Here is a 49,113-nt window from a genome sequence, read left to right on the forward strand (position 1 = left end):
GGCACTGAGTAACCCCCTGACGTTCTCGAAGACAACGAGCGATGGACGCAGCCGGTCGACGGCGCGGGCCATGTGCGCCCACAGGCTCGAGCGGGTGCCGGGTGTGAGTCCGGCCCGCCGGCCGGCGGAGCTGAGGTCCTGGCAGGGGAACCCGCCCACCAGAACCTCGACCGGTTCCACCGCGGACCAGGCGACCTGGCTGATGTCGCCCAGGTTCGGGGGGTGCGGCCGGTGATGGGCCAACACCGCGGCGGCGGCCGGGTCGGAGTCGCAGTGCCACACCACGTTCCCGCCCAACAGTGGGGCCACCGCGAGTTCGCACAGCCCGCCGTAGCCGGAGAACAGCGACCCGATCCGTACCCGGCTCATGCCGCCCTCCCCCGGTCCGGCAGGCGACGGGGGCGGCGGGCGCCGGCCCGGAGGCCGGAGGTGATGGTGGCCTCGGCCTGGCGCTGGGTGCAGCCACACGGGCCGGCGATGTGCCCGGCGGCAGCGTTCAGCAGGACGCGGCGCACGTCCTCCTCGGCGAGTGCTCCGCCCGCGACGAGCTGGCCGAGCGCGACCGAGGCGAGGTACAGCGACCGGTTGTGCTCCCCGCCGGGCGCCTCGGCCACCCGGGCGGTCTCGCCCGCGATCGCGGCGTCCAGGAACCGGGCCCGCCGGCCACTGCCCAGGTTGACCTCGACCGGCCTCTGGACGGGCAGCGGCGGCGGGGCCAGCCGCTCGACCAACCAGCCCGGCAGCGGTACGGGATCGACGTCGGCGGTGACCTCGTAGCCGCTGTGGTCGGTGACGCTGCCTGCGGCGACGACGTAGCCGCCGTGCCCGCGGGTGTCGACCTTCCACCCGAGCTGGCCGACCGTGCTGCGCAACAGCGGGGTGTCGGGTGCGGCGAAGTACAGGTGGACTCCGCCGCGGGCGGTCCGAACGGTGCGCGTGTCGAACGGGGGCAGTTGGCCGGCCTGCTCGGCGAGCAGGATCAGCACGTCTTCCCCGCAGGTGGCGTCCTGTTTTGCCCACTCGGCCGGGGGTTTCTCGCCGGGCTTGGGGACGTCCAGGTCGACCACCAGCAGCCCGGCCGGGCCGGTGGCCAACCCGATGTTCCAGGGCCCGGTCGCCCAACACTGGCGGATGCGGTCGGGGTCGGTGGTGGCCCGCTCTTCCCAGCCGAGGTGTCCATCCCGGCACGGGCCGGTGCGCCGGCAGCGGCGGGCGCCGTGCAGCACCGGATGCTTCTTGGTGCCCGGGGCGAGGGGGAAGACTGGCCATCCGCGGCTGGCTGCCTCCAGCGCGGCCTGCATCAGCCGCTGGGTGGTGTCACTGGTGGTGTTCGTTGAGGTACTCACGATCCGGCCCTTTCGTCACTGTCTGTAGTTGCTGGTGGGTGTGGGGTGTCATCGCGGCACCTGGGGAGGGAGCCGCGTGACGGCGTGCGAACAGGGGTTGTGGAGGGGTGGAGAGGGTGTGTGTGGGGGTGGGTCCCTCGCCTCCCTCGGCCCTGTTTTGGCCGGTCAGGTTGGGGGAGGCGGGTGAGGGAGGGGGTGAGGGAGTTCTCCCTCATCCCGTGGGTGCTCCCTCAGTCGTCTCCCTCGCCCGGGGTGTCCTCACTGTCCGGTGAACTGTCACGTTCGGTGAGGGCTTCGCGGATGCGGGCCGCGCTGATCTGCATCAGCCCCTGGGTCTTGTAGGGCGCGGCGTGGTGTGCGGTGAGGAACGCGGTGAGGTCTTGCAGCGTCCAGTCGCCGTAGGTGGCGCGGTCGCGTTCGATCAGCCGCTGCAGGACGTGTTGGCTGGGCATCCGCGGGGCTTGGCCGAGGACCGCGGCGATGTCGGCCAGCGGGTCGGCCTCGGGCCGGACGGGGCCGGGTGCGGTGGCGTGGATGCCGTGCTGCTGGCGTAGGTGCATTGCGCGTTGGGTGATGCGGTGCACTTCGGGTGGGGACACGTAGAAGGTGCGCAGTAGGCCGGGTGTGGCGGTGAAGCCCCGTTGCATGCAGGTGCCGACGTCCCCGGGCCCTTCGTCGGTCTTGGGGGTGAGGCCCACCGCGGAGATGCCGGCCTTGTAGGAGCCGGTGCCCAGCACGGCGTCGTTACCGTTCTGGTCGCCGATGGCGAAGCACGCCTTGTTGCTGGCCACCGTGATGAGCTTGCGGGGCAGGGCGTCCTTGGAGGGCTCGGGGGTGAGGAACATCAACGTGACGGCGTACTTGCGGGCCGTGGTCATCAGTTTCGAGGCGAGTTCGATGGCGGTCTTGCCGTGTTCGCCGAGGAACAGGTTCTGGCACTCGTCCACCACCACGATGCGGGGCCGCAACCGCGCATCGGTCTCGGCCAAGGCCCGGGTGACCGCCCGCTCGGTCCCGTGCTCCCGCAGCGCTTGGCCCCGCAGGGTCAACTCGTCGTAGAGCTGCTCCAGCAACGCCATACAGGGCCCCGCGGTTTCGTGTTCGGGGCCGGTGACCAGGGACCGCAGGCGCGGTTGCATGGGCTCGTAGTCGACGTTGTCGGCCATGACCACCACGTCGATGTCGACCAGCGGGTCGAGCATCGCCCCGCACAGCAGGGTGATCACCAGGGTGGACTTGCCCGAGCCCATCATGCCGCCCACCACGTAGTTGGCCTCGAACAACCGGCCGCGCACCACGTCGCCCTTGATGGTGACCCCCACCGGGATGCCGGCGAAGTAGTCGGCGCTGGCGTGCTCCAGGTCCTCTAGGAGCGGCCACGGGTCCACCGGGCCGGACAGCGCCCCGGGTTTGGCCACCCACAGATCCAGCACGCTGGGCTGGGGTTCGGTGGGCCACACCTCGATCGGGAAGCGCACCAGGTTGTGCGCGAGCATGGTCTTGCGCTTGACGATCTCCTCCACCGGGCAGGCCGGGGGCAGGTCGAGCTGGGCCCGCCACCCCTTACCGTCCAGGGTGGGCGGCATCCGGAACCGGATGCGCCACCCCTCCTTGAGCGCCTGCTGGAAACCCCGGATGTTGAGGTTGCGCAGCGCGTTGACGAGGGTGCCCTCATCCGGCAGCCCGTCCATCACGTCCCCGTCACCGGCGGTGGGGGCGGCCAGCCACGGCGGCATCTCCGCCCGGGTGCGGCCCTGCCAGTACAGGTAGGCCACCGCCGCGACCGTGCCCCCGGCTGCCAGCACCACCCCGTAGGTGGCCAGGAACCACACGGTGAACGCGATGGCGTCCAACACTGCGGTGATGGGTGCGATCACGTCGGCCAGCTGACCGGAGTTGATCGCCAGGACGATCCCGAGTACCAGCAGAAACCCGGCCAGGCCGGTCAGCCCCACCACCCCGGCGGTGATCCACCGACCGGGTGCGGCGATCCAGTCCATCACCCGCTGGTGGCGGCGCTGTTTCTCCGCCACGTCGGCTTCCTGCCAGTACCGCAGGGCTTCCTGGTCACCGGCGGCCTCCGCGGCGTGCATCTGCCGCTCGTACCGGCTGGCGCCGTGGGTGTCCCGCCACCGCCGCACTACCACCCCGATCCCGGCGATCGGGTAGGCCACCGCGTGCCGCACCAGCGTTTTGGTGCGCTTGTGCGTCACCGCGGTTTTCACACCCCGGTAGACGGTGACCGCGTCGTGGGCATAGCCCCGGTACCGCTCGACCGCCTGGGCCCGTTGGCTGGTGAGCCGCCGGTACTCGTCCTCGGTGAGCAGTTCGCCCTCAACGACGTCACCGGTGGTCTCCGGCGGCCGGGTGGTGGCCTGCGGGGGGACCGGCAGGTAGTGCACCCGCGCCAACTCGTTCGCCCTGCTTTCGCGCTCGGTGCCCTCCGGCACCGTGGCGTCGTGCTCTCGGTTGCTCATGCCCTCGATCCCTCCTCGTCCTCCTCGTTGGTGGTGCCGGACAGCGGCGGTGGCGCGGTGCGGACCGCGCCGCGCAGTGCGCGGCGCTGCCGGGCACCCCGAATCTCGTGCACGAGCCATCCCGTGCCGCAGGCCAGGGCCAGCACGGCGCACCAGCGGTTCCACACCACCGCGGCCACCAGGGGGCCGGCGACCCCGGCCAACTCGACCGCGTGCCAGCCCACCCAGGCCAGTGCCCGGTCGGCGGCAGCACGCCCGTCCTCGGGCACTGCGGGGGTGGCGTCGGGGCGCGGAACCACCACACCGGAAGCCCGCTCGTCACGGCCGGCCCCCTCGGGTGGGGCCGGGATGTTGTGGGGGGTGGTCATCGGGCACCGCCCTTCAGTGCGTCGCGGACCTGGCGGGCGGTGTCGGTGCCGACCTCCAGTGCGCGGCGCAGCGCCTTGGCCCCGGGGTTGGCCGGCAGTTCCCCGGCCGCGATCAACTCACGGGCGCGGGCCACATACCGGGCCAGCCGGGCCCGGTGCTGGGCCAGCACCACCTCGGCGCGGCCGGTGCCGTTTGCGCTGTACTTTCGGCCAGTACCCCCCGCGGTATCCCCACCCTGGGGGAGTCCGTGGTCCAGGGCGGTGAACGCTGCCCAGATGATCGGTAACGCGGTCACGATCGCCACCGCGATGATCGGGCCGAGCAGATGCAGCACCAGGATCGGGAACCGGAACGGCTCGGCCACGAACGGCAGGTGCGGGAAGGCGTTCATGCCCAACGTCAGGCCCAGGAACAACCACTCGATCCGCCGCAGGGTCGGGTGGGTCAGCGGCCGGCCGCGGATCGCCAGGTACGCCTTCGCCCCGACTACGGTGAGCAGGCCGAGCGACAGGAACGGCTCGACGAACCAGGCGAACACCCACTCGGCAGACCAGGCCGGGGCCCCGTCGGCGGCGAAGGTCTGCACCCCGGCGGTCGACCAGGCCAGGGCCAAACCCAGCGCCACCAACGCGGCCCCGGTGAGACACCGCAACACTCGGGCGGCGTGATAGGCCCGGGCGGCCGGGTCCTGGCCCAACATGTGGAGCCGGGCGGCTTCGGTGGCGCGTTGCCGGCGCTTGCGGACCTTCGGGGTGTCGATGTGCAGGGGCACCGGGTCGGCTTGTAGCTCGGCCAGCAGGTGCGCCTCGTCGACCTCGGCGGCCAGCTTCTCGACCCGCCGGGTCCAGCCCGGCGCCTGGCCCGGCTGGGCCGGTGTGGGCGGGGTCTGCGCGGTCAGGAACCGCTCCAATTCGGCTAGGCCGCGGTCGACGTCGCGGCCGAAGTCGTCGGCACCGTTGAGTGTGCTCATCGCCGGACCTCCCTTGCGGCAGCACGGACACGGGTCGGTAGGGACAGCAGCCGGGCGACGGTGGCGCCGGCCAGCAACGCCGGCAGGCCCAGCGCCACGGCGGTCACCAGGCGGTCCTCGGTACGGATCAGGACGGCCCACTGCACGGCCACGATGAGGGCGGCGGCCAGCACGGCCCGCCCGGCCGCCGTGCCGGTGCGGGTCAGGCGTTGGGTGCGCAGGACCGCCGTGCGGCCGCTGCGCCGGCCGGACCGCCAGGTGGCCAGCAGCAGGCCGAGCAGGGCCAGCGCCCCGGCACCGGCCACCACCACGGCCACCGTGGTGGGGTTGTGGGGGGTCATCGCGCACCCCCGGCCGTGCGCGGACCGGCATAGAAGCCGGTGGTGGCCAGCACCGGCCCGCGGGCGGCGGGAAGGGTCATCGAGCGCGGCACGGCCCGGCTCCCGGTCGTTTGCCGCGCCCCAGGCGTGGTTGCCATGCTGAAGCTCTCCTCACTACTCATCGGGTGGTGGAGGTGGTGCCCGGCCCGGCGGGCGTTCTTGGCGGGACAGCCGCCGGGCCGGGGCAGGGTCAGGCACTCGCGCGCGCCGCAGCCTCGGCGTCGGAGTTGCGCTCGTACCAGCGCAGCGCCCAGCCCTCCAGGGCGTCCGGGCTGTGCTGGAACGAGATCGCGGGGTCGTGCTCGAAGTCGCGGGCCATTCGTGCGGCCAACGCCTGGCTGGGAACCCAGACCGGCAGGCCCAGCGGCGGGAACAGGCGCAGTACCTGCCAGCGGTCCAGCCGCACCCTCAGCGACGACTCGTGAGGCTCGACCAGGGGGGAGATCACCAGGTTGTCGCCCACCGTGAGGAAGGGGCGGGGAACCTCCCACATGACGCCGTTGATCTCGAAACGCATTCCGATGTAGACGAGCCTGCCGTGATCGGGGGCCACGGTGGTGAGCTGCTGATAGGTGCTCACGGGAGGGATTCCTTTCCGTCGTAGGGGTTTCTGTGGGTCCTGGCGGACCGGGATGCCGCACCGGCGCACCGGCCGGTGCGGCATCCCTCGTGTGTCAGGCGTAACCAGGGGACAGGGGACTCAGCAGGACCAGCGCTGCACACAGCCCGGACACCAGATCTCGGTGCGGTCGTGCCGGATCAGCCACGGCCCGCGGCAGTCACGCGCCAACTCGGCCACCTCGGCGAACGTGGACCAATGGACGTCGGGGTCGTCGGCCGGCGTGCGGCAGCCGACACAGACCGCCAGCAGGCACGGCAGGCCGAGCCGGACCGCATACAGCGCAATGCCGTCCTCGGTGACGTCGCGCCACTCGCTGACGATCGCTTGGAGCGCGGCCGACTGGCTGTCGTAGTGCGGCGGCTCCCACGAGATCCCCGCACCGTTGACCGGGCGCAGCTCCCAGCACGGGGCGGGGTAGGCAAGGACGGCCATCACGCACCCCGTCGGTTCCTGGCGTCGTCAGGGCCGGTGATGGCCTGCCACTGCTGGACTTCCGGCCTGGTGACCGCATACCCGGCGAGGGCGTGGAGCGCGGTCGCGGTGGCCTGCGCGGCGGTGAAGTGCGCCGTGGCGATGTGCGCGTAGAGCGCCTGGGTGTCGGTGCCGACCGAGAAGCCGTGGTCGACGTGCGTGCCGGTCTCGGCGGCGTGCAGGTACTTCTCACCTTCGTGGTAGTGCTCCGGCCCGGTCACGGGATGCCTCCCTTGCTGTCTGGACTTGTGGCTGGTGGTGTGATCTCGACGTAGACCCGGCCCCGGTCGCCGGGGCCTCGGTGGGGGTAGAAACGGCTGACCGAACAGACCGTGAACACCCGCGCCAGCCGCGTGAGCGCCTGCTCGACCTCAGCCCGAGGGCCTTCCACACGAATCCGCATGTCAGGACACCTCCCGCACCGCCGGTGCGGTGAGTCGGCGCTGCTCGTCACGCAGGCAGCGGGCGCAGTGCCGGAACTCGACCGTGCAACCGCCATCCGCGGCCCGGCCGGCACCACACGTGCCGCGGCAGCGGCACCGCCGCCACGGGGTGGGCCGGTGGCCCAGCACCGCACACTCCTCCGCGGCGGCACAGGCCGCGCACCAGAGCTGGCCGTTCGCGCGCACCCGCCACCCGGGGTCGGTGTGCGGGTCCTGCAGCAACGCGGCCAGCGCGTCGGACTCCTCAGCGAAGTGCGTCGGACCGTTCGCGGTCCGTGCCCAGCGGGCCGCACACCGGTCGCACTCGACCACCACGGCACTGAGTCGACGGATCATGACCTCACCCCGTCCGTGCGTGACGGGTCGAGTCGTCGCGCCTCCAGCCGCTGCATCCGGGCGGCGTCGTCCAACGCCTCCCACAACACGCTGTCCACGGCCACCTCCCAGCTGGCGGCCGAATACACCGCGGCCAGCTCCCGCTGTGCCGCCGCGACCCGCCGCGACCACTGCTCAGACGGCACGCCGCGGTCCCGGACCGCCGCCGTCAACGCCTGGCGGGCCCGCCGAAACCGGGCCTCGATCTCCTGTGGCAGCCTCAGCTCATCCACGGTGCTCACCCGGCCTTCGGCAACTCGCGGCGGCGCAGCTCCCGTCGCTCGCCGGCGTCCAGGCCGCCCCACACCCCGGAGTCCTCCCCGACCTGCAGCGCCCAGGCCCGGCACTCCAAGATCACCGGACACCGCCGGCACACCGCCTTGGCCTCGGCGATCTGCCACTGCGCCAACGGGCCCTCACCGACCGGGAAAAACAACTCCGGGTCCTGCGTCCGGCAGGCCGCCGCCGACCGCCAGTCACGATCCAGGCCGGCCGGGGCGACCGGATTCACCGCAGCCGAGCCCAAAATCGCCTCGGCACCGGTACGACGTCGGGACATAGGTAGTCCTCCTCACTGCTTGTTGGGTGATGGGGAAACCCGGCCCAGCGGGCGTTCATGGGCGGGACAACCGCCGAGCCGGGGCAGGGTCACCGGTCGGGGTGCAACCGCTGGTCGATCCAGGCGTCCACGTCGTCCACCGGGTTACCGTCCTGGTCGATCGCCCCGCAGTAGCCCGAGGCGCGAAGGTCGAAGAACCTCGTGTCGGCTTCGGTCTCGGGTTGGCCGTCCCAACGTCGCGTCGACATCGGCTTTGTCCTCTCTGGACGGTGCTGTCACTGGGTCGTGTCGGTGGTGGTGTCTTGGTCGAGCAGGCCGCGTTCGTCGAGCCGTTCCAGACCGGCACGGAGTTCGACGACTCCGGTGACCTCCTCACGCAGCGCGGTTTCCAGGTTCGGATCGGTCATCGCGCGATCCTTCGCGGTGGGGATTGACGGTGTGTGTGGTCAGGCCACCCGCCGCTCAGCGGCGTGGGCGTCGACCAGCCGCCGGAGCAGGTCCACCTCAACCCGGCGGCCGTGAGCGTTGGCGGTGACGTTGGTGTTGAGCCGCACCAGGGTTCGCTCGTCGCCACGCACGGCGGTGTAGACGTGCACGCCCGGCCCGGTGTGCAGCAGCCCGTATAGTCCGATGTGGACGCTGCCCGTCTCGTTGTAGTCGTCGAGCACGATCCGCACGTCGGTCAGGACCTCGTGCCACGCCAAGGCGGCACGGATGCTGCGGTCGGCAAGCTGGATGGTGTGGTGCGCTCGCTGGTCGCGGGGGTTCGCATACCCGTTGTGGTCCAGGGAGGCGATGCCGGGCAGGTCTGGGTGGGAGCGAAGGAAGTCCAGCACGGCGCGGGCGTCACACAGATCAATGGTGCAGGTCATGACAGTGGTCTCCTGTGCTGTCTGGTGTGGGGTGGTCGAGAGGGAGCCCGGCCCGACGGGCGTTAGGCGGGACAGCCGCCGGGCCGGGACGCGGTCAGCCGGTGGGGCAGAGGCGCTCCATGGCGGCCATGTCGGTGGGTGCCGCGTCGTAGTAGGCGATCTCGGACCCGTCGTGCGGGCCGCCCTGACACACCCGCTGCCACACCGGCGGGCGGGGGTCTTGCAGCGCGCCGCGGGCCTCCCGCTCCAACTCGGGGCTGAGACGGGTGTCCTCCCGGCCGGGCGGGCAGGGCTGACCGGCGGTGAACAGGGCGCCGTCGGTGGTGACGACGCGCCTCTGGTCGGCCGGGTCGTGCAGGCCGTGACGGTCGACCGGGGCGCCGGCCCGCACACACAGCACGGAGTCCCCGGAGGCCGCACCGGACCGCCAGTGACGGGCGCCGACCTGCTCGCCCGGGGTGCCGGCGACCACCCACCCGGCCCGGTCCGGTGCGGCCTCGGTGCCGGTGCGGGGCTGGCAACCGGTGAGCGCGACCAGCAGACCGGCCACGGCCGCAGTGGTCAGGATCGGTAAACGGTGTTTCACCACGGTCTCCTCACTGCTGTGGTGGGTGATGGAAAAGCCCGGCCCGACGGGCGTTCATCGGCGGGACAGCCGCCAGGCCCGGGCAGACCGCGTTTCTCCGATGTCGCGGTCTCGTTCGTTGTCGTTCGGCCCGACCGGGCCGGCACCGGCATGGCCGTCGGGTAACGCCGCGAACGGGCCCGGCATGTCCCACAACAGACCCGAAATTCGCAGCAGTCAGAGACAGCCGGCGGGCCATCACGCGACCCGCCCGTCCGCAGGCGCCGCCTGCGCGTGGCCCTCGGCCGCCGTCCACGCGGCATCGGCGGCCACCTGCGCCCGCTGCCAGCAGGCGTAGGCCAACCGAGTGCGCTGCACCGCGTCACCGAATGCCAACGCCGCCGCGTCCCACGCCGCCCGGTAGTCCGGGCGCGTGGGCTGCTCAGCGACCAGCTGGCGCAGCGACGCCACCCGCGCCCCCAGCCGCATCTGCGCTTTCCGCGCCGCCAGATACCCAGCGCACGCCTTCTCCTCCGCCAGGCGCAGCAACGCCACAGCCGGGGCGGGGGTCACGTCGTTCTCCATGACTCATCACTCCACGTCAAAGGTTCGGAATGAGTGCTGGTCAGGGATGGCGGCACCCTTGCCCTTGTCTCTGCCGTGCGCTCGCACCCACCACGGGCGGTCATCGCGACGCGACCAGGAAAGTCAGGGGTCAGTGCCGCTTTTCAGTTCTCAAGGAACGCGCCTACGACCCGGTGCTGCGCGCGGATTGCCCGCCTTCAGTCCGTCTCGCAGGACTTTCAGTGCCCCGGCCCGACTCGAACGGGCCGCCCACCAGATGAGGCAGGGCCACTGTTAGAAGCGATCGCAGAACAACTTGGTGCACAGAGTGCACTGTGCGGCAGAGTACGTCAAGTACTCCATCCGAGCGAAAGCCGCTCGAAACAAGGGAGATGTGGTGCACTGGGAGAGGCAGAGTGCACAGAGTGCGGAGGGATGCGGATGGCAGAGTGGTCGGGACGACCGGCGTACCAGCAGGTTGCGCAAGCCCTGCGAGACCAGATCAGGGCAGGCAGCCTCCGCCCCGGGACGCAACTTCCCTCGCTGGCGGACCTCATGCAGGAGCACCGGGTCTCAAGCACGGTGGTGCGTATGGCACTGGCGCAGCTCCGTGCCGACGGCTTGATCGTGAGCCACCAAGGGAAGGGTTCGTTCGTACAGGAACGAGATGCCGGAGCCCAGACCAGCCCAGCCGTCGAACGAGGCGTTGCGAAAGAGCTGCTCGCAAGCTTGGACTCATTGCAGGACCGGCTCCGGCAACTCGAGGAACGGGTGTCTCGGCTGGAAGACCCGGCTGGCCGGGGGGTGAGTAAGACCTGATGCGTGGCGGCGGGGCTGTTGCGGCTGTTTCCGTTCATGGCAACAAGCACATCGGAAAGCGCGCGACATCACCATGCACTGCCGATGCAGCCATGGTGCATCGGCAATGCATCGGCAATGCAAGCCGCCCCCACCGAGCAAAAAGGAGGGGCGAACCTAGTGGTTGTCGAGACCTGGACAGGAGCAAGCGCTAGCTGCCTGAAGCACGCATTCCGAAAGAGCAACGAAGCGTTTGCTGAACATCTCGGTGTTGCTGTACGCACGGTTGCCAACTGGCAAACTCGCCCCGAGATTGTTCCTTCTCCTTCACTACAGGAGGTCTTGGATACCGCTCTGGAGAAAGCATCTGAAGCAGTTAGGGAACGCTTTTACTTACTCTATGACGGCCAGGTAAGCAAGACCAGCACCGGGGACGGATCAGACGGGACACGACTCGATCCTGGCACGCCACCGTCTGACCGCACGACGACGAGCCTCGACGTGGTTGAGTTCGGCGCACGGTACCCGGAGAAAGCTGCCGATTCTACGGTTGCAACCTGGCACCAGAAGCCCGACCTGACGCCAAAGACAGACGTGCAGGAACTCCTCGACACGGCCCTTGAGCGAGCATCGGAGAGTGCGCGGGAGCGATTCGCGCAGCGCTTGGGCGGTCAGAGCGCAACGTTCGAGCCGGAGCACGTAGACCACACCGACGACGTAGGGCGTGCGGCGCGAGAGGCGCTGGAGTTCGCGTCCTGGGCGCTCAGCGATCGAGTAGATCCGCTGATCCTCGAGCACGTGCAGTACGAGTTGCGCCGGATCGCAGTCGACTACGTCCACACTCCGCTACGACCGGTCTTCGAGGACCTGCTTCGGCTGCGGGACGTGACGTTTGGCCTCGTACGCGAACGTCCGCACCCCAAGCAGGCTCGTGAACTGTTTTTCCTAGCAGGCACCAACCTCTTGCTGCTGGCGCACGCTAGCCAGAACCTTGGTGAACCCGGATCGGGCATGGCGCAAGCACGAGCGGCAGCAGCTTGCGCAGAGCAGGCCGATCACGACGGGCTACGTGCTTGGGTCGCCGGAACTCAAGCCTTGATCGCGGAGTGGTCACGAAGGCACAGAGATGCGGTCGACTTCGCCCGGCGCGGCCAGGCGTACGCAGCGACTGCTCAGTCACGCGTGCGGTTGGCGAGCCTTGAGGCACGGGCGCTGGCTCGCGCTGGTAATCGGAAGGGAGCAACGTCAGCTCTCGATCGGGCGCGTCGAGACTGGGATACCATTCTCGAATCTGATGATGTGACCGAGTTCGGTGGCTTGCTTACGTTCCCGTTGGCTAAAGCCAGCTACTATGCAGGCGGAGTCCTTTCCCTGATCGGCGATCACAATCAGGCAGAAGCGGCAGCCTTGCAGGCGATTAATATATACGAAACTGGTCCGAGTGAAGAACGCAGCTATGGGGATGAGGCACTGGCACGCGTTGACGTGGCCTTGGCGCGTCTTGCCCGCGATGAAGTAGACGGCGCAGAGGAAATATTGAGTGGCGTACTCCAACTGCCGCCCGAACAGCGCATTCAACAGCTCCGTGACGGTTTGGTACGGGTACGGCGCGCACTAGCCTTACCCAGGTACGCCAACTCTTCCTACTGCAGCGATCTGAGCGAAGCATTAGAGACATTTGTCGTACCGCGTCCCGACCGACGTACTCTAGGCTGAGGCCGATGACTACTACACCCGCTCCTGATCCTGCACTCTTGGCCGCGCGGGCACACGTCCGGTTCAACATGTCGACGGCACGACCACTACGGGAACACGGTAGTGCGATCTACCTCCTGCCCGAGGATGGCGTCATCGCCAAGATTAACCGGACCGATGACGACCGCCAGAGGGCAAGCACGGCCGTCGCCGTAGCGCGATGGCTGGTCGCGGAACAAGGCTTTCCGGCCACAGAACCGGCTGCAGTGGACCAGCCAGTAGTCGTTGATCACCTGGGCGCTACAGTGACGTTCTGGCGCTATTACCCCCAAGGTCGGCAGCCAGCCCCAACAGCCGGGCCGCTTGGTGCGCTGTTGGCGCGTTTGCACAGCCTCGGTAACCCACCAGTTAGTTTGCGGCCGTACCCCCCGTTGTACGCTCTTGGCGCCGTTCTGGAGCGTGCTTCCACATTGCCTGAGTCCGACCGGACATGGTTGCTCGAACGGCGAGCTGAACTGATCGAGCAATATATCTCACTGGACAGTCCACTGGGACACGGGTTTATACACGGTGACGCATACCCAGGCAATACCGTATGGGGTGCCGACAACCAAGTGCTACTGGGTGACTGGGACGAGGTAGCACAGGGTCCGCGTGAACTCGATCTAGCTAATACATACCAGGGAGGGATGCGATTCGGACGAACTGAGGGAGAATTGCGCGAGTTCAGCGAGGCATACGGATACGATCCAACCAAGTGGAGTGGATTCGCCGTGCTTATTGCTATGCGCGACCTACATACCCTCGCGAGCTACATTCGGCTTGCTGAAGCTGGCAATGAGTCCAAGAGGTGCGAACTCATCCACCGCATTTCCACACTCCGCGCAGGAGACACATCCGCGCGCTGGAATATTCGGTAACCGCGCCACTGGAGTGTGCCAAGAAACTCTGGGGCGTGAGTGGATAACAATAGTCGGACTCTGTCGGCCGCTGGTCACCGTTTCCGGTAGACGTGGCCGCGGCCGGCGACGCGAACGACGGTGACGATCAGCCGGTCGTCTTGGATCGTGTAGATCACGCGGTAGTCCCCGATGCGGATGCGCCACAGGTCGTCAGGGCCGCTCATCTTGACCACACCCGGGGGGGCGGGGGTCCTCGGCCAGGGTCTCAACCTTGCGCAGGATGCGGGCCCGGATCGGCCGGTCGAGCCGTTTGAGTTCCTTGTGAGCGGCTGGGCGCCATTCGACGTGGTAGCGGCTGCTCACGGGTGGTCGGTGTCCGGGTAGGCGGCCAGGTCGTCGGCGTGTTCAGCCCGGATGTCGGCCATCGGGATGCTGGGCGCGGGGTCGGCCAGGGCGGCGCGGGCGGCCCGGATGTCTTCGGCCTCTTCCAGGGCCTCGATCGCGGCCGTGCCCGCAGCGGCGACGTCTGCGGGCACGATGGCGGCGACCTGTTCACCGTTGCGGGTGAGGTAGACCACCTGGCCGTGCTCGGCAGCGTCCAACGCCGCCGGCGGGACGAGGTTCCCGTCAGGCGGTAGTTCGAAGTCGTGAGCCGCAGTCACATGCCCAGGATACGGGCCCAGCAGGCCGTCTGAGACAGGGTTGGGCCCAGTGTTGAGTCGGCCCCCTCCTTCCCCCGAGCGCGGCTGGCCGTGCCCGACTGTGGCCGCACCTGACGCACCCCGGCGGCTACAACCTCGACTGTGTTCCCTGGGAGAAATCTGGGAGATGATCTAGATCGCAAGGGTTGATCACACCACGCGGGACCAACGCAGACCAACGGCTTGAGCTGCGGCGATAGCAAACAGCCCAGGTAGCAAGCTGCTTCGTTCCTCGTTCGGGTCGAAGAGGTCGTGGGTTCAAATCCCGCCACCCCGACAGGGACGCTGGGCCGTGGTACCGGTGAGGTACCGCGGCCCAGACGCATTTCCGCCATTCACCATGCGTTACCACCCGACCGGCGGAGCCGGGCTGCGGTAGGAAGATCATCGTGGATCCAGCGGACCTGCGCGCACGGATGTACGGGCCGGAGGACCTCGCCGCCGAGCCGCTCTTCGCCGGTGGCTTCATCAACTTCGGCTTCTGGTCGAGCATTCCCCTGGACCGGCGGCTCGACGTCGGCCACCGGATCGCCAGTCAGCGCCGGCTCTACGAGGTCGCGCTGGACACCCTGGGGCCGTGCCACGACACCCGGCTGCTGGAGGTCGGCTGTGGGCGGGGGCTGGGCAGCGCGCTGGCCGCCACGGCGTACGGGGTGCCCGAGGTGCACGCGATCGACCTGCATCCCGACCAGGTGGAGCGGGCGCGTCGGACCAACGCCCGGACCGTGGCGGCAATGGACGGGCGGCTCGTCTACCGGCAGGGTGCGGCGAACACCATCCCCTACCCGGACGGCTACTTCGACCGGCTGCTCTCGGTCGAGGCCGCGCAGCACTTCGACGACATTCCGGGGTTCGCGCACGAGGCGTTGCGGGTGCTGCTGCCGCACGGGCGGTTGGTCGTGACGACGTTCTTCGCCACCGGCGAGGGGCACAAGGACAGGATCGCGGAGATGCTGGCGACCTTCCGTACGGGTGTGGACCGGGCGATCCCGGTGGGCACGATGACCGGGGCGCTGCGTGCCGCCGGGTTCGTCGAGGTCACCGCGCGCAGCATCGGGGAGCACGTGTGGCCGGGCCTGGACCGCTGGCAGGCCCAGCAGGACCGGTACGCCCGCCACTGGTCGCGCAACTGGCTGACCGCGTTCCGGCGCGGCCTGCTCGACTACTACATGGTCACCGCCCAGGCCCCCGGGTAGCGGCCGATGGCAGGATCGGGAGGGTGACCGACCATCCCGTTGCGAAGGTCCCCGAGCGGCTGTTCGACGACCCCGCAGCCGAGGCCCGCTGGCGCACCCGGTTCACCGCGCCGCGCACCTCGCTGCCGGACTGGGCGAGGGACGCACCCGACCACTCCCTCTACATCTCCAACACCAGCGGTGTCTGGGAGATCTACGCCTGGGATCGGGCCACCGACAGCCACCGCCAGGTCACCGACCGGCCCAACGGCACCTATCACGGCCTGGTCAGCCCGGACGGCAAGACCATCTGGTGGTTCGCCGACACCGACGGCGACGAGTTCGGCCGCTGGGTGGTCGAGCCGTTCCACGGCGGCGGTGAGCGGGGCGACGGCCTCTCCGGCACGCACGCCGGCTACCCGGCCGGGATCGAGGTGGGCCTGCGGCACGTGGCGCTGGGCGTCTCCACCGACGACGGCAGCACGATCTGGGTGTCCCGGGACGGGCGTGCCGAGGTGATCTACCAGCACGAGCAGGACGCCGGCGTGGGCGCGCTGTCGCGCGACGAGACACTGCTGGCGATCTCGCACTCCGAACACGGCGACAGTCGGCACCCGGCGTTGCGGGTGGTGCGGGTGGCCGACGGTGGCACCGTCGCGGAGAAGTGGGACGGGCCGGGCAAGGGTCTGGACGCGCTGGAGTTCAGCCCGGTGAGCGGTGACTCGCGGCTCCTCGTGCTGCACGAGCGACGGGGCCGGGAGGAGCTGCTGCTGTGGGACGTGGCCGCCGACACCGAGACCGAGATCCAGCTCGACCTGCCCGGCGAGGTCTCGGCGACCTGGTACCCGGACGGCGAGGCGCTGCTGGTCGTGCACACCCATTGGGCGCGGAGCGCGCTGTACCGCTACGACCTGGACGGTGGTGAGCTGGTCGCGCTGGAGATCCCGCCGGGCACGGTCGGTTCGGCGTCGGTCCGACCGGACGGGGTGATCGAGTACAGCTGGTCGTCGGCGGAGCAGCCGCCGGTGGTGCGGGCGCTGCTCCCCGACGGGAGCGACCGGGTGCTGCTGGAGCCGGCCGGTGAGCGGGCGGCGCCATCGCAGCCGCTGACGGACGCGTTCGTGGTGTCACGCGGTGGTGACGTGCACGCCCTGGTTGCCCGGCCGGAAGGCGCGGGTGAGGGCCCGCTGCCGACCGTTTTCTGCCTGCACGGTGGCCCGCACGCGGCCGACGAGGACCGTTTCTCCGCCTACCGGGCGGTGTGGCTGGACGCCGGGTTCGCCGTCGTGCACGTGAACTACCGGGGCTCCACCGGCTACGGGTCGGCGTGGCGGGACGCCATCGAGGGCCGGCCGGGGCTGACCGAGTTGGAGGACGTGGCCGCCGTGCACGATTGGGCGGTTCGGACCGGGCTGGCGGACCCTGTGCGCTGTGTGGTCGCGGGGGCCTCGTGGGGCGGGTACCTGACGCTGCTGGCGTTGGGGACCCAGCCGGAGCGGTGGGCGGCCGGGGTGGCCGGTGTCCCGGTGGCCGACTACGTGGCGGCCTACGCCGACGAGATGGAGCCGCTGCGGGCGTACGACCGGGCGTTGTTCGGCGGCTCGCCGGATGACCTGCCCGACCTGTACCGGGAGTGCTCGCCAATGACGTATGTCGATGCGGTGCAGGCGCCGCTGCTCCTGCTGGCGGGCGAGAACGACCCGCGCTGCCCGATCCGGCAGATCGAGAACTACCTGGACCGGCTGGCCGAGCGAGGTGCCGGCTACGAGGTGTACCGGTACGACGCCGGGCACGGGTCGCTGGTCGTCGCCGAGACGATCCGGCAGACGCTGGCCGAGGTGGACTTCGCCCGGCGCGTGGTCACGCTCTCGTGAGTGAGGCGCGGCGCCCCGGGGCCGGGGCGCCGCGTTCGCGTGCCGTCAGGTCTCGGCGAGCTGGGCCTGCCACATCCAGCGGGCCTTCTCCAGCTCGGTGGTGATCTCGATGAACAGGTCCTGGGTCACCAGGTCGCTCTTGTCGGACTCCTCGACGCGGGTACGCATGCGCAGGGCCACGACGTCGAGCGTCTCGACGATGGCCCGGACCACGTCCTTGTCGGCCTGCCAGCCCTCGGGGAACTCGGGCACCCGGGTGCCGGCGGCGACGGTGCGGACGCGGCCGTCCGGGGAGACCCCGATGGCGGCCGCCCGCTCGGCGACGTCGTCGGTGTACTTGCGGGCGGTGGCGACCAGCTCGTCGAGGTGCAGGTGGACGTCGCGGAAATGCCGGCCCACGACGTTCCAGTGCGCCTGTTTCGCGACGAGCGAGAGGTCGATGAGGTCGAGCAGGGCGGCCTGCAGGAGCTCGCCAACCGAGTCCCGCTCCGCCCGGCCAAGGGTGCTGGTGATCGGATGACTCATGGTGGTCATGCCGGACGCCTCCTCGGTGGGTGGCTGTCAGTCGGTGGTTCGAGAATCCCGCCCCGGGCAGCGGGGCGCAGCGCGAACCGGCCGTCACCAGCTGGGGTAACCCATCGGGACCAGCGGTTATGCGTGTTCGTGTCCGTTCTCACCCCGATGCGCCACGGCGAACTCCACCACCTGCCGGCCCACGGTGCGCAGTCGCCGCTCCAGCTCGGTGTCCGGGCAGCCGGTGGGCGGCAGTTTCCGGTCGAGCGAGTTCAGGGCGACGCCGAGCGGGGTGGGCCAGCCGCGCAGCGAGTGGACGATCGAGCGCAGTGAGTTGAGCGTGGTCACGGCCGCCTGCCAGCCCTGGGCGGTGGCCACGCAGCCCACCGCGCGACCGTCCAGGTAGGGGCGGACGTCGCCGCGCAGGTCCTCCACGTAGTCGAGTGCGTTCTTGACCAAGCCGGACACCGTACCGTGGTAACCGGGTGAGACCAGGACGACGCCGTCGGCGGAGCGCAGCGTCTCCACCAGGTGCTTGGCCGCTTCGGTCCGCTCCGGGACAGACGGGTCGTAGAACGGCAGGACCAGCTCTTCGCCGGTGATGGTCACGGTCCGGGCGCCGGCGTCCTCGGCGCCTGCCAGAGCGATCCGCAACGCCCGTTCGGACTGCGAGTCGGCCCGGATCGAGCCACCGATGCCCACCACGGTCAACGTCATGACCTGGATCCTCCCATCGATCCGGGATGCTGGTCGTATGCGCGGAACGCTGCTGTTCGACGGCCGGTGTGGCTTCTGCACCCGCAGCCGCGACCTGCTGGCGCGGGTCGACCGACACCACCGGGTGGAGACGGTGCCCTACCAGCACCCCGGGACACCCGATCGTTACGGCCTGACAGAGCAACAGCTGGCTCGCGCCGTCTGGTGGATCGACGAGGCCGGCACGCCCCGCGCCTCGGCGGCCGAGGCCGCCAACTACGCGCTGTCCGCCGCCCTGGGCACCACGCTGCCGTTGCGCTTCTACCGCCTACCCGGCATCCGCTGGCTCCAAGAAGCCCTCTACCGCTGGGTGTCGAACAACCGTCAGCGCCTGCCCGGAACCACCCCTTGGTGCGAGCGTGAACCGGGCACCTGCGGTTGAACAACACATCCCAGACGCTAAAAGCTCAAGTTGAGTCGAGGTCAAGGACCTGGGATCTCGGTCACTCGCCTTCCCCGCAAAGTCTCTTGTGCCCCTGCACCCGCCCACGCTGTGGAACAGAACCTGGCCGGCTGCGCTCCCGGGCTCCGGCAGCTCCCACAGCGCTACTCATCTGCGCCACGCGAACATCACGCCCGTCACTTCGCTCATAGGTACGGGTGATGAGGCGGCGGGTGGCGGTGATCCAGAGGCAGATTGGGATCATCGGGGGCGGTGACCAGCAGAGTGACGCCGGCGGGGTCGAGCCCGACCGGCTCGAACAGCATGCCGGCCAGCAAGAACAACACATGATGTCCCCGGCGTGGGCGAAGCTGCTCACCCAGACGCTGCCAACGCTCATCCACAGTTAGGTCAGGACGGTCCTCTGGCAAAGGAAGAAGAACCTCTATTCACCAACCCGAGTAGCACGTTGTCGAACTCCACGTAGCCGAGGAAAGCCAGCAGGTAGTGCCGCTCGCCCAAATCAGTCCGATAAGGACGGTCCTGCAGATAGGGCTAGTCCGGCAGGAACCTCAGCCGCAGATCGTCATCCAGCCAAACGCCACTACGCCGGTGGCAAGTCGCTCGACCGGCTGAACATCATCACAATGCCTCGAACGCGCGTTCGATCTCTGCCATGATGATCTCGGGGTCGCCCTGGAAGGGCGGCGACTCCAGGAGAAGCAGAGATCAGGCGGTCGCCTGACCGACGAACACCGCGCCGGCGGCCGAGGCCGGTGTCTCGTCCATCACCAGAGATGCCTCCCCCACACAAAATCTTGGGGTTCACGCAAATAAGGCGCGCGGGGGAACGTCCGGCTCATCACAGAATCCGAAGGGTGCCGGACCAAACACAACCAACCATCCCACCTGAGCACACCCAGAAAGGAGGTGAGACCACAACCGTGTGCTCACCCACAAACGACGCCGCCTGACAACCCACCTGGGGCACCGCCCCTCCCACCTCGAGCCGCTCCCCGTGCCCGGGAACGGGGAGCGGCCCCGGGGACCAAGTCCCCGGGGCCGCCAGCGAAGTGGTGGGACGGAGTCCCCAAGGCGCGAGCCCGCCCAAGCCCTACGGGACCGGGCGAAGAGCCCGAGCCGCGAGGGATCCAGCCGAAGGTGGGAGCCGTCAGCTTTGGAACGCGTCGGCGATCTTGTCGCCGGTCTCCTTGTCGATGTTGCGCCAGTATTCGAAGACGCGGTCCATCATCGGGCGGGAGACGCCGCCGTTCAGGTGGCCTATGACGTTCTTGACCAGGCGGTCACGTTGGGCGTCGTCCATAACCTCACGGATGAGGGTGCGCGGCTGGACGAAGTCGTCGTCCTCCGGGTGCTTCTCGTACGCGGCACGCACCATTTCTCCGGTGGCGGCCCAGCCGGCGATGTCGCCGTAGCGCTGGGTGTCGGCGTGGGGGCCGCCGTAGGAGTTGGGGGCGTAGACCGGGTCGGCCACGTTCTCGTAGCGCATCGGGCCGTCCTTGGAGTAGCTGTGCACCGGCGACTTCGGGCGGTTCACCGGGAGCTGCGTGTAGTTCGGGCCGATGCGGTAGCGGTGGGTGTCCGGGTAGGAGAAGAGCCGGCCCAGGAGCATCTTGTCCGGGGAGGGACCGATGCCCGGGACCAGGTTGGCGGGCTCGAAGGCGGCCTGCTCGATCTCGGCGAAGTAGTTCGACGGGTTGCGGTCGAGGACCATCCGGCCGACCTTGATCAGCGGGTAGTCGCCGTGCGGCCACACCTTGGTCAGGTCGAACGGGTTGAAGCGGTAGTTCGGCGCGTCGTCGAACGGCATGACCTGGACGTAGAGGGTCCAGCTCGGGTGCTCGCCGCGGTCGATGGCGTTCCACAGGTCGCCGATGTGGTGGTCGGCGTTCTCGCCGGCGATGCGGGCGGCGTCCTCGGAGGTGAGGAAGTCGATGCCCTGGTCGGTCTTGAAGTGGTACTTGATCCAGAACTTCTCACCGCCGGCGTTGACCCACATGAAGGTGTGGGAGCCGTAACCGTTCATGTGCCGCCAGGTCTTCGGGATGCCGCGGTCGCCCATGAGCCAGGTGACCTGGTGGGCGGACTCCGGGGACAGCGTCCAGAAGTCCCACTGCATGTTGTTGTCCCGGCGGCCGTTGTCGGCGCGACGCTTCTGCGAGCGGATGAAGTCCTGGAACTTCATCGGGTCCCGGACGAAGAAGACCGGGGTGTTGTTGCCGACGAGGTCGTAGTTGCCCTCGTTGGTGTAGAACTTGACCGCGAAGCCGCGCGGGTCACGCCAGGTGTCCGGCGAGCCCAGCTCGCCGGCGACCGAGGAGAACCGGACGAGCAGCTCGGTGCGGGCGCCGGGCTGGAAGAGGGCGGCCTTGGTGAACTGGCTGACGTCCTCGGTCGTCTCGAAGAAGCCGAAGGCGCCACCGCCCTTGGCGTGCACGACGCGCTCGGGCACGCGCTCGCGGTTGAACTGCGCCATCTTCTCGATGAGGTAGTGGTCCTGCAGCAGGATCGGGCCGTTGGGCCCGACGGTGAGCGAATGCTCGTCGCTGGCCACCGGGATGCCCGCGTTGGTCGTGGTGAACCTCTGTTCGGTCACGCTCGTCCCTCCTCCTCGTGGTGGGACCGGGTCGTCGGTGCTCGCCCGGCGTCCCGGCAGTCGGGGCACCACCCCCAGAAAACGACCTCTGCCTCGTCGACCTCGAAGCCGGACGTGTCCGACGGGTCGAGACAGGGGCGGGCGCCGACCAGGCAGTCGACGTCCTCGGTGCGGCCGCACGCCCGGCACACCAGGTGGTGGTGGTTGTCGCCGATGCGGGTCTCGAAGCGCGCCGGGTGCCCGGCCGGCTCGATACGCCGCAGCAGCCCGGCGCGGGTGCAGGCGTTCAGCACGTCGTAGACGGCCTGGGTGGAGACCGAGCCCAGCCGCTCGCGGACGGCGGTGGTCACCTCGTCGGCGGTGACGTGCGGGTGGTCGCTCACCCAGGTGAGTACGGCCAGCCGGGGTGCGGTCACCCGCAGCCCGGCGGCCCGCAACCGCTGGCGGAGGTCCGCCGGCTGGTCCTGGGCGTACGTGGAAGTCCTGGGGGTCATGACGGGGCCCACTACACCACCCTTTCTGGAGTAAGTCAAGAAAACGAAAGCGTTAAGTCTGCACCCTGAATGATTACTCCCAGTAGTAGCCTGACTGCACGCGTCACCCAGTCGAGGCCACACCGGAAGATGGGCCGGTGGCCCTCACCCGCTACCGCGCCGTGCTGGCCCTGCCCGGCGTCCGTGCGTTGCTCCTCGTGGCGATGCTGGCCCGACTGCCGGCCACGTCGATGGCGGTCGTCCTGACCCTGCACGTGGCGTTGACGTTGGAGCGCGGGTACGCGGCGGCTGGCCTGCTCGTGGCGGCCATCACCGCCGGTGCGGCCTTCGGCAACCCGCTGCTCGGCCGGATCACCGACCGCTACGGCCTGCGTCGCATGCTGTTGCTGTCCACTTCGGTCCAGGTCTCGGCGTGGCTCGCGGCGCCGTTCGTCCCCTACGGCGCGCTCGTGGCGGGCGGGTTTCTCGCCGGTCTGCTGCCGCTGCCGGTGTTCGGCGTGGTGCGGCAGGCGCTGGCGGCGATGGTGCCGGTGTCCTTCCGCAGGACCGCGTACTCGCTCGACTCGATGTCCGTCGAGGTGGCGTACGCGCTGGGCCCGGCCCTCAGCGTGGTGCTGGCCACGCAGGTGTCCACGCGGGCCGCGATGATCGGGATCGCCCTCGCACTCCTGGTCTCGGCCGTCCTGCTCTACCTGCTCAACCCGCCGACCAGGGAAGGCGCCGGGCAGGAGACCGAGCCGGTGCCGCGTCGCTCATGGCTCACGGCGCCGCTCGGCGCGGTGCTGCTCGGCACGGCCGGCGCGTTGGTGGTTCTGGCCGGAACGGACGTCGCGATCGTGGCGTTCCTGGAGCAGAAGGGCGAGGTGCGGTGGGCGGGGTTGGCGATCGCGGCGTGGTGCGTGTGGTCCCTGATCGGTGGATTCGTGCACGGGGCGGTGCCCCGCTCGTTGTCCCTGTCGACGTTGATGCTCACGTTGTGCTTGTTCACCATTCCCGTTGGCTTGGCCGAGAACTGGTGGATGTTGTGCCTCGTTTTGATTCCGGCCGGTGCGTTGTGCGCTCCGACCGTGGCGGCCAGCAGCGAGACGGTGAGCCAGCTGGTGCCCGGTTCCGTTCGCGGAACGGCGATGGGGCTGCATGCGTCCGCGATGACGGTGGGCGCCGCGTTGGGCGCACCCCTGGTGGGGGTGGCGGTGGACTGGACCGGTGAGGCCGCGTGGGGGTTCGCCGCGGCCGGGTTGGGCGGCCTGGTGTTCATCCTCGCCGCAGTCGCTTACCGGCGTTGGGGCCCCGCACAACCGTTCAGGCAGGCCCCCGCGCCACTGGACGGGGAACCGGCGAATCCTTGAGCATCACGGGATCACCGGGCGGCCGCTCTCGTCGAGCGGCCACGCCGGATTGTGGGCGACTTCCCAGACATGACCGTCCGGGTCGGCAAAATAGCCGACGTAACCGCCCCACTCGGCCCGCTCGGCCGCGCGAACCACGGTTCCACCAGCCTCCGCAGCCGTTCGTAGCGCCTCGTCGACCTCGCTCGGCGTCGCGACGTTCACAGCGAGAGTGAGGCCGCGAAAACCCGAACCACTGGGCGGAGGGACGTCGGCGTCAGCGGCCAGCGACCCCACGGGATACAGCGCCAGCCATGGCCCGGCGGTGTCGAAGACGCGGAGGCCGTCGTCCGCGGCGGCCCGCACGTCCCATCCCAATGCCCGGTAGAAGCGCTCCGCACGCCCGACGTCGCTGATTCCCAACGTGACCAGGCTGATCCGGGCCGGCACTCCCATTCCCACACTCCCCTACTCGACGATGGGGGCAAGCATGGCGCAGTCCTCCGACAGCTCCCGCAGTGCCGCATAGACCCGGCGGACCATGGGGCGCGCCGCGGCCATCTGACGCGCCGTCTCCGGATCGGGGTGCACCAGGTAACGGGGCCGGACCAGTTCGGCGACGTCACACAGGGAGTCGAAGGCGCCCAGCGCCCGCCAGCCGAGCAGGGCGGCGCCGAGCCCGGAGCCGCCGCGGTCCTCGGCCATCTCCAGCTCGGTGTCCAGGGCTGCGGCCAGCAGGGTGGCCCACAGTGGGCTACGGAAGGCACCGCCGGTGGCACGGACGACGCGCACCTCGCCGCCGGCCGCGACGACGGCATCGCGGACCAGGGCGAGCTGCTGGGCGACTCCCTCCGCCAGGGCGCGGATGATCTCGGCGCGGCTGTGCTCGCGCCGCAGCCCGAGGAGCACACCGCGCGGCTCCGGGTCCCACCAGGGCGCGCGCTCGCCGAGCAGGTAGGGCAGCGCCAGTAGCCCGTGTGCGCCGGGTGGCACGCTGGCCGCCTCCTCCATCAGGTCGGCGACGTCGTCCTCGCCGACCAGGTCGGCGGCCCACTCGCCGACCAGGCCGCCGTTGCTGATCGCTCCGCCGAGGACCCACACGCCGTCGCCGAGCGCGTAGCAGAAGACCTGGCAGCCCTCGCCCACGCAGGGCGCGTCCCGGGCGACGCGGAGTGCCCCGCTGGAGCCGAGGGAAAGCGCGGTCATGCCGGGGAGGACGGCGCCGACGCCCAGGTTGGCCAGTGGGCCGTCCGCCCCACCGGCGATCACGGGGAGTCCGGCCGGCAGCCCGGTGGCCTGGGCGCCCCTTTCGCTGAGGGCGAGGACCTCGGTCGGCGCGACCAGTTCGGGAAGCTGCTCGGCGCGGACGCGGGCCGTCTCCAGCGCCGCCGGATGCCAGGCCAGGTTGGCGAGGCTTAGCAGGCCGGTGCCGGAGGCGGAGGAGTACTCGGTGACGAACCGGCCGGTCAGGTGGAACAACGCCAGGTCCTTCAACCCGCACCAGTGCGCGGCGCGGGCCGCCAGCCCCGGCTCGTGCTCGGCGAACCACATGAGCTTGGTCAGCGGGGACATCGGATGCACCGGGGTGCCGGTGGCCTGGTGCAGGGCCCGGCCCAGCCCCTCCCCGCGCAGCCGCCGGGCTTCCCCGGTAGCGCGGCTGTCTGCCCAGCTCAGCGACGGGGTGAGGGGTCGGTGGGCGGAGTCGAGGGCGAGCAGGGTGTGCATGGCGCCGCCGAGCGCGAGACCGGCCACGTCGCTGCCCTGCTCGGCGCAGGTGCGGGCGCAGGAGCGGAGCGCCGCCAGGGCGCCGTGCAGCACCTCGCCGGGGTCGTGGACGGCTTCCTGGTCCTTTTCAATGTGCAGGGGGTAGCCGTGTTCGGCGATCGCGCGGATCCCGCCATTGCGGTCGGCGGCCACGACCTTGGTGGCCGAGGTGCCGATGTCCACGCCGAGAATGACGTTCCGCGCTGTGGTCATGACCCTACGCTATCGATTCGTCACGTTCGGGCACGAAAGACCGGCCATGCGGCCGATCCGGCGACGCCCTTTGACCGAGGAAAGGTCATACCCGAAAACGGCATGCTCGACACGAACCGACTCGGCGAAGTAGGTGGGGGCCTCGGGACGTGATAGCTGGTGCGGAAGACGTTCGTCACGGTCGCGCTCGTGGGCACGCTCGCGGTGGCCGCGGTAGGCGCGGAGGTGAGCCGTACCTCGCAGCTCCGGGGCGAGGTCGCCACCCAGGTACGCCAGGTGTTGCCGGCCTCGGCGACCTCTGAGGTGAAGGTGCGCGGCTTTCCCCTGCTGTGGAGTTCCCGGGACGGGGTGGTGGATCGGGCCGAGAGCGTGATCCGGATCCCGGACGGGCAGCGCGCGTCGCTGGTGCTGCGTCGCTTCCACGTCGGCACCGGTCGGGCGGACTGGGCGTCGCTCGCGGTGGAGCTGCCACCGCTGGGCGAGCTGCGATCCGCCCGAGGCTCGAGGGGCCCGCAGGCCGAAGCAGAGCAGGACGAGGGTGAGCTGGCGCTGTCGGCCACGGTGGAGGGTGGCGTGCTGCGGGTGTCACCCACGGTGCCCATCGCCGATGTCGCCACCATCAGCGCAACCCTCCCCCGGGCCTTCCAGAGGGGTCGGATCGTGCGCATCTCAGCCGATCCCAAGACGACGGTGGTGGAGCTTCGCGTCAACGATTTCCGCACCAGTTAGCGAACTGTGGTGTAGCGCGGCCAGAAAGTTCTTGTGCGGTAGGCGAAGAGCCCTGGTGGTGGAGAAGAGCTGCGGGGCAGCAGTCGACTGTGCGGCAGCTTGACGAGATGTGGGCCGACCGACGGGCTGACGGATTCTTAGCAGCCGGAGGAGACGAGGCCACCACGGACGGAGCAACCGTGCGAACAGGACGCCCGCCCGGTAAGCCGACGACGCACACCGGCAAAGCCACCACCGGGGAACGGCCGGGTTCGGCAGCGGCACACAAACCGATGTAGCGGTGCTGGGCGGGCCATTGACCTATAGGCCGCCAACAAGCCCGAGCAGGCCATGAAAAGCCGGATGGGCCGCCACTCGGCGACCCCTCCGCTCTTGCTCCTCACTCAGTTGGCCAGCTCGCCGGCCAGCTTCTCCGCGATCTCGTAGGTGTTGAGCGCGGCACCCTTGCGCAGGTTGTCGCCGCACACGAAGAAGTCGAGCGTGTTCGGGAAGTCGAGCGCCTGCCGGATCCGGCCCACGTAGGTGGGGTCGGCACCGACGACGTCCGCCGGGGTGGGGAACTGCCCCGCGGCCGGGTCGTCAACCAGCACCACGGTCCGCTGCGCCTGGAAGATCTCCCGGGCCCGCGCCACGCTGACCGGCCGCGCGAACGTGGCGTGCACCGCCAGCGAGTGGGTGGTCACCACCGGAACCCGGACGCAGGTCGCCGAGACCTTCAGGTCCGGGATGCCCAGGATCTTGCGCGACTCGTTGCGGACCTTCAGCTCCTCGCTGGCCCAGCCGTCCTCCTTGAGGGAGCCGGCCCACGGCACCACGTTGAGGGCGAGCGGTGCCGGGAACGGCGAGGTGTCCTGCCTCAGGCCGGCTGCGGCGAGCGCCTCGCGCACGTCGCCGGCCCGCTCCCCGACCTGCTTGCCGCCGACCGCGGCCAGCTCGGCGTGGAGCCGGTCGACGCCGGGCTGGCCGGCGCCGGAGGCCGCCTGGTAGGAGGCGACGACCAGCTCGGTCAGCTGCAGCTCGCGATGCAGCGCGCCGAGGGCGGCCATCATCGACAGCGTCGTGCAGTTGGGGTTGGCGATGATGCCGCGCGGGCGGTGCGCGATCTGGTCGGTGTTGACCTCGGGCACGACCAACGGCACGTCCGGGTCCATGCGGAAGGCGCCGGAGTTGTCCACCGCGACGGCGCCGCGCCCGGCGGCGATCGGTGCCCACGTCGCGGACACCTCGTCGGGCACGTCGAACATGGCGACGTCGACGCCGTCGAAGACCTCCGGGGCGAGCGCCCGGACGGTGACCTCCTGGCCCCGCACGGCGATCTTCTTGCCGGCCGAGCGGGGGGAGGCGATCAACCGCACCTCGCCCCACGGCCATTCGCCGCGGCCGTTGAGGATGTCGATCATCACGGTGCCGACGGCGCCGGTGGCGCCGACCAGCGCCAGCACTGGCTTGCGGGTCATCGTGTCCTCACCGCCCCGTTCCGGCGTAGACGACGGCCTGCTCCTCGCCGCCGAGGTCGAACGCCTCGTGCAGGGCGCGCACGGCGTCGTCGAGCTGGGTGTCCCGGCAGATGACCGAGATCCGGATCTCCGAGGTGGAGATGATCTCGATGTTGACCCCGGCGTCGGCCAGCGCCTCGCAGAAGGTGGCGGTCACGCCGGGGTGGGAGCGCATGCCGGCCCCGATCAACGACACCTTGCCCACGTGCTCGTCGTAGACGACCTGCTCGAAGCCGATCTTCTGGCGCTGCTTCTCCAGCACGGCGACGGCGCGCGGCCCGTCGCTGCGGGGCAGCGTGAAGGTGATGTCGGTGCGACCGGTCGAGAGATGCGAGACGTTCTGCACGACCATGTCGATGTCGATCTCGGCGTCGGCAACGGCCCGGAAGACCTGCGCGGCCTCACCGGGGTGGTCCGGCACGTTGATCACGGTGATCTTGGCCTCGGAGCGGTCATGCGCCACTCCGGTGATCATCGCCTGTTCCACGGGGATGGCCTCCATCGACCCGGCGACCGTGGTCCCGGGCTTCTTGCTGTACGACGAGCGGACGTGGATCGGGACGCCGTAGCGGCGCGCGTACTCCACGCAGCGGAGCATCAGCACCTTGGCGCCGGCCCCCGCCATCTCAAGCATCTCCTCGTAGGTGATGGCGTCAAGCTTCTTGGCGTCGGGCACGATTCGTGGGTCGGCGGTGAAGACGCCGTCGACGTCGGTGTAGATCTCGCACACGTCGGCGTCGAGGGCGGCCGCCAGCGCGACGGCGGTGGTGTCCGAGCCACCGCGGCCCAACGTGGTCACGTCCTTGGTGTCCTGGCTGACCCCCTGGAAGCCGGCGACCAGCACGATGTAGCCCTCGTCCAGGGCCTGCCGGACGCGGCCGGGGGTGACGTCGATGATCCGCGCCTTGCCGTGGGTGGAGTCGGTGATCACGCCGGCCTGGGAGCCGGAGAACGAGCGGGCCTGCGCGCCGAGGGCGTGGATCGCCATCGCGACCAACGCGTTGGACATCCGCTCCCCCGCGGTCAGCAGCATGTCCAGCTCGCGTTGCGGAGGAACCGGGCAGACCTGCTGCGCGAGATCGGACAGCTCGTCGGTGGTGTCACCCATGGCGGAGCACACGACGACCACGTCGTTGCCGGCCTTGCGGGTGTCAACGATGCGTTCCGCTACTCGTTTGATCCGTTCCGCGCTCTCCAACGATGAGCCGCCGTACTTCTGGACGACGAGCGCCACGTGATCAAAACCTCCCATCGGGCCCATCGGGCCGGGCGTACCCGTCCACACTGCAGGCGTGGACGGCTGCGTGCTCCAGGACGGCGTCGTCCCACTGGTCGGGCAGCCTACATGTCATGGAACCCGCGACATCGTGTGCAACCTCACCTCCGGTAACGGCGACTAACCTGGAAGGGTCAACCAGCCGGCGGTGTGGAGGAACGGTGTCTACGACCGAGGTGGACAGCGCTTCGACCACCCCCGTTGAGGCTCCCGCCGGTGAGCCGGCGGGTTCCCGCCCGGCCTGGCTGCGGCTCGACTGGTGGTCGCGGCAGCGGGCGTTGTGGATCTTGGCGCCGGCCGTGCTCTTCCTTGCGGTGCGGGAGCTGGGCCTGCTGGTGCTGGAGTGGATGGCATCCCGGAACCGCACGTCGGTGGGCTACGCCCTGACCTCGTGGGACAGCCAGTGGTACCTGGAGATCGCCGCCCGCGGCTACGACGGCGTGCGCCCGGAGCTGGTGGACGCGTTCGGGCGGCGCACGGCGGAGACGCCGCTGGCGTTCTTCCCCGGTTATCCGCTGCTTGTGCGGTGGGTCGCGGAGCTGCCCGGGGTGGGCCTGGTGTCAGCCGCGTTCGCGGTGAGTGTGGTCTCGGGTGTGACGGCCGCCTACGGCCTGGTCCGGCTGGGCGAGCGGATTGGTGGCTCCCGCCGCGTGGGCCTGTATCTGGTGGTGTTCTTCGCGGCCTCACCGATGGCGGTCGTGCTGTCGATGGCGTACTCGGAGGCGTTGTTCTGCGCGCTGGCCGTGTGGGCGCTGGTCGGGGTGTTGGAACGCCGGTGGCTCCTTGCGGGCGTGTGCTGTGCCGCGGCCGGGCTCGTGCGTCCGACGGCGGGCGCGCTGGTGGTCGCGGTGGGGTTGGCGGCGTTGGTGGCGGTGATCCGCCGCCGTGACGGTTGGCGGCCCTGGGTCGCCGGTGTGCTGGCGCCGCTGGGCATCCTCGGCTACCTGGGTTGGGTCGCGCTGCGCACGGGGCACTTGTTCGGTTGGTTCGTGTTGCAGCAGCGGGGTTGGGACTCGCGATTCGACGGGGGTGCGGCGACCTGGCGGTTCGGCCTGGACGCGTTGGCCTCGGCGCGCTCGGTGCTGGAGGTCGCGACGGTGGGGATCGTGCTCGGCGCGATCATCCTGCTGGTGTCCGGAGCGTGGCTGCGGCTGCCGTGGCCGGTGCTGGTGTTCTCGCTCGGCGTCCTGGTGATGGACCTGGGTTCCAACGGGTTGATGAACTCAAAGGCACGGTTGCTGGTGCCCGCCTTCACCTTGTTGTTGCCGGCCGCGATCGGGTTGGCGAAGCGGCGCCCGGCAACGGCGGTGACCGTGCTGGTCGGGGTCGCGGTGGCCAGCGCCTGGTTCGGCGCGTACTCCGTCACTTCTTGGGGGTACGCCATCTGACCGGTGGGTACGGTTGGGTGCCGTGACCGATCCAGCCCCCCAGAGCGACCGCCACGCGGCGACGAGCGTTCCCCTGCACCCCCTTCTCGCGCAGCGATGGAGCCCGCGCGCCCTCGACCCGACCGCCGAGGTGGGCGAGGACCAGCTGCGGGCGTTGTTCGAGGCGGCCCGTTGGGCGCCCTCGTGGGGCAACACCCAGCCCGCGCGGTTCCTCGTCGGCCGGCGCGGCGACGCCACCTTCCAGTGCATCCACGACACGTTGGTCCCGGGGAACCAGGCATGGGCCGCGGCCTCGGGCGCGCTGGTTCTCGGCGTGGCCGCGACCCACGACCATGCCGGGGACCCGCTGCCCTACGCCGAGTACGGCCTGGCGCTGGCCACCCAGAACCTGGTGGTGCAGGCGATGGCCGAAGGGCTCTTCACGCACCAGATGGCGGGGTTCGACCAGGAGGCGGCGCGCAAGGTGTTCGAGCTGCCCGAGGGTTTCCAGCCACTCGTCGTGGTGGCGGTGGGCACGCTGGCCGAGCCTGGCGCCGCCCCCGCGGAGCTGGTGGAGCGGGACGCGCGGCCCCGCAGCCGTAAGCCGCTGTCGGAGTTGGTGTTCGGCCCGGGTTGGGGCGTCCCCGCGTTCTGATCGCCGGCCGGTGCGGGCCGGGTCGGTCCGGTCAGGGTGCGCCGCGCCGGATGAGCCTGCTCACCAGCGCGCTGGCCACCAGCCAGAACAACGCGGCGAGCCCGTGGTTGACCAGTACCCCGAGGTTGGCGTCGGTGGGCGTGAACAGGTCACGGAAGCCCAGCGCCAGCGGGTCGGCCCAGGCGGCGACGAACCGGGTGATCCCGTTGTCGGGGTTGGCGCCGCCGACGGTCAACACCACGTGCGCGACCAGCAACACCGCCGCGAGCGTGCCGACCCAGCGCACCAGGGTGGTGAGCACGCTCACAAAGCGCTCCCGCAGCCGTGACGCGGTCACGGCGCCCCGTTCCCGGTGGTCACCCATGCGCGGAGTCTGGCACGCGCTCCCCCGGCCGGGCTACGGGTGCGCAGGACACGTCCGGCGCATCGGTTGGGTGACATCGCCGCTGGTCGCCTGCGAGTTCCCGGCATCCGGGAGACAGTTCCCCTGTGCGCCGCCGAACGGTTACCCTCGCGCCCGTGGCTCGTGCGCTCCTGCTGCTTCGCCGCCGCGACGGGGTCTGATCCGACCGGCCCCCCGTCGCGGGTCCCGGCGTGAGCGCCGGTCTCCCCTTCCGGCACCAGGAGCCCTGTCGATCATGAGCACCAACCCCGATGCCTTCAGTGCGGCCTCCAGTCGTCTCCGCACGCCCTCCCGCCCCGCCCCGGCCGGCCAGCCCGGCTGGAGCACGCAGCGCGGCAGCTCGATGCCCTACCACCGGTACCGACCATTCCACGAGGTGGTCGAGCCGGTCTCGGTATCGGACCGGACCTGGCCGGACCGCCGGCCCACCCGGGCCCCGCTGTGGTGCGCGGTGGACCTGCGGGACGGCAACCAGGCACTGATCGACCCGATGTCGCCGGCCCGCAAGCGGCGGATGTTCGACCTGCTGGTCCGGATGGGCTTCAAGGAGATCGAGGTCGGGTTCCCCGCGGCCAGCCAGACCGACTTCGATTTCGTGCGGGAGATCATTAATGACGAGGCGATCCCGGAGGACGTCTCGATCCAGGTGCTGACCCAGTGCCGCCCGGAGCTGATCGAGCGCACCTTCACCGCGCTGGAGGGCGCGTCGCGCGCCATCGTGCACATCTACAACTCGACCTCGATCCTGCAGCGGCGCGTGGTGTTCCGGCAGGACCGCGAGGGGATCAAGAAGATCGCCACCGACGCCGCGCGGCTGGTGCTCGACCTGGCCGAGCGGTACCCGGAGACCGACTTCCGATGGGAGTACTCACCGGAGTCCTACACCGGCACCGAGCTGTCGTTCGCGGCCGACGTGTGCAACGGGGTGACCGAGGTCTGGCAGCCGACGCCGGAGCATCCGGCGATCGTGAACCTGCCGGCCACGGTGGAGATGGCCACTCCCAACGTCTATGCGGACTCCATCGAGTGGATGCACCGCAACCTGGACCGGCGGGACGCGGTCGTGCTGAGCCTGCACCCGCACAACGACCGGGGCACGGCGGTCGCCGCGGCCGAGCTGGGCTACCAGGCCGGGGCGGACCGGATCGAGGGCTGTCTGTTCGGCAACGGTGAGCGCACCGGCAACGTGTGCCTGGTGACGCTGGCGATGAACCTGTTCAGCCAGGGCATCGACCCGCAGCTGGACCTGTCCGACATCGACGAGGTGCGGCGCACCGTGGAGTACTGCAACCAGCTCCCGGTGCACGAGCGCCACCCCTACGGCGGGGACCTGGTCTACACCGCGTTCTCCGGCAGCCACCAGGACGCGATCAAGAAGGGCCTGGAGGCGCTGGACGCGGCCGCCAAGGAGGCCGGCGAGCACGTCGACGACTACGCCTGGGAGGTCCCGTACCTGCCGATCGACCCCAAGGACGTGGGTCGCAGCTACGAGGCGGTCATCCGGGTCAACTCGCAGTCCGGCAAGGGCGGGGTGGCCTACGTGATGAAGACCGAGCACCACATGGACCTGCCGCGGCGGCTGCAGATCGAGTTCTCCCGGGTGGTGCAGGAGGTGACCGACACCGGGGGCGGCGAGGTCACCCCGAAGGAGATGTGGGACGTCTTCGCCACCGAGTACCTGCACCGCGAGGCACCGCTGGCGCTGGTGCGGCACCAGGTGTCCGACTACGGCGACGGGCGGCACGAGATCGTGGCCCGAGTACGGATCGAGGGCGAGGACCACGACATCACCGGCAGCGGCAACGGGCCGATCGCCGCGTTCGTCGACGCGCTGGCCACCGTCGGGTACGACGTGCGGGTGCTGGACTACGCGGAGCACGCGATGAGCGCCGGCGACGACGCGCAGGCGGCGGCCTATGTCGAATGCGCGATCGGCGACAAGGTGCTGTGGGGTGTGGGGGTCAGCGGCTCGACGGTGACCGCGTCGCTGCGGGCCGTGGTGTCGGCCGTGAACCGCGCCCACCGCTGACCACTGTGAAGCGGGCGGTCGGGTGGGAACGTGCTCACCTGACCGCCTGCTTGGTGGGCCCGCAGAAATTCGAGCGATCGGGTGCGGTTGGCCGCGAGCTGACGAGGTCTGGACCGCTCGCCCGAGTCTCGCTCGGGGCCACGGGTTGATCCGCGCGCCGGTCGAGGGCGATCCGTGGCTGTCGTCAGGCTTCGGCCGCGGTGTCAAGTACGTTTTCGCGCACTGTGGATAACCGCCATCGTGCGTGGACGGCGGTTTTCCCCCGATCGCCAAGATCGATAGGCTGGCCCAGGGGCCGTCCCCCGGTGGAGGGTGGGGGGTGCGCGAGGTCAGGCGAGCGGCTCGGCATCGGGTCAGCGTCGGCTGATGGTGCCAGCCACTCTGGGGGTCAACGCGCGGGCTGTGAGCCGTAGTTGTCGAGCTTGTCCTTGGCCTCCGCCATCTGCTCGGTCGAAAGCAGCCGGGGCCGCTGGCCGGTGGAGAGCACCCGCAGCGCCACCTCACATACCCATTCCAGGTAGCGGGCCCGTTCGAGGGCCTTCGCCAGTGAGTCGCCGATCGTCACCGCGCCGTGGTTGGCCAGCAGGCAGGCGGTGCGATCCCGCAGAGCGTCCAACATGGACTCGGCGAGCTGTGGAGTTCCGTAGGTGGCATAGCGTGCCACGCGCACGGGCCCGCCGAACAACGCCAGGTAGTAGTGCACGGCCGGTACTTCGTCGACCAGGCAGGAGAGTGCGGTGGCGGCGGGCGAGTGGGTGTGAACGACGGCGACGATGTCCCGTTCGGCATAGATGGCGAGATGTATCGGCAGTTCGCTGGTGGGTGCGAGCGGGGCGTCGAGCGGGCTGCCGTCCAGGCGGTGCACACCGATCAGCTCGGGGGTGAGCCGGTCGTAGTCGACGCCGCTCGGGGTCACCGCGACCAGCTCGCCGGCCCGCACGCTGACGTTGCCCGCGGTGCCCACCACCAGCCCATCCCGGACCAGCCGACGACACGCCCCGACGATTGCCTCTCGTTCGGTGAATAGCTGCACGGGAGTGCATTCTCCGCGCATCGCGGCGCCGGCGCTCGGCTTACGGCCCGAGTGCCTCGGTGACCGAGGTCGGGCCGGCGAGGCTCTCGTCGACAGTGGGCACGCCTTCCTCCTCGACCAGTTCCGGCCGCACCTCGTGCGGCTTGATCCGGCCGGCGCGGATGTCCTCCGCCCAGTGGCAGGCCGCCCGGTGCCCTGGAAGCACCTCGCGCAGCACGGGACGTTCGGTGTCACAGCGGGTTGGCTGCCGCCAGGGGCAGCGGGTGTGGAAGCGGCAGCCGGGGGGTGGTGCCGCTGGGGAGGGCAGGTCCCCGGTGAGCAGGATGCGTTCGCGCCGGTCCTCCAGGACCGGGTCGGGCACCGGCACCGCGGACAGCAACGCCCTGGTGTAGGGGTGTAGGGGCGCGGCGTAGAGGTCGTCCGAGGCGGCTTCCTCGACCAGTCCTCCCAGGTACATCACGCCGATGCGGTCGGCGATGTGCCGGACCACGGCCAGGTCGTGCGCGATCACCAGGTAGGTCAGGCCGAACTCCTCCTGGAGGTCCTCCAGGAGGTTGATCACCTGTGCCTGCACGGAAACGTCCAGCGCCGACACGGGCTCGTCGGCGACGACGAGGTCCGGCTCGACGGCCAGCGCGCGGGCGATGCCGATGCGCTGTCGCTGCCCGCCGGAGAACTCGTGCGGGTACTTGCGCAGCGCCGAGGAGGGCAGGCCAACCGCGGAGAGCAGGTCACGCAACCGGCGACCCGTCGCCTCCCGGCCACGGTCGAGGCCGTGCGCACGCAGCCCCTCGACAAGCAGCGACTCGACCGACTGTCGCGGGTCGAGGGAGGACAGCGGATCCTGGAAAACCATCTGCATCCGGCGGCGCATGCGGCGCAGCGGCTCGCCCTTCATCGTCGACAGGTCGGTACCGTCGAACACCACATGTCCGTCGCTGAGCGGGACCAGTTTCAGCATGGCCCTGCCGAGGGTTGACTTGCCACAGCCGGACTCGCCGACAAGCCCGTAGGTCTCGCCCCGCCGGATGGTCAGGTCGACCCCGTCCACGGCGTAGACGTAGCCGATGGTGCGGTCGAGGATGATGCCGCGCTTGATGGGGAAGTGAACCTTGAGGTCGTTCACCTCGACCAGGACCTCACTGTCCACTGTAGACTCGGTCGTGCTGGTAGCCGGTGCGGTAATCATGCCGGAACCTCCTGCCGGACCGGGTTGTGGCAGCGCAACAGGCGACCGTCGTCCTCCTCCATCTCTGGCGTCACGTCCAGACACTTCTCCAGCACGTTGGGACACCGTGGCGCGAATGCGCATCCCTGCGTCCACGGGATGTTGTCCGTCACCGCGCCCCTGATCGGCACGAGCCGCTCCCCTCGTGGCGCGTCGAGCCTCGGGATGGAGGACAACAGGCCGTGGGTGTAGGGGTGTCGTGGCCGTGCGAACAGCTCGTGGCGGGCGGCGCGTTCCACCACGCGGCCGGCATAGAGGACATTGACCTCGTCGCACAGCCCGGCAACGACACCCAGGTCATGCGTGATCATGATCAGTGCGGTCCCGGTGTCACGCACCAGCTGCGACAGCAGGGCGAGGATCTGGGCCTGGATGGTGACGTCCAGCGCCGTGGTCGGCTCGTCAGCGATGAGCAGGCGGGGCTGGCAGGCCAACGCCATCGCGATCAACGCCCGCTGCCGCATGCCACCGGACAACTGGTGCGGGTACTCGTCCAGCCGACGCCGCGGGTCGGGGATGCCCACCTGGTCCAGCAGCTCGGCGGCCACCCGCATGGCCTTAGACCGCGACATGCCGCGGTGCCGCTCCAGCACCTCGGTGACCTGGATCCCGATCGAGACGACCGGGTTCAGCGAGGACAGCGGGTCCTGGAACACCATGCCCAGGTCGCGGCCGCGCCGGTCCCGCATCTGCCGGGGGGACTCGGTGAGCAGCTCGGCGCCCTCGAACCGGACCGAGCCGGAAACACGCACGCCGCGGCGCGGCAGGAGACCCATGATCGCCAGTGAGGTCACGGACTTGCCGCAGCCGGACTCGCCGACCAGGCCGACCGTCTGACCCTCCTCGACGGCGAAGCTGACCCCGTCGACCGCGGTGAACGGCGCCTCGCCCCGCCGTTGGAAGACGACGGTGAGGTCGGTGACTTCGAGCAGTGCCAAGGCAGATCACCGCCGGTTCTTCGGATCCAACGCGTCGCGCAGCGACTCGCCGACGAGGGTGAAGCCCAACGCGACCGCGATGATGCAGCCGGCGGGCCAGAACGCGAGGTTGGGGTGGCTGTCGATGACGGTCTGCGCGTTGCCCAGCATCTGGCCCCACTCCGGGACCGAGTCGTCCGGATTGCCCAGGCCGAGGAAGGACAACGCGGCCGCGTCGATGATGGCCACCGCCAGCACCAGGGTCGCCTGCACGATCACCGGCCCGAGCGAGTTGGGCAGCATGTGCCGGAACACGATCGCCCGGGGCCGAACCCCCAGCGCGCGTGCGGCGAGCACGTGGTCGCTGTTGCGTTGGGCCAGCATCGAACCGCGGAGCAGGCGGGCGAAGATCGGTATCTGCACGATCGCCACCGCGAGGATGACGGTGAACTGGCTGGGCCGGGCGAACAACGCGCCGATCGAGACGGCGGCCAGCAGGCTGGGGATGGACAGCATCACGTCCACCAGCCGCATGACGGCCGAGTCGACCCAGCCGCCGATCGCACCGGCCAGGGTGCCCAACACCAGCCCGCCACCGAGCCCGATCACGGTGGCGAACACGCCGACCATCAGGGTCTGTTGCGAGCCGACGAGCAGGCGGGACAGCAGGTCGCGGCCCACCTGATCGCCCCCGAGCGGATGGCCGGGCTGGGGCGGAGGGATCTCGTTGCGTGCCTTGGAAACCTGGTCCGCCAGCATCCACTCGCTCGGGTCGTGCGGGGCGAGCCAGGGGGAGAGCAGCGCGACCACGACGAAGGTTCCGATGATGGCCGCGCCGACCAGGAACACCGGGTTGCGGCGCAGCCGTCGCCAGGCGGAGACCGCCAGGCTGACCCCGGCTTCGCCCTCGCGGTCGTCGGTGGACATGCGAGCCAGGGCGTCGACGCGCTCCTTGCGGGTGGTCACCATGTCGCCTCCCCCCTCACCGGACCCGCACCCGCGGGTCGATGACCGCGTACGACAGGTCGACCACGAGGTTGACCAGCACGTACACCATGGCCGCGACGATGATCAGCAGCTGGAGCACCGGATAGTCGCGACGTTCGAACCCGATCGCGAGGGCCTCGCCCAGCCCGGGGAAGGCGAACACCTTCTCGGTGAGTACCGCCCCGGCCAGCAACGCGCCGGTCTGCAGGCCGATGGTCGTCACCACCGGCAGCATCGCGTTGCGCAACACGTGCCGTCGCCGGATGACGGGCGTGGTGAGGCCCTTGGATTCGGCGGTGCGCACGTAGTCCTCGTCGAGTACGTCGAGAACGGCGGCCCGGGTGATCCGGAAGACGACCGCGAACGGGATCGTCGCCAAGGCCATCGCCGGCAGGACGAGGTGTTGCAAGGCATCCCAGGCCGCGTCCCACTCCCGGGTCAGCAGCCCGTCCAGCACGAAGAAACCGGTGACCCGGGTGGCGTCGATGCCGCCGGTTTGCCGGCCGGATGCCGGAAGCCACCCCAGCTCCACGGCGAACACGTACTTCAGCAGGAAGGCGAGGAAGAACACCGGCACGGCCACGCCGACCAGCGAGCCGACCACGCCGAGGTTGTCCAGCCAGGTCCCGCGCCGTCGCGCGGCCAGATAGCCGAGCGGGATACCGAAGAGCACCGCGAGCACGATCGCGAAGAAGCTCAGCTCGAGGGTGGCCGGGAATCGTTGCAGGAAGACCTCGAGGGCCGCGTCACCGGGCTGCACACCGGTGGAGGAGCCGAAGTCACCGCTGAGCGCGCGGCCCAGGAACTTGCCGTACTGCACGAAGATCGGCTGGTCCAGGCCGAGCTGGGCGGTGAGCTGGCGTCTGCTCTCCTCGGTGGCACGCTCCCCCAGGAGGGCCGAGACGGGCCCTCCCGGGAGGAGACGCAGCCAGCCGAACAGCAGCATGGACAGCACCAGCACGACGCCGAGCAGCTGCAGCAGCCGCCGGACGGTATAGCGGAGCACGCCTCCCCCTCGCGCCTGCCTCTGCCCGTCAGCCCTTGCTGACCGGGCCGAACTCCTCGGACGTCAGCGGGCTGGGCACCAGTCCCCTGACGTCCTTGGTCACCACGAGCGCGGGTGCGGAGTGCGAGATGGGCAGGCCCGGTAGGTAGTCGGACATGATCTTCTTGTTGAGCTCCTTGTACATCTGCTCGCGCTTGTTCTCGTCCGGTTCGGAGTCGGCGCGGCGCAACTCGGCGGACAGCTCCTCGCCCCACGGCGCGACCGTCGTGTAGAAGCGATTGGACGGGTCGGCGAAGAAGGTGCCGATGAAGTTGTCCGGGGTGTCCATGTCCCCGGTCCAGCCGAGCAGGAACAGGTCCGCCTGGCCCTGGTCGATATCCTCCAGGTAGCCGCCGTTCCACGGCTTCGTCACCGCGTTCACCTTCACCCCGACCGCCTCCAGGTCGGTCCTGAGCGCGCCGAAGATGTCCCTGGGGTTGGGCATGTAGGGCCGGGTGACCTCACTGGGCCAGAAGAAGTTGACCGTCAGGTCGGACGCACCGGCCTCCGCCAGCAGCTGTTTGGCCTTGTTCGGGTCGTAGTCGTACTTCTCGACGTTGGGTTCGTAGCCGCTGACGCTCTCCGGGATGAACTGGGTCGCGACCTTGGCGCCGGCGGGAAGCTGCGACTTGACCAGCTGCTCCCGGTTGAGCGCGTGGTACAGCGCCTTGCGCACCTTCAGGTCGCGCAGCTTCTCGTTGTTCTTCTGCGTGATGCCGAGGTAGAAGATGTTGAACGGCTCACGCTTGATCACCTGGAACCCGGCCTGCTCGAGGGCGGCCCAGTCGGATGGGTTGGGCAGGTCGTAGCCGTCGATGGCGCCGGACTGCAGCTCCTGCTTGCGGGCTGTCTCGTCCGGGATCACCTTGAAGACGAGCTTGTCCAGCTTGGTCTTCTCACCGTGGTAGTCGTCGAAGCGGACCAACTCGATGATGTTGTTCGCCTTGTCGTAGCGGGAGAACTTGAACGGTCCGGTACCCGTCGGGTGCTCGTGGCCGTAGGCTGGGTACTCGAAGCTGTCGCCCCGGACCTGGACGTTGTTGGCGTCGTAGGTCTCCATCGCGGTCGGGCTCTGCATGGAGAACGGGGCCATCCCGAGCAGGTCGGGGAACTTCGAGGTGGAGGCCGTCAGCTCGACGACCGCGGTGTGGGTGTCCTTGACGGTGCAGGACTTGTAGAGCGAGGGCTTGGCGCCGTCGGCGAACCCCCCGAAGTTGTCCACCCAGTACTGCGAGACGGCGGCGTTCGTGCCGGCGCCGGTCTGGTTGTACCAACGCTCGAAGTTCTTGCACACCGCGTCGGCGTCGAAGTCGGTGCCGTCGTGGAACTTCACGCCATTCTTCAGGTGGAACGTCCACGTCTTGCCGTCGTTGCTGTGGTCCCAGCGCTCCGCCAGCGCCGGCTCGACCTTGGCGGTACCGGGCTTGAACCCGGTCAGCCCCTCGAAGATCTGCCGGGCCACGCGGAAGGTCTCCCCGTCGCTGGCGTAGAAGGGGTCGAAGAGCTTGGGGTGGCCGGCCGCGGCGAAGGTGAGCGTGCCGCCCACCTTCCCGCCCTGCTCGCCCCGCTGGGACTCGGCACAGGCAGCCATGCTCACCGCGACGGCCGTGGTCAGGCCGACCGCCGCGAACCTCCGCAGCCCGGTCCGGGCCGTTCGGGAGTTGACCATCGGGCACCTCTGTGTGTCGGGCGTCTCACGTCTCACTGTGGTGGCCGACACTAATCGGATCAGGGGATCCTGCGGAGCCTTTTCGAGGTCACGATCCTGCTACGTCATCACCTGTTCTAGTGATGAGATCGCTACTCCTCGCAGTCGGACAGCACGGAATCGGCACGCTCCCGGGTCTGGTCCACGGCGAACCATCCCTGTTCGAACCGCTGCCAGTGGAGCAGCGGCGCGCGGCACACCTCGCCGTCCCGGCGTACCGCACGCGCCAGCCGTTCGGCCGTATCCGGGTGCTCGACCCACACTGCGTGTGACAGAAACGGCGCGATCGCGGCGCGGGCCGACGAGACGCCCTCGAGTACGAGCACATCGGGGACGTCGACATCGACCATGGCGCCGAGTTGGGGAAGGCTGTCCCGCCATTCGATGCGTTGATAGCGCGCCCGCTCGCTCCGGGACAACGGGGCAAGCACCCACTTCACCAGGTCGGGCCACCACTCGACCGGCTGGTCCCAGGTGGCGAAGTGGTCGGTGGGGACGACCGCGACGCGGACCCCCCGGTCGGCGAGCTCGGCCGCCAGCGCCCGGGCGAAACAGGTCTTGCCCGAACCGGAGGGCCCGTCGACCGCGACCAGACGGACCGCCCCGAGGCGGGGCGGGGCCGCCAGTACGGCGTCGGCGATCTCGGAGCCGCACGCTCGCCACCGGACGTCAAGGTGCGGCATCGCGTCGATCGTCCCCGGCGCGGGCTACAGCGAGCGGCGGCCGGAGAGCGCGCGGCCCAGCGTCAGCTCGTCGGCGAACTCCAGGTCGCCGCCCATGGGCAGGCCCGAGGCGAGCCGGGTGACGGTGAGGCCGGGGAAGTCGCGCAGCATCCGCGCCAGGTAGGTGGCGGTCGCCTCGCCCTCGGTGTTCGGGTCGGTGGCGAGGATGACCTCCTTGACGTCCTCGGCGCCGATGCGCGCCAGCAGCTCCCGGATCCGCAGCTGGTCCGGTCCGACCCCGGACAGCGGGTCCAGGGCACCGCCGAGGACGTGGTAGCGGCCCCTGAACTCCCGGGTGCGCTCGACCGCGAGCACGTCCTTCGGTTCCTCGACCACGCACACCACGGTGGGGTCGCGCCGCGCGTCCTGGCAGATGCGGCAACGCTCCTCCGCCGAGACGTTGCCGCACACCTCGCAGAAGCGCACGCCTTCCTTGACGCGCTGCAGCACCTCCTGCAGCCGCGTGACATCAGCGGCTTCCGCCGCCAGCAGGTGGAAGGCGATCCGCTGCGCGCTCTTCGGACCGATGCCGGGAAGCCGTCCCAGCTCGTCGATCAGGTCCTGGACAGGTCCTTCGTACACCCCGCCCGTCCGAAGTCACATGCCCGGCAGCATGCCGCCGAGGTCCATCCCACCGCCCAGGCCGCCGGCCAGCGGGCCCATCTTCTCCGCGGCCAGCTGCTGGGCGTTGTGGTTGGCGTCCCGGACCGCGGCCACCACCAGGTCGGCCAGGGTCTCGGTGTCCTCGGGGTCGACCGCCTTCGGGTCGATGGTCAACGTCTTCAGCTCGCCGGTACCGGTGACCACGGCCTGCACCAGGCCACCGCCGGCGGTGCCGGTCACCTCGGCCGACGCCAGCTCCTGCTGGGCGGCCATCAGCTGCTGCTGCATCTTCTGCGCCTGCTGCACGATCTGCTGCATGTTCGGCTGGCCACCGGGTTGCACCGCGGCTCCTCTCCTCGACGACACACCCGGGCTACCTGCCATTTTCCGGGCGCCCCGTCCAGGGTAGTCGGATGGGTGACCGGCGCCGGCTCGGCCCGGACGGGTGTGCCAGGGTGTGGTCATGGGGCGGGGTGTCGACCAGCTGCTTCGGCTGGCGAGCTGGCGCGCGTTCGACGTCGACGAGAGCGGCCGGGTGCTCGCCGGCTCGGACGAGTCCGGCTCGGTCCAGCTGGTCGAGCTCGACCCGGACGGCCCGAGTACCCCGCTCACCGCGCTGCCGGGTGCGTGCTCCGGCCGGTACCTGCCGGGGGAACGCACCGTGGTGGTCCAGCATGACGCGGGCGGGGACGAGCGCGCCCAGCTCTCGCTGCTCAGCCTCGATCCGCTCCCCGACCGTCCGGCCGGGCTGGACGACCTGGAGCCGCTGGTTCGGGATCCGCGGTACGTGCACCGGCTGCTCGACGTCCTGCCCGGGCGGGTCGTCTTCGCGACCAACCGCCGCAACGGGGTCGACTTCGACGTGGTGATCCGCAACCTCTTCAGCGGGGAAGAAGAGACGGTTTACGACCACGGGGGATTCGTCAGAGAGGTCGCGGTCGCGCCGGACAGCCGCTACGTGCTGGTCTCGGTGCCGGGCGAGCCAGCGCTGTCGATGCAGCTGCGGCTGGTGGACACCATGCCCGAGACCGAGGACGACCACGTTGTGTCACTCACCGGGGCGCAGGAGCACGCCCGACACGACCACCTCTTCTGGTTGCCCGGCGACCGCGGTTTCGTGGTGACCACGGACCGGGAACGCGACCTGCTCGGCGTCGCCCGCTACGAGCGGGCGGGCGGCCGGTGGTCCTGGCTGGTCACCTCCGACGAGCACGAGCTGACCGGCTGGCTGTCCCCGGACGGCCAGCTGCTGTTGGTGGAGACCAACGACGACGGTGTGGGCCGGCTGGCCCTGCACGACGCCGAGACCGGGGCGAAGCTGCACGACCTTGCGGTGCCGGCTGGGGGATGGGTGAGCTGGCCGCTCGCCGAGCCGGCGTGGTCGGCCGACTCCCAGCTCGTCGCGCTGACGTTCTCCTCCCCCACAGTGCCCGGTGATGTTCTGCTGGTTCACGCCGAGGGTGGCGAGGTCCGTCGGCTGACCAACTCGCCCGCGCAGCTCGGGGATGAGCCCCTGGTCGAGCCGACCGCGTACCGGGTGCCCACGCCGGATGGCGAGCACATCCCCTGCGCCGTCTACGCCCCGGCCGAAGCGGACACGCCGGTGGGAGGGTCCGCGGTTCTGGTCCTGCACGGTGGGCCGGAGGGGCAGTCGGTGCGCACGTTCAACCCGATCGTGCAGGCTCTGGCGGCACGTGGGCACACCGTTGTCGTGCCGAACATCCGCGGCTCGGTCGGTTACGGCAAGCACTGGTACTCCGCCGATGATGGCCGGAGGCGGCTGGCGGCGGTGGCGGACCTGGCGGCCCTGCACGACTGGCTACCCACGCTGGGCGTCGATCCGTCGCGGGTCGCGCTGTGGGGCGGCTCCTACGGCGGTTACCTGGTCCTCTCCGGACTTGCTTTCCAGCCCGAGCGCTGGGCTGCCGGCGTGGACATCGTGGGAATCTCTTCGCTCGTCACGTTCCTGGAGAACACGGCCCCGTACCGGCGCGCGCATCGGGAGCGCGAGTACGGATCGCTGGAGCGGGACCGGGATTTCCTGCTGTCGGCGTCGCCGATCACGCACGTCGATGCGATCCGTGCACCGTTGTTCGTCATTCATGGCGCCAACGACCCGCGAGTGCCGTTGTCGGAGGCGGAGCAGGTTGTGGCCGCGGTGCAGGACAAGGGCATCGAGTGCGAGCTGCTCGTCTACCAGGATGAGGGCCACGGCCTGGCGAAGCGGGTCAACAGGCTGGACGCCTATCCGCGTGCGCTCGACTTCCTTGCCAGGCATCTCGCCCACTGACCCCGAGCGGCGAATCCTCGCCGGGCAAGGCATTGCGGGCTTGGCCGATCCGCCGAGGCCGGACTGGTTGTGATCACTTGATCACGTCAGCGGGTTTCGCTTGCAGCGCCGACATATCTGCGTTGTCCGCTACACCGCGCTACGTGGGGATCTTCTCAGCGTCTACCCGGTCTTCCGCATCCTCTTGACCCTGTCCTCCCTCCCGATCGTCCTTCCTCCTCGCAATCGTCGACATCGTCATCCGCTCAACCCTGGTTGTTGTCCTCCTCTCGGCCCTCGGCATCGGCGTCCGCTTGATCCTCGGCAACCTCTCAGTCCTCGACCTGGTTCCTGATGACCTGCCCGGTGTGGGCGTCGATGTCGAGGTCGCGGCGTCGACCCTCTGCGTCCGTGGCGTCGATGTCCCAGAGCAGGCGGCCGTTCTCGGTCTCCAGCTCGACGCGGGTGATCTGCCCACCGGCCACGGCGTCCTGTGCGATGCGGTGCGCGAGGTTCCGGTCGATCTCGGGAAGCGGCATGGGTGGGGGCGACGGGGCGGTGGTCACCGGCGGTGTCGTGGCCGTTGGCGCTGGCGGCACGGTGTCCTGCGGGCCGCCGCCGTTGCCGCACCCGCTCAGGACGGCGCCGAACACACCGAACGCGAGGACCACCTGGCTCACGCGATGAGGAGCGCACATACCGACCTGGCTACACCCGTGTGGCCGACAGGACGTGCGTGTTCACCCGAACGCGGTCAGGTCACTCGATCTTGTGGGCGCCGAGGTGCTCGCGGAGCAGGCTGATCGCCGCCTCCTCCGGGTCGTGCCGTGGCGCCGCGGGTCCGGTGGCCGTGGACTCGTCGGCGAGGCGGTCGGCTTCGGCGCGCATCGCGGCGTCGTCCATCGGCTCGGCAGCGCCCGCGGGCTCGGGCTCCGGGCCGAGGTCGGGAGGCGGGGGGATGTCCTCGGGCGGCTCCGGTGGTGGGGGCACGTCGTCCACGGGAGGACCCGACGGTGTGGTGCGGCGCGGTGGCTCACGCCGTTCCGGTGCCTGCCGGGCGGGCTGGGCGGACCGTTGGGGGGCCTGCCGTGCCGGCGCGGTGGGCCTGCCGCCGCCGTTGCCGGCCGCGGGGGGCGTGCCCGGGCCGTCGCCGTGGACGCACTGGACGTTCCAGTCGCCGCCGAGAGCCTGGCAGAGCGCCCCGCGCAGGACTTCCAGGCGCTGCCCCTGTTCGAGCTGCCGGGCCAGCTGTGCGGTCGGCATGGCGACCACGACGGTGTTGCCGTCGACCCCTTGCACCGAGGCGTGGGCGAGCAGCGCCCTGGTGATCTTGTTGACCTTGCCGACCTCGTCGAGCACGCGGGGCCAGTCACGGCGGATCGTGGCGGCGTCCGGCCCACCGGCGGCCGGGGCCCCCGCCGCGGCGGGCGTCGGTGGGGTGGGCTCCCGGGGTGGCTCGGGCGGCTGTGGCCGCGAGGGTGCCGGCGGCTCGGCACGCTTCGGCTCCGCGGGAGGTGGCGGGGTGGCACTGGCCGGCTCTTGGTGCGGCGCCTGCGCCGGGGTTCGGGTTGGGGCCGCCGGTGCTGGGGATTCGCCGGGGCGTTGGGACGTCCGTTCGAAGCGGCGGGGCCCATCGGCGGTTGCCTCGGTGGAGCCGCCGCCCGCGGCAACCGCCGGACCGGCCGGTCCGCGCCGCTCCAGTGCCTCGACCCGCTGGTGCAGCGAGCTTTCGTCGTCGGTGGCGCCGGGCAGCAGCATCCGGGCGCACATCAGCTCCAGCAGGAGGCGGGGTGCGGTGGCGCCGCGCATCTCGGTGAGCCCGGTGTGCAGGATCTCGGCGTACCGGGTGAGCGTGGCCGGGCCGATGTTCCGCGCCTGCGCGGACATCCGCTCGAGCTGGTCGCCGGGCACGTCGATCAGCCCACGGTCGGCGGCGTCCGGCACGGCCCGGAGCAGGACCAGGTCGCGCATCCGGTCGAGCAGGTCGGAGGCGAAGCGGCGCGGGTCGTGTCCGGCTTCCACCAGGTTGTTGACCGCGCCGAAGACGGCGGCGCCGTCGTGCGCCGCCAGCGCGTCGACCATGTCGTCGATCAGCGCGACGTCGGTGACCCCGAGGAGGGCCATTGCGCGCTGGTAGGTGACGCCTTCGGGGCCCGCGCCGGCGAGCAGCTGGTCCAGCACGGACAGGGTGTCCCGGCCCGAGCCGCCACCGGCCCGGATGACCAGGGGGAACACCGCCGGTTCGACCGTGACGCCCTCCTCGGCGCAGATCCGCTCCACCAGCTCGCGCATGACGCCCGGCGGCATCAGGCGGAACGGGTAGTGGTGGGTCCGCGACCGGATGGTGGTCAGCACCTTGTCCGGCTCGGTGGTGGCAAAGACGAAGATGAGGTGCTCGGGTGGCTCCTCGACGATCTTGAGCAGGGCGTTGAAGCCCTGCGGGGTGACCATGTGCGCCTCGTCGATGATGAAGACCCGGTAGCGGGACTCGGCGGGCGCGTAGAAGGCGCGGTCGCGGAGTTCGCGGGCGTCGTCGACGCCGCCGTGGCTGGCGGCGTCCAGCTCGACGACGTCCACGTTGCCCGGTCCTTCGGGGGCGAGCGCGACACAGGAGGCGCACTGGCCGCAGGGGTCCGGCGTGGGGCCCTGCTCGCAGTTCAGGGAGCGGGCCAGGATGCGGGCGCTGGAGGTCTTACCGCAGCCGCGCGGGCCGGAGAACAGGTAGGCGTGGTTGATGCGGCGGGTCGACAGCGCCGTGCGCAGCGGTTCGGTGACGTGCTCCTGCCCGACCAGCTCGGCGAAGGTTGCTGGTCGATACTTGCGGTACAGGGCGAGAGCCACGCTCCCGAACCTTACTTGCGCCCCCTGTCAGGAACGCGACCCGGTGGCCGGAACGAGCCGGCACACAAAGGGGACCCCGCGCACCCGCCAGAGCCCGCTTATCCTTGCTGCCTTCCGGCCCTGGGGAGGTTCACGGGGTGGACGCCGCGCGGGGTCCACGGATCAGTATACCGGCTCGGGCGTGGGCTCTGGCCACCGTGGTCCCCCGTTGCCGGGTCCGGGGCCCGCGAGCGGGGTGTCACGGCCCGCGCCCCGGCCGAGAACGACCTGGATCACGCCCACGGTGAGCAGGGTGGCCATCGGCACCGCCCACCCCCCGGACAGGTCGCGCAGCAGACCGATGGCCAGCGGGCCCACCGCGGCGATCAGGTACCCCATCGTCTGCGCCATGGCCGACAGGGAGGCGGCCAGGTGCGCGTCGGGCGCTCGCAGCCCGATCAGGGTGAGGGCGAGCCCGAACGCGGCGCCCTGGGCCAGGCCGAGCAACACCGCCCACAGCCACGTGGTCCACAGCGGCAACTCGAGGATGCCGGCCAGGGCGACCAACGTCGCCACCGTGACCAGGGTGGTGAGACCGCGCTGGTCGTTCGCCCGCCGGCAGAGCAGTGGTACCGCGAACGAGCCGGCGACCTGCGACAGGGTGGCCAGGGAAAGCACCAGCCCGGCCGCTGCCTCCGACATCCCGCGGTCGACGCACATCGTGGGCAACCAGCTGAAGACGACGTAGGCCAGCAGCGACTGGCTACCCATGAAGCCGGTGACCTGCCAGGCCAGCCGGTCGCGCCACAGCCCCCGCGTGCCGCCCGTCGCCCCCGCCGGGCGCGCCGCCCGTAACGCGGGCCGTACCCAGAATCCCATGGCGAGCACGGGGAAGGCCGCGGTCAGGGCCAGGGGCAGGCGCCAGTCCGAGCCCAGTGCGTGCTGGACCGGGACGACGGCGCCGGCCGCGGCCGCGCCGCTGAGCGTGAGGCTCATGCTGTACACGGCGGTCACCGCCGGGACGCGGTGCGGGAAGTCACGTTTGATCAGGCTGGGAAGCGTCACGTTGGCGACGCCGATGGCCGCACCCACCAGGACCGTGCCGGCGAGCAGCGGGACCATGCCGGATCCGGTGCGTAGCAGGATCCCCGCGAGCAGCACTGGCAGGACGCCGAGCAGCACCCGTTCCTCGCCGAACCTGCGCCGCAGCGACGGTGCGAGCGCCGCGAAGGCGCCGAGACACAGCACGGGCAGGGTGGTCAGCACGCCCGCAGCCGACGCGGACAGCCCCAAGTCGGTCCGGATCTGGCTGACCAGCGACCCGACGCTGGTGATCGGTGCCCGCAGGGTGAAGGCGATCAGTACGACCGCCACGAGCATCCCGATCACTCGCGTCGCCGGGCTCGGTGGCCGGGTCACCTGCTCCGTGTGCTCGATCATCACAGCTCCCCCAGCACAAACATAGGATGTCTGACCTATCGTACGTGGATATGGCTACCATGTGCCGTCCGGTGGCGGGAGGTCATGTGCTGCGGAACGTGGGGCGGGTCTCAACGGTTGATGCGGTGATCGCCGAGCTGCGAACCGCGCTGACGCAGGGTGTCTGGCAGGTGGGCGACCGGATTCCGGCCGAGGTCGAGTTGGCCCGGCAGCTCGGGGTGAGCCGGGCTCCGGTGCGGGAGGCACTGCGCGCCCTGGTGCACGTCGGGGTCCTGGAGGCACGCCAGGGCGACGGCACGTACGTGCGGACCACGGCGGACCCGATGCCGATGCTCGACCAGATGGGCCGGGCGTCCGCCCGGGACGCCTTCGAGGTCCAGCTGGCCTACGACGTGCAGGCCGCCCGGTTCGCCGCCGAACGACGCACCGACCAGGACCTGGCTCGACTGCGGGAGATGCTGCAACGCCGGGACGAGGCGGTGGGCGCCCAGGAGTTCGCCGACGAGGACGCCCGCTTCCACCTCGGGGTGGTGGAGGCGTCGCACAACCCACTGTTGATCGAGTGCTACCGCTACTTCGGCCACCGCCTGCGGGATGCGTTGTACCGATTGCGAATGGACCGCCAGGTTCCGGAGAGCGGCCCCGACCCGCATCACGCGCTGGTCGCGGCAATCGCCGCCGGAGACCCGGAAGGCGCCGCACTCGCGGCACGCAAGGCGATCGAGCCGAGCCTGAACGCCCTCAACTCCCTGCTACCCCCGCGTACCCGCTGACGCCCTCCGCGCCGCCCGCCCCCGGCACCAGCGGGCGTGTTCCCGCCGATGCTCTCGCCGGAGCAATGCACCGCCCGCGCTCCCGGGGTGGCACGACAACCAGGAAGCCGTCCCCCGCCGACGGGGCCGCGGACCCGGCACACGCCGGCCACCATCGCCGGCTCCACTTCCCGCCCGGCGAAGCCGCTCGCTCGTCCGGTGGCAGCGCCAATACGCGCGCCACCGCCGACACCGATCCGACTCCCAACCCCTGATCACCAGCAGGCCAGCCGCGACCAGGGCCAGACCAGCGAGCTCCGAGATCATCGGAACATCCCCCCGTCCCCTGTTACCTTCTTTTGTGGCCCCAGGTTGGGGCTGTCAGGCCACCGGTCCCGGCATGACTGAG

At 70.2% G+C, this 49,113-nt stretch carries 56 protein-coding genes and 1 other RNA gene; 14 read left to right on the forward strand and 43 right to left on the reverse strand.

Translation table 11 applies throughout. The features are described from left to right. The 19 genes from IEY55_RS26750 to IEY55_RS26835 form a co-directional block, all read right to left on the reverse strand. On the reverse strand, positions 1-369 hold a 369-nt coding region (locus tag IEY55_RS26750; protein ID WP_189061335.1), incomplete at its 3' end, for a DNA cytosine methyltransferase. After that, entirely contained in the window at positions 366-1,346 is a 981-nt protein-coding gene (locus IEY55_RS26755; RefSeq protein WP_229686783.1) for a bifunctional DNA primase/polymerase, read from the reverse strand. The genes IEY55_RS26750 and IEY55_RS26755, both read right to left, overlap by 4 nt. A gap of 230 nt (positions 1,347-1,576) precedes the next feature. After that, positions 1,577-3,823, reverse strand: a complete 2,247-nt coding sequence (locus tag IEY55_RS26760; RefSeq protein WP_229686784.1) for a hypothetical protein — start codon at positions 3,821-3,823, stop codon at positions 1,577-1,579. Continuing rightward, the gene (locus IEY55_RS26765; RefSeq protein WP_189061336.1) at positions 3,820-4,191 is read right to left on the reverse strand and encodes a hypothetical protein; all 372 of its coding nucleotides are present in this window, start codon (positions 4,189-4,191) and stop codon (positions 3,820-3,822) included. The genes IEY55_RS26760 and IEY55_RS26765 overlap by 4 nt, the downstream gene beginning before the upstream one ends. Further along, a complete protein-coding gene (locus tag IEY55_RS26770) occupies positions 4,188-5,162 on the reverse strand; it encodes a conjugal transfer protein TraI (protein ID WP_189061337.1) in 975 nt (324 codons plus the stop codon). The genes IEY55_RS26765 and IEY55_RS26770 overlap by 4 nt, the downstream gene beginning before the upstream one ends. Beyond that, positions 5,159-5,503, reverse strand: a complete 345-nt coding sequence (locus tag IEY55_RS26775) for a hypothetical protein (protein ID WP_189061338.1) — start codon at positions 5,501-5,503, stop codon at positions 5,159-5,161. The genes IEY55_RS26770 and IEY55_RS26775 overlap by 4 nt, the downstream gene beginning before the upstream one ends. Further along, positions 5,500-5,640: a hypothetical protein gene (locus tag IEY55_RS26780; protein WP_189061339.1), complete on the reverse strand. Its 141-nt coding sequence runs from the start codon at positions 5,638-5,640 to the stop codon at positions 5,500-5,502. The genes IEY55_RS26775 and IEY55_RS26780 overlap by 4 nt, the downstream gene beginning before the upstream one ends. A 92-nt stretch (positions 5,641-5,732) precedes the next feature. Beyond that, a complete protein-coding gene (locus IEY55_RS26785; RefSeq protein ID WP_189061340.1) occupies positions 5,733-6,122 on the reverse strand; it encodes a hypothetical protein in 390 nt (129 codons plus the stop codon). Positions 6,123-6,242: 120 nt separating this feature from the next. After that, positions 6,243-6,596 (reverse strand): hypothetical protein, encoded by a 354-nt coding sequence (locus IEY55_RS26790; RefSeq protein ID WP_189061341.1) that lies wholly within the window; start codon positions 6,594-6,596, stop codon positions 6,243-6,245. Next, positions 6,596-6,856 carry a hypothetical protein gene (locus IEY55_RS26795; RefSeq protein WP_189061342.1) on the reverse strand — a complete coding sequence of 87 codons (261 nt, stop codon included), beginning with the start codon at positions 6,854-6,856 and terminating at the stop codon, positions 6,596-6,598. Before IEY55_RS26795 ends, IEY55_RS26790 begins: the two co-directional genes overlap by 1 nt. Further along, on the reverse strand, positions 6,853-7,038 hold the full coding sequence (locus tag IEY55_RS26800; protein WP_189061343.1) for a hypothetical protein: 186 nt from the start codon (positions 7,036-7,038) through the stop codon (positions 6,853-6,855). Before IEY55_RS26800 ends, IEY55_RS26795 begins: the two co-directional genes overlap by 4 nt. A gap of 1 nt (position 7,039) precedes the next feature. After that, positions 7,040-7,414: a hypothetical protein gene (locus tag IEY55_RS26805; RefSeq protein WP_189061344.1), complete on the reverse strand. Its 375-nt coding sequence runs from the start codon at positions 7,412-7,414 to the stop codon at positions 7,040-7,042. After that, positions 7,411-7,686 carry a hypothetical protein gene (locus IEY55_RS26810; RefSeq protein ID WP_189061345.1) on the reverse strand — a complete coding sequence of 92 codons (276 nt, stop codon included), beginning with the start codon at positions 7,684-7,686 and terminating at the stop codon, positions 7,411-7,413. The genes IEY55_RS26805 and IEY55_RS26810 overlap by 4 nt, the downstream gene beginning before the upstream one ends. Positions 7,687-7,691: 5 nt before the next feature. Next, positions 7,692-7,940 (reverse strand): WhiB family transcriptional regulator, encoded by a 249-nt coding sequence (locus tag IEY55_RS26815; RefSeq protein WP_229686794.1) that lies wholly within the window; start codon positions 7,938-7,940, stop codon positions 7,692-7,694. A 161-nt stretch (positions 7,941-8,101) separates the two neighbouring features. Further along, positions 8,102-8,260 carry a hypothetical protein gene (locus tag IEY55_RS26820; protein ID WP_189061347.1) on the reverse strand — a complete coding sequence of 53 codons (159 nt, stop codon included), beginning with the start codon at positions 8,258-8,260 and terminating at the stop codon, positions 8,102-8,104. A 27-nt stretch (positions 8,261-8,287) separates the two neighbouring features. After that, entirely contained in the window at positions 8,288-8,419 is a 132-nt protein-coding gene (locus IEY55_RS32660; RefSeq protein ID WP_268239365.1) for a hypothetical protein, read from the reverse strand. A 39-nt stretch (positions 8,420-8,458) separates the two neighbouring features. Continuing rightward, on the reverse strand, positions 8,459-8,884 hold the full coding sequence (locus IEY55_RS26825; RefSeq protein WP_189061348.1) for a hypothetical protein: 426 nt from the start codon (positions 8,882-8,884) through the stop codon (positions 8,459-8,461). 94 nt (positions 8,885-8,978) lie between these two features. Further along, positions 8,979-9,470 (reverse strand): hypothetical protein, encoded by a 492-nt coding sequence (locus tag IEY55_RS26830; protein ID WP_189061349.1) that lies wholly within the window; start codon positions 9,468-9,470, stop codon positions 8,979-8,981. Between the two features lie 237 nt (positions 9,471-9,707). Next, the gene (locus tag IEY55_RS26835; RefSeq protein ID WP_189061350.1) at positions 9,708-10,034 is read right to left on the reverse strand and encodes a hypothetical protein; all 327 of its coding nucleotides are present in this window, start codon (positions 10,032-10,034) and stop codon (positions 9,708-9,710) included. A gap of 420 nt (positions 10,035-10,454) precedes the next feature. Here IEY55_RS26835 and IEY55_RS33100 point away from each other — a divergent pair, with 420 nt between their 5' ends. The 3 genes from IEY55_RS33100 (at position 10,455) to IEY55_RS33105 (ending at position 13,426) form a co-directional block, all read left to right on the forward strand. Beyond that, entirely contained in the window at positions 10,455-10,832 is a 378-nt protein-coding gene (locus tag IEY55_RS33100; protein ID WP_189061351.1) for a GntR family transcriptional regulator, read from the forward strand. A gap of 3 nt (positions 10,833-10,835) precedes the next feature. Beyond that, positions 10,836-12,527, forward strand: a complete 1,692-nt coding sequence (locus tag IEY55_RS26845) for an NsdA family TPR-like regulatory protein (RefSeq protein WP_189061352.1) — start codon at positions 10,836-10,838, stop codon at positions 12,525-12,527. 68 nt (positions 12,528-12,595) lie between these two features. Continuing rightward, positions 12,596-13,426, forward strand: coding sequence for a phosphotransferase family protein (locus IEY55_RS33105; protein WP_373290066.1), 831 nt, complete (start codon positions 12,596-12,598; stop codon positions 13,424-13,426). 74 nt (positions 13,427-13,500) lie between these two features. Here IEY55_RS33105 and IEY55_RS32305 read toward each other — a convergent pair whose 3' ends face one another. Beyond that, complete coding sequence (locus IEY55_RS32305) at positions 13,501-13,632, reverse strand: type II toxin-antitoxin system RelE family toxin (RefSeq protein ID WP_229686786.1); 132 nt, start codon at positions 13,630-13,632, stop codon at positions 13,501-13,503. 135 nt (positions 13,633-13,767) lie between these two features. Next, on the reverse strand, positions 13,768-14,070 hold the full coding sequence (locus IEY55_RS26860) for a prevent-host-death protein (protein WP_189061353.1): 303 nt from the start codon (positions 14,068-14,070) through the stop codon (positions 13,768-13,770). A 428-nt stretch (positions 14,071-14,498) separates the two neighbouring features. Here IEY55_RS26860 and IEY55_RS26865 point away from each other — a divergent pair, with 428 nt between their 5' ends. Next, the gene (locus IEY55_RS26865; RefSeq protein ID WP_229686787.1) at positions 14,499-15,305 is read left to right on the forward strand and encodes a class I SAM-dependent methyltransferase; all 807 of its coding nucleotides are present in this window, start codon (positions 14,499-14,501) and stop codon (positions 15,303-15,305) included. Positions 15,306-15,328: 23 nt separating this feature from the next. Beyond that, complete coding sequence (locus tag IEY55_RS26870) at positions 15,329-17,158, forward strand: S9 family peptidase (RefSeq protein WP_189061354.1); 1,830 nt, start codon at positions 15,329-15,331, stop codon at positions 17,156-17,158. Positions 17,159-17,203: 45 nt separating this feature from the next. Here the strand turns inward: IEY55_RS26870 and IEY55_RS26875 are convergent, their stop codons facing one another. Together IEY55_RS26875 and IEY55_RS26880 are read right to left on the reverse strand one after the other, a co-directional pair. Continuing rightward, complete coding sequence (locus IEY55_RS26875) at positions 17,204-17,692, reverse strand: Dps family protein (RefSeq protein WP_189061355.1); 489 nt, start codon at positions 17,690-17,692, stop codon at positions 17,204-17,206. A 117-nt stretch (positions 17,693-17,809) separates the two neighbouring features. Beyond that, positions 17,810-18,388 (reverse strand): NADPH-dependent FMN reductase, encoded by a 579-nt coding sequence (locus IEY55_RS26880; protein WP_189061356.1) that lies wholly within the window; start codon positions 18,386-18,388, stop codon positions 17,810-17,812. Between IEY55_RS26880 and IEY55_RS26885 the strand changes: the two genes are divergently transcribed. Both IEY55_RS26885 and IEY55_RS26890 read left to right on the forward strand, forming a co-directional pair. Beyond that, entirely contained in the window at positions 18,387-18,809 is a 423-nt protein-coding gene (locus IEY55_RS26885) for a thiol-disulfide oxidoreductase DCC family protein (RefSeq protein ID WP_229686788.1), read from the forward strand. The two genes, IEY55_RS26880 and IEY55_RS26885, sit on opposite strands and share 2 nt — an antisense overlap. Positions 18,810-19,030: 221 nt before the next feature. Then, a complete protein-coding gene (locus tag IEY55_RS26890) occupies positions 19,031-19,219 on the forward strand; it encodes a hypothetical protein (RefSeq protein WP_189061357.1) in 189 nt (62 codons plus the stop codon). Positions 19,220-19,980: 761 nt separating this feature from the next. Here the strand turns inward: IEY55_RS26890 and IEY55_RS26895 are convergent. Then, on the reverse strand, positions 19,981-21,426 hold the full coding sequence (locus tag IEY55_RS26895; RefSeq protein ID WP_189061358.1) for a catalase: 1,446 nt from the start codon (positions 21,424-21,426) through the stop codon (positions 19,981-19,983). Next, positions 21,423-21,920: a Fur family transcriptional regulator gene (locus IEY55_RS26900; protein WP_189061359.1), complete on the reverse strand. Its 498-nt coding sequence runs from the start codon at positions 21,918-21,920 to the stop codon at positions 21,423-21,425. The genes IEY55_RS26895 and IEY55_RS26900 overlap by 4 nt, the downstream gene beginning before the upstream one ends. Before the next feature lie 137 nt (positions 21,921-22,057). Between IEY55_RS26900 and IEY55_RS26905 the strand changes: the two genes are divergently transcribed. Next, positions 22,058-23,269: an MFS transporter gene (locus tag IEY55_RS26905; RefSeq protein ID WP_189061360.1), complete on the forward strand. Its 1,212-nt coding sequence runs from the start codon at positions 22,058-22,060 to the stop codon at positions 23,267-23,269. 3 nt (positions 23,270-23,272) lie between these two features. On the opposite strand, the gene IEY55_RS26910 is transcribed toward IEY55_RS26905, so the two are convergent. Together IEY55_RS26910 and IEY55_RS26915 are read right to left on the reverse strand one after the other, a co-directional pair. Further along, positions 23,273-23,704 (reverse strand): VOC family protein, encoded by a 432-nt coding sequence (locus tag IEY55_RS26910; RefSeq protein ID WP_189061361.1) that lies wholly within the window; start codon positions 23,702-23,704, stop codon positions 23,273-23,275. Positions 23,705-23,716: 12 nt separating this feature from the next. Beyond that, positions 23,717-25,225, reverse strand: coding sequence for a gluconokinase (locus IEY55_RS26915; protein ID WP_189061362.1), 1,509 nt, complete (start codon positions 25,223-25,225; stop codon positions 23,717-23,719). Between the two features lie 159 nt (positions 25,226-25,384). Between IEY55_RS26915 and IEY55_RS26920 the strand changes: the two genes are divergently transcribed. Then, positions 25,385-25,954 (forward strand): hypothetical protein, encoded by a 570-nt coding sequence (locus IEY55_RS26920; RefSeq protein WP_189061363.1) that lies wholly within the window; start codon positions 25,385-25,387, stop codon positions 25,952-25,954. Between the two features lie 383 nt (positions 25,955-26,337). Here IEY55_RS26920 and IEY55_RS26925 read toward each other — a convergent pair whose 3' ends face one another. Both IEY55_RS26925 and IEY55_RS26930 read right to left on the reverse strand, forming a co-directional pair. After that, positions 26,338-27,411, reverse strand: a complete 1,074-nt coding sequence (locus IEY55_RS26925) for an aspartate-semialdehyde dehydrogenase (protein ID WP_189061364.1) — start codon at positions 27,409-27,411, stop codon at positions 26,338-26,340. 7 nt (positions 27,412-27,418) lie between these two features. Then, on the reverse strand, positions 27,419-28,684 hold the full coding sequence (locus IEY55_RS26930; protein ID WP_189061365.1) for an aspartate kinase: 1,266 nt from the start codon (positions 28,682-28,684) through the stop codon (positions 27,419-27,421). Between the two features lie 203 nt (positions 28,685-28,887). Between IEY55_RS26930 and IEY55_RS26935 the strand changes: the two genes are divergently transcribed. Then, a complete protein-coding gene (locus IEY55_RS26935; RefSeq protein WP_229686789.1) occupies positions 28,888-30,114 on the forward strand; it encodes a mannosyltransferase family protein in 1,227 nt (408 codons plus the stop codon). A 22-nt stretch (positions 30,115-30,136) separates the two neighbouring features. After that, positions 30,137-30,748: a nitroreductase family protein gene (locus tag IEY55_RS26940; protein ID WP_229686790.1), complete on the forward strand. Its 612-nt coding sequence runs from the start codon at positions 30,137-30,139 to the stop codon at positions 30,746-30,748. Positions 30,749-30,779: 31 nt separating this feature from the next. Here the strand turns inward: IEY55_RS26940 and IEY55_RS26945 are convergent, their stop codons facing one another. Further along, positions 30,780-31,112: a hypothetical protein gene (locus tag IEY55_RS26945; protein ID WP_189061368.1), complete on the reverse strand. Its 333-nt coding sequence runs from the start codon at positions 31,110-31,112 to the stop codon at positions 30,780-30,782. 274 nt (positions 31,113-31,386) lie between these two features. Here IEY55_RS26945 and leuA point away from each other — a divergent pair, with 274 nt between their 5' ends. After that, positions 31,387-33,180: a 2-isopropylmalate synthase gene (leuA, locus tag IEY55_RS26950; protein WP_189061369.1), complete on the forward strand. Its 1,794-nt coding sequence runs from the start codon at positions 31,387-31,389 to the stop codon at positions 33,178-33,180. Between the two features lie 388 nt (positions 33,181-33,568). On the opposite strand, the gene IEY55_RS26955 is transcribed toward leuA, so the two are convergent. The 9 genes from IEY55_RS26955 to IEY55_RS26995 form a co-directional block, all read right to left on the reverse strand. Continuing rightward, on the reverse strand, positions 33,569-34,213 hold the full coding sequence (locus IEY55_RS26955) for a class II aldolase/adducin family protein (RefSeq protein WP_229686791.1): 645 nt from the start codon (positions 34,211-34,213) through the stop codon (positions 33,569-33,571). Positions 34,214-34,253: 40 nt separating this feature from the next. Continuing rightward, positions 34,254-35,402, reverse strand: a complete 1,149-nt coding sequence (locus tag IEY55_RS26960; RefSeq protein ID WP_189061371.1) for an ABC transporter ATP-binding protein — start codon at positions 35,400-35,402, stop codon at positions 34,254-34,256. Further along, positions 35,399-36,379: an ABC transporter ATP-binding protein gene (locus IEY55_RS26965; RefSeq protein ID WP_189061372.1), complete on the reverse strand. Its 981-nt coding sequence runs from the start codon at positions 36,377-36,379 to the stop codon at positions 35,399-35,401. Before IEY55_RS26965 ends, IEY55_RS26960 begins: the two co-directional genes overlap by 4 nt. Before the next feature lie 6 nt (positions 36,380-36,385). Beyond that, the gene (locus tag IEY55_RS26970; protein WP_189061373.1) at positions 36,386-37,327 is read right to left on the reverse strand and encodes an ABC transporter permease; all 942 of its coding nucleotides are present in this window, start codon (positions 37,325-37,327) and stop codon (positions 36,386-36,388) included. Between the two features lie 13 nt (positions 37,328-37,340). Continuing rightward, the gene (locus IEY55_RS26975) at positions 37,341-38,351 is read right to left on the reverse strand and encodes an ABC transporter permease (RefSeq protein WP_189061374.1); all 1,011 of its coding nucleotides are present in this window, start codon (positions 38,349-38,351) and stop codon (positions 37,341-37,343) included. 28 nt (positions 38,352-38,379) lie between these two features. Continuing rightward, the gene (locus tag IEY55_RS26980; protein ID WP_189061375.1) at positions 38,380-40,059 is read right to left on the reverse strand and encodes an ABC transporter substrate-binding protein; all 1,680 of its coding nucleotides are present in this window, start codon (positions 40,057-40,059) and stop codon (positions 38,380-38,382) included. Positions 40,060-40,190: 131 nt separating this feature from the next. Further along, positions 40,191-40,781 (reverse strand): uridine kinase family protein, encoded by a 591-nt coding sequence (locus tag IEY55_RS26985; protein WP_229686792.1) that lies wholly within the window; start codon positions 40,779-40,781, stop codon positions 40,191-40,193. A gap of 24 nt (positions 40,782-40,805) precedes the next feature. Continuing rightward, entirely contained in the window at positions 40,806-41,402 is a 597-nt protein-coding gene (gene recR / locus IEY55_RS26990; protein ID WP_189061376.1) for a recombination mediator RecR, read from the reverse strand. 15 nt (positions 41,403-41,417) lie between these two features. Beyond that, complete coding sequence (locus IEY55_RS26995) at positions 41,418-41,807, reverse strand: YbaB/EbfC family nucleoid-associated protein (protein ID WP_189061377.1); 390 nt, start codon at positions 41,805-41,807, stop codon at positions 41,418-41,420. A gap of 79 nt (positions 41,808-41,886) precedes the next feature. Between IEY55_RS26995 and IEY55_RS27000 the strand changes: the two genes are divergently transcribed. Then, a complete protein-coding gene (locus IEY55_RS27000; protein WP_189061378.1) occupies positions 41,887-43,713 on the forward strand; it encodes a S9 family peptidase in 1,827 nt (608 codons plus the stop codon). Positions 43,714-44,024: 311 nt separating this feature from the next. On the opposite strand, the gene IEY55_RS27005 is transcribed toward IEY55_RS27000, so the two are convergent. The 4 genes from IEY55_RS27005 to IEY55_RS27020 form a co-directional block, all read right to left on the reverse strand. Then, positions 44,025-44,372, reverse strand: a complete 348-nt coding sequence (locus IEY55_RS27005; RefSeq protein WP_189061379.1) for a PepSY domain-containing protein — start codon at positions 44,370-44,372, stop codon at positions 44,025-44,027. Positions 44,373-44,451: 79 nt separating this feature from the next. Continuing rightward, positions 44,452-46,533, reverse strand: coding sequence for a DNA polymerase III subunit gamma and tau (locus IEY55_RS27010; RefSeq protein WP_189061380.1), 2,082 nt, complete (start codon positions 46,531-46,533; stop codon positions 44,452-44,454). Positions 46,534-46,598: 65 nt separating this feature from the next. Beyond that, positions 46,599-46,693, reverse strand: an RNA gene (gene ffs / locus IEY55_RS27015) — signal recognition particle sRNA small type. A gap of 2 nt (positions 46,694-46,695) precedes the next feature. Continuing rightward, a complete protein-coding gene (locus IEY55_RS27020) occupies positions 46,696-47,952 on the reverse strand; it encodes a CynX/NimT family MFS transporter (RefSeq protein ID WP_189061381.1) in 1,257 nt (418 codons plus the stop codon). Between the two features lie 50 nt (positions 47,953-48,002). Between IEY55_RS27020 and IEY55_RS27025 the strand changes: the two genes are divergently transcribed. Beyond that, entirely contained in the window at positions 48,003-48,725 is a 723-nt protein-coding gene (locus tag IEY55_RS27025) for a FadR/GntR family transcriptional regulator (protein ID WP_229686793.1), read from the forward strand. Positions 48,726-49,113 lie beyond the last annotated feature (388 nt).

The sequence above is a fragment of the Longimycelium tulufanense genome, assembly GCF_014645795.1.
Lineage (GTDB): Bacteria > Actinomycetota > Actinomycetes > Mycobacteriales > Pseudonocardiaceae > Longimycelium > Longimycelium tulufanense.

What these genes read in the sequence shown, in the direction of transcription:
- IEY55_RS26760 (WP_229686784.1), bottom strand. Translation starts at nt 3,823, where the DNA reads ATGAGCAACCGAGAGCACGACGCCACGGTGCCGGAGGGCACCGAGCGC.
- IEY55_RS26765 (WP_189061336.1), bottom strand. Translation starts at nt 4,191, where the DNA reads ATGACCACCCCCCACAACATCCCGGCCCCACCCGAGGGGGCCGGCCGT.
- IEY55_RS26770 (WP_189061337.1), bottom strand. Translation starts at nt 5,162, where the DNA reads ATGAGCACACTCAACGGTGCCGACGACTTCGGCCGCGACGTCGACCGC.
- IEY55_RS26775 (WP_189061338.1), bottom strand. Translation starts at nt 5,503, where the DNA reads ATGACCCCCCACAACCCCACCACGGTGGCCGTGGTGGTGGCCGGTGCC.
- IEY55_RS26780 (WP_189061339.1), bottom strand. Translation starts at nt 5,640, where the DNA reads ATGGCAACCACGCCTGGGGCGCGGCAAACGACCGGGAGCCGGGCCGTG.
- IEY55_RS26790 (WP_189061341.1), bottom strand. Translation starts at nt 6,596, where the DNA reads ATGGCCGTCCTTGCCTACCCCGCCCCGTGCTGGGAGCTGCGCCCGGTC.
- IEY55_RS26800 (WP_189061343.1), bottom strand. Translation starts at nt 7,038, where the DNA reads ATGCGGATTCGTGTGGAAGGCCCTCGGGCTGAGGTCGAGCAGGCGCTC.
- IEY55_RS26805 (WP_189061344.1), bottom strand. Translation starts at nt 7,414, where the DNA reads ATGATCCGTCGACTCAGTGCCGTGGTGGTCGAGTGCGACCGGTGTGCG.
- IEY55_RS26820 (WP_189061347.1), bottom strand. Translation starts at nt 8,260, where the DNA reads ATGTCGACGCGACGTTGGGACGGCCAACCCGAGACCGAAGCCGACACG.
- IEY55_RS32660 (WP_268239365.1), bottom strand. Translation starts at nt 8,419, where the DNA reads ATGACCGATCCGAACCTGGAAACCGCGCTGCGTGAGGAGGTCACCGGA.
- IEY55_RS26825 (WP_189061348.1), bottom strand. Translation starts at nt 8,884, where the DNA reads ATGACCTGCACCATTGATCTGTGTGACGCCCGCGCCGTGCTGGACTTC.
- IEY55_RS26835 (WP_189061350.1), bottom strand. Translation starts at nt 10,034, where the DNA reads ATGGAGAACGACGTGACCCCCGCCCCGGCTGTGGCGTTGCTGCGCCTG.
- IEY55_RS33100 (WP_189061351.1), top strand. Translation starts at nt 10,455, where the DNA reads ATGGCAGAGTGGTCGGGACGACCGGCGTACCAGCAGGTTGCGCAAGCC.
- IEY55_RS33105 (WP_373290066.1), top strand. Translation starts at nt 12,596, where the DNA reads ATGTCGACGGCACGACCACTACGGGAACACGGTAGTGCGATCTACCTC.
- IEY55_RS32305 (WP_229686786.1), bottom strand. Translation starts at nt 13,632, where the DNA reads ATGAGCGGCCCTGACGACCTGTGGCGCATCCGCATCGGGGACTACCGC.
- IEY55_RS26875 (WP_189061355.1), bottom strand. Translation starts at nt 17,692, where the DNA reads ATGACCACCATGAGTCATCCGATCACCAGCACCCTTGGCCGGGCGGAG.
- IEY55_RS26885 (WP_229686788.1), top strand. Translation starts at nt 18,387, where the DNA reads ATGACCTGGATCCTCCCATCGATCCGGGATGCTGGTCGTATGCGCGGA.
- IEY55_RS26880 (WP_189061356.1), bottom strand. Translation starts at nt 18,388, where the DNA reads ATGACGTTGACCGTGGTGGGCATCGGTGGCTCGATCCGGGCCGACTCG.
- IEY55_RS26890 (WP_189061357.1), top strand. Translation starts at nt 19,031, where the DNA reads ATGAGGCGGCGGGTGGCGGTGATCCAGAGGCAGATTGGGATCATCGGG.
- IEY55_RS26900 (WP_189061359.1), bottom strand. Translation starts at nt 21,920, where the DNA reads ATGACCCCCAGGACTTCCACGTACGCCCAGGACCAGCCGGCGGACCTC.
- IEY55_RS26910 (WP_189061361.1), bottom strand. Translation starts at nt 23,704, where the DNA reads ATGGGAGTGCCGGCCCGGATCAGCCTGGTCACGTTGGGAATCAGCGAC.
- IEY55_RS26915 (WP_189061362.1), bottom strand. Translation starts at nt 25,225, where the DNA reads ATGACCACAGCGCGGAACGTCATTCTCGGCGTGGACATCGGCACCTCG.
- IEY55_RS26925 (WP_189061364.1), bottom strand. Translation starts at nt 27,411, where the DNA reads ATGACCCGCAAGCCAGTGCTGGCGCTGGTCGGCGCCACCGGCGCCGTC.
- IEY55_RS26945 (WP_189061368.1), bottom strand. Translation starts at nt 31,112, where the DNA reads ATGGGTGACCACCGGGAACGGGGCGCCGTGACCGCGTCACGGCTGCGG.
- leuA (WP_189061369.1), top strand. Translation starts at nt 31,387, where the DNA reads ATGAGCACCAACCCCGATGCCTTCAGTGCGGCCTCCAGTCGTCTCCGC.
- IEY55_RS26960 (WP_189061371.1), bottom strand. Translation starts at nt 35,402, where the DNA reads ATGATTACCGCACCGGCTACCAGCACGACCGAGTCTACAGTGGACAGT.
- IEY55_RS26970 (WP_189061373.1), bottom strand. Translation starts at nt 37,327, where the DNA reads ATGGTGACCACCCGCAAGGAGCGCGTCGACGCCCTGGCTCGCATGTCC.
- IEY55_RS26980 (WP_189061375.1), bottom strand. Translation starts at nt 40,059, where the DNA reads ATGGTCAACTCCCGAACGGCCCGGACCGGGCTGCGGAGGTTCGCGGCG.
- IEY55_RS26985 (WP_229686792.1), bottom strand. Translation starts at nt 40,781, where the DNA reads ATGCCGCACCTTGACGTCCGGTGGCGAGCGTGCGGCTCCGAGATCGCC.
- IEY55_RS26995 (WP_189061377.1), bottom strand. Translation starts at nt 41,807, where the DNA reads ATGGCAGGTAGCCCGGGTGTGTCGTCGAGGAGAGGAGCCGCGGTGCAA.
- IEY55_RS27000 (WP_189061378.1), top strand. Translation starts at nt 41,887, where the DNA reads ATGGGGCGGGGTGTCGACCAGCTGCTTCGGCTGGCGAGCTGGCGCGCG.
- IEY55_RS27020 (WP_189061381.1), bottom strand. Translation starts at nt 47,952, where the DNA reads ATGATCGAGCACACGGAGCAGGTGACCCGGCCACCGAGCCCGGCGACG.
- IEY55_RS27025 (WP_229686793.1), top strand. Translation starts at nt 48,003, where the DNA reads ATGGCTACCATGTGCCGTCCGGTGGCGGGAGGTCATGTGCTGCGGAAC.